We start from the raw sequence: 53725 nt of genomic DNA, 5'->3' as shown, positions 1-53725 counted from the left end.
GGTGACCATAGCCGCCGTGGGCGTCGTAGCTGAGGAGGATGTCCGCTCTCTCCTCGTGGAGGACGCGCGCCAGTCGCTCCGCCGCCTGCTCGGGGTCGGCCCGCACGAACCGTGTCCTGTCCAGCGGGTCCGGAGGCACCACCTTCCCATTGCCGCTGTCGGCGTACCCCAGGTGAGCAACGCGAGCGACCCCGAGTACGGCCGCACTGGCACGGAGCTCGTCGAGACGGGAGGGCCGCGCGTCCGCCACCGCCCCCACCACTCCGTCCGTGGCCACGACGACCACCACGCGATGGCCTTCCGCCGCGGCTCGGGCCAGAGTGCCCCCCGTCATGAGCACCTCGTCGTCCGGGTGAGCATGAAAAGCCACGAGCGTTGCCATGGGGGCATTCTGTACCACCGGCAATGGGCCGGCCTTGCGACCAAGCACCTCAGGGGACGTACCAGCCGCCGATGCGGCCCGACAATCCAGGTACCCCGCTCACCTGTTGTCGGCCCGCCTGAATCTTTGTTTCCCAGGTGAGGATCGCGTCGGGTGTTCCCCAGGCCAGGGAGGCCAGTTCGTTGATGCGCGCCTCAACACCCCGTAAATGGGTGCCTATTCGCTGGATCGCCAGATTGATCCCGCGCAGCCAGAGAAGCGCGAGGAGCAGGGCGACGGCGGCCACATACAACGTCGGCCCGGCAAAGGTGATCTTGTTCGAAGCCGCGAGTAACGCCGAGATGACTCCGGCGAACCCGATCATGTGCATGCGAGCCGCGACCCGCTGTGTGACCTCTTCCCTCAGTGTGCGGTACTCCTCGAAAAGAGCGGCGATCTCCCGTTCGAATTGGCGCTGCATGCCTTCTCCCTTGTTCGTTCAGGCCCACCGTGCCAACGACGAGGATTTACCCAATTCATCAAGCGCCTACGGTCGCGAGGGGCACCCGAAGAGGAGCCCATTCGGACGCCGCCGGATGGCGCGGGCGGTCGGGCTGCGATGTCGTGGACATGGGTGGATGCCCGTATCAGAGGCATCAGAGGCATGGGGGCAGAAGTCGCCTCGCCGGTCAAAGGACAGAGCATGCCTATATGCAGTTCCCTATGTGTCCGCTGTGTCCGCTGTGTCCGCTGTGTCCGCCCCCGCCGTGCCACGGCGGTCGTCGTCGCCGTGGTGCTCTGCTTGTCGCTGTTCACCGCGCAGAGCGTCAGCGGGGTCGACGGGCCGCCCCCTTCGGTTCCCGCCCCACGGCTGGACTGGAAACCCTGTGTCCAGGGCCCTGAGTTCGACTGTGCGACCGCGCGGGTACCGCTGGACCATCTCGACCCGGGACGTCGCTCCGTCAAGCTGACGCTGGTCAGGCGGAAGGCGACCGATCCCGGGCGGCGGGTCGGCACGCTGTTCTTCAATCCCGGCGGCCCCGGCGGGCCGGGGACGGTGCAGATGCCGCAGGATTACCCGTTCCTCCCGCGGGAGATACGGGAGCGGTACGACATCGTCAGCTGGGATCCCCGCGGAGTCGGCCACAGCACCGCAGTGAACTGCTTCGCGAACGCGGCGGAAGCCAAGGCCTGGGCCTCGCGCACGCCGGACGGCTTCCCGGCGGACGCAGAGCAGCGGGCGACCTGGATCGCCTCGTACAAGGATCTGGGCCGACGTTGTCAGGAGCGTGACCCCCAGCTCCTGCGGCATGTGTCGACCGCCGACACGGCTCGCGACCTCGACCAGCTGCGCCGGGCGGTGGGCGAACCACAACTCACCTACTTCGGGATCTCCTACGGCACGTTCCTGGGTGCCACCTACGCCAACCTCTTCCCGGGCAAGGTCCGCGCCATGGTCCTCGACAGCAACGTCGACCCGCAGGCCTGGTCGAACCACGCCTCCGGCCAGGAACCCGCGCTGCCTCTCCCCCTGCGCATGGGTGCGGACCGCGGCGCGGCGGCGACCCTGGACCAGTTCCTCACCCGGTGCGGATCCGCCGCCACGGCCGACTGCGGCTTCTCGGCGGGCAGCCCGAAAGCGACCCGGGACAAGTTCGACGAGCTGATGCGGCGCCTGCGGGAGCATCCGGTGAGCAAGTCGACCTATGGCCGGACGGTCGGTGACGTGGTCGCCGGCCTCAACGTCGTCCACCCCGGCTGGAAGGACCTCGCCGGCCGACTGCAGGACCTGTGGCGGGGCCGGGTCCCGAAATCGCCCACGCCGCTGTCCGCACCACCCGTCCCGACTCCGTATCTGGGCGTCGAACAGGCGAGTGCCGTGCTCTGCTCGGACAGCCCCAATCCACGTGACCCCGGTGTCTACCACGCTCTGGAGGAGGCGGCCGCCCTCCGTGCGGGCGATGCCGGACGCTTCTGGACCTGGGCCGCGGAGCCGTGCGCCACCTGGCCGGCCCTGGCCGCGGACCGCTACCGCGGCCCGTGGAACAAGCCGACGGCACACCCCGTCCTGGTGGTCGGCACCAGCTACGACCCCGCCACCCCCTACGCGGGCGCGCAGGCCATGGCCAAGGAACTGGCCGACGCGCGCCTCCTCACCAACCAGGGGTACGGGCACACCGCCCTGCTCAACCCCAGCAACTGCGTCAACGAGTACGAGAGCCGGTACCTCCTCGACGGCACCCTCCCGCCGGCCGGAGCGACGTGTCGGCCGAACGTACTCCCCTTCCCCGCGTCCATGCCGCGGGGCGGCGTGGCCACCGGCGGCGGAGCACTGGCCGGCGTCGCCTCCTGAGACTCCACCTACTGCTTCCCGGGGGCGCGGAAGGCGACCTGCCGGCGTGCGGCCTCGTCGATCTCCTCGATGGTGAGGAGCGGGGTGGCCCGGGTCCGGAGGGCACCGCTGGCCTTGACGGCGAGGCTGATGGCGGCCATGGAGACCGGGTCGGGCAGGTCGATGATGATGACCGTGTCGTCCTCGCCGAAGGCGAAGTACATCGCCTCGACCGTGCCGCCCTGGTCGGCGACGACCTGCTCGACGGCGGCGCGGCGACCACTCGCGCCGTCCTTCAGCAGACCCTTGGTCCCCTCGGACGTGTAGGTGGCCTGAATGAGGAACTTCGGCATCGGGACGCTCCCTGCCCATCGCTTGTCCGGTGTGCAGAGTGACCTTCCCGGTGCCACACCCGCCGCCGCGCGTCGAGCGAGTGGATTCACTCGATCAGAAGCCGAAAACGCCGAGGAGTTTAGTCCAGACAGAGGGCAGCGATGCGCGGCAGTTGGGCGGCGATCCGGCCGTGGTCCTCGAAGTCGAAGTTCCAGGCAGCGTCGAGAGCCGGGTAGTTGATGGTGAAGGAGCCGCCGGGAAGCTCCGTACCGGTTGCCGTTCTGTAGGCGTTCCAGGCGATGCCGAGGGTCTCTTCACATTCCAGCTCCAGGAACTCGGCCGCTGCCGCGCGGACCACGGGTAGTTCCGCCAGTTGGTCGGCATCCGCGACGACCCGTTCGAAGGTCGTACGACCCTGGGTGATCAGCCAGCCGCGGAAGTAGTCGAAGCCGTCGTCGGAGCAGCCGCCGTTGACGAGGTAGGCCGCGGCCCAGAGGGGAGCCTGGTAGGAGGCCGCCATCAGGTCCCAGAGGATCTGCTGGGCGTCGAGGATCTGCCGGGGCTCGTGAGCCGCCAGCAGTGCGGTGGCCTGCCTGGCGATGGCCTCTGCATCGGTCGCGTCGGTTGCCTCGCTCGCATCCGTCGCATCCGTCGGATCCGTCCCATCGGCGGCCCTGTCGCGAGCCTGTTCCATCAAGTCCCAGAAGTGTTCCACGTCCATGGCGGCACAGCATGGCACCCGGGTCTGACATCCGGGCTCGCCGTACCTCGGACCGTGTCATCCGCCCGCCCCTCCCCCGGCGGCTTCCCGCGCCCGCGTTCTGGTGGTGCCCCTCAGCCGCTCCCCCCGGCTGGGCAGGTCGGGGTTGAGGACCCGGGACGCGGTGCGTGTCCAGGGTGGGGTGTTGGCGAGGATGAAGCCGAGGCGGTCGGCGAAGCGGGGTTCGGGGACGGGGATTTCGACGCTGGGATGCCGCGTGTAGCCGTGGGTGACGGCGTGGGCGACGTAGTTGGTGACGGCGTCGGCGCGGTGGGTGCGTGGCCGGTGGCCGGGTGTGGCGAGGCGGCTGAGAATGCGTAGGACGGTGGGGATGCTGGTGTCGAAGCGGAACTGGTTCAGCGACGGGCAGATGCCGGTGACCGGGAAGGTCTCGGCGTCGGCGACCGTGTCGAGGCCGGTCTGGTCGAACCAGAACGCGGCCGCGTGGGCCTCGCCGCGGGCCAGGTGGTGCAGGGAGAGGCAGTATGCGGCGGAGGTGTGGGGTGCGCCGGCGGCGTACTGCCACCAGAAGCGGGCGCCGTCCTCGATGCCGGCGAGGTTGAGCGCGCAGCCCAGCAGCCAGGCGCCTTGGGGTTCGGGGAGCTGGTCGGTGAGGAACTCCAGGGCGCCGGGGGTGAGGGTGGTGACGACGGCTTCGCACAGGATGCGCAGGTGCTGGGCGGCGGCGCCGTCGGCGGCGGGATCGTCGCCGACGGGGTCGCCGGACGGCGTGGTGGGGGCGAGGGCGAGGTCGGGGTAGGCGCAGTCTTCGTAGCCGACGGTGTCGGCGGGGACGTCGGGGCTGGGGTGCAGCCGGGCGCGGGCGAGGAGGGCGTCGATGGCGGTCATGGCGGCTTGGGTTCACTCCCGGGAACTGTAGGGACGCAACAGGTCTTCGAGGGCGGCTCGGAGGTGGTGGTCGATCGCGTGGCAGATGGCCGGGCTCAGACCGAGGACCTGGGGGATCCGGTCGGGTTGCATGCCGCACAGGTAGCGCAGCACGGCGACGTCCATCTGGTCGTACGGGAGGCGGGCGATCGCGTCGAAGAGGTCGACGAGTTCGGTGAGGACGACGAGGTGTCCCGGCTCGGTCTCGCGGACCTCGGTGGTGGAGAAGACGGCGGCGCGCAGGTCGGGGTGGCCGTCATGGTGACGGTCGGCGCGGGCCATGACGCGGTCGCGCAGCAGTCGCCAGGCGTAGCGGCGGATGTCCTCACTGGTGGCGGCCTCGCTCCAGCACAGCCACAGCAGGTCGAAGGTTTCCGCGACGACCCAGCGGGCGCGATGGTCGGTGAGCAGGAACGCCTGCGCGTAGTCGGTGTAGGCGCGGGCCATGGTCTCGGTGAAGGCCTGGTGGGCGACGGGCGGGTGCTCGGGTTCGGCGGCGACCTGCCGTATGCAGTGCGCTATCCAGCCGGGCTCCTTCCGCGCTTCCCGGGCCGCCGCGGTCCACAGCCGGCGCATCGGCCCGGCCGGCAGCCCGAGCGCGCGGATCACGCTGAAGGTGATCTCCCAGGCGGGGTAGTAGCCGTTGCCGCGGAGGAGTTCGCTGATGCGGGTCTTGGAGTAGCCGGAGCGGTCGACGAGGTCGTTCAGGGTCAGGCCGCTGGCGAACAGGAAGCCGCGCACCGGTTCCAGCCAGGCCCGGTGGGACGGGCCCGCGGTCCGGGAGATCGGGGCGGGCTTGCGGCCCCGCTTGCCGCCGGTATCCGCGGGGGGCGGTTGTTCCGCGTCGGGGGACCAGATCATCGGGGCGGCTCCTCCCCGCCGGCCGCGGCGGTGGGGTTGGGGCCGGTGGGCGGGCGGGAGCCGTCTGGCGCGGTCAGTGCCTGGACGATCTGCTGGACGAGCAGGCCCAGGGACGGGAGCAGGGCGGCGGCGGCCGCGACCTGTCCCAGCACGGTCATCACCGTGCTCCACGTGAGGACCGCCACCAGAACGGCGACGGTCACCACCTTCTTACTCGACATCGCACTCGATTTCTGTGAGTGGGACACACATCAACTGCCCTTCCCGACAGCGGTGCTGAAGCGCCATCAGGAAGGAGACGCCAGCATGCCCCGCCCCGCGCGCGCCACGCCACGTGATCATGGTGTTACGGAACAATGCCGCCGCGACAGCCGTGCCCCGCTATCCCGCGCCACCCCCACTCCGGGGCCGTACGGCAGATGATTCAACCCTTTGAGGGGGAAACATCACTCCTTCACATGTCCGGCCGCGCATCCCGCATCATGGAAGGGCAAGGCGCCACTCGACGCCGCACCTTCCCGCGAGGGAAACCCGTGCGGCCCCCTGTGCTGAGAAACACCCCAAGAGGGGGCCGCACGGCGCCGCGCCCTGTGCCTCCGTGCCCACGCACCCCCCGCGCCTCCGCGCCCGGCCAGGTCTGCGGGATGATGGCCGGCATGCGCATCCGCATCAACGCGGTCGACCTGCCCGGCCTCACCTGCCACCCCGGCCCCTCGGCCTACGCCAACATTCACGTCGCCGTGCAGCGCCGCAACCGCCCGACCGATTTGCTCGACCCGCAGCCCGGCGACGCCGGCTCGGCGACTTGGACGCTGGATTGCACGACGGCCGCCTCACCGACCGGTACGGATGTGAAGGGGCCCCACGTACAGGGCCCGCCGGGCGGCCGGTTCGTCTACCTGTCGTGGGGCACGGTCGACGAGGCGGGCGCCTTCACCATGTTCCGCCGCGCCAAGCTCATGCTCGACGCCGTCCCCGCCGACGTCCTCGACGCCGCCGCCCGCAGCGGCCTGCTGATCGGACGCCTCGGCCTGACCGACGCCCGGGGCAACCCCCTGTGTGCCCGGGTCGTACCGCCGCACATCACCTGGACCGCGGAGCCGGTCGAACAACGCTCGGGATGACACCCGCTCGCAGGTCCGGTGACGTCAACCCACGCGTTCCCAGCCCCGCCGCGGTGCTCGGGCGCCGAGGCCGACGTCGCGGCTGCGGTAGACGATGTACGGGCGGGTGACATAGCCCAGCGGCGCGGTGAGCATGTGGACCAGGCGGGTGAAGGGCCAGGCCGCGAAGAGCAGCAGGGCGCTGAGCGCGTGCAGCTGGAAGAGCACCGGCGCTCCCGTCATCAGGGCCGGGTCGGGCTGGAGGTAGAAGATGGAGCGGAACCAGGGGGAGATGGTGTCCCGGTAGTCGTAGCCACCGCCAAGGATGTTGGCGGCGACGGTGGCCGCCAGGCCGAGCACGATGGTCGCGGTGAGCAGGACGTACATCGCCTTGTCGTTGCGGGTCGTGGCGGAGAAGACGGGACCCACGGTACGGCGCCGGTAGATGAGAATGGCCAGTCCGCCCAGGGTGCACACGCCCGCGACGGTGCCGAGGGCGACGGCCGTGACGTGGTACGTGTGCTCGCTGATCCCGGCCGCCTCGGTCCAGCTCTTCGGGACGAGCAGCCCGCCGATGTGGCCGATGAGCACCACGAGGATGCCGAAGTGGAACAGCGGGCTGCCGATGCGCAGCAGCCGGTTCTCGTACAGCTGGGAGGAGCGGGTGGTCCAGCCGAACTTGTCGTAGCGGTAGCGCCAGAGGTGGCCGAGGACGAAGACGGCGAGGGAGAGGTACGGCAGGACGACCCAGAGCAGGACGGGGCCGGTGCCGGCTGTGGCCGCCAGGGTCGGATGGTGCGTGGGGGCGGTCATCGCGGGCCTCCCGCGGGGTCGGGCAGAAACTGCGGGGTGGGATACGGGGTGAGGCCGACCTGTTCTTCGGGCGGGCCTTCGGCGGCGAGCCGGGCGACTGCCGCACGCTCGTCGCCCGCGAGCGCGGGCAGGGTGGCGCAGACGGACCGCAGGACGCCGGCCCAGGGCGAGTCCTCGTCCTGGAGGGCCAGGCGCAGCAGTTCCAGTCCCGCGCGGTGCTCGGTGAGCAGGCGGAGCCCGGTGGCGGGGTCGGTGGCGGCGAATTCGAGGACGACGGCCAGGCGGTCGAGCAGTTCGTCGTCGGTCAGGCGCCGGCCGGCGGCGGCGCAGGTCCGCTTCAGGCCGAGGAGCGCAGCAGGTAGGACGCCGGTGCGGTTGGTCCAGGCCTGTTTGCAGGTGACCGAGCACGTGTGGCAGCCGATGCACTTGTCGAGGTTCATCACCATCGCCATCTGGGCCATGACGCGGCCGATGCCGGTGTCGCCGGGGGCCATCAGTACGTCACCTCCTGGTTGGCGCGGCGGCGGACGACGGTGACCTCGTCGCGCTGATTGCCGGTCGGGCCTAGGTAGGCGGGGCACGTCGATGAGCCGGTCCTGTGCGTGGTACATGTACACCGTGCCCTCGGGCATCCGGTGGGAGACGACGGCGCGGGCGGCGACGACGCCGTTGCGGTTGACCGCCTCGATCCAGTCGTTGTCGCCACCGCCACATACGGGTAGCACACCCGGGTCGGCGAGTAGGTGTACCAGGAGAAGGCCGCGCCGCGGGGGCAGCCGCGGGGCTCGTACTCGGGGCGGTCCGGGCCGACCGAGGGGTAGTCGGTCTGCTGGGCCTCCCAGGTGATGATGCCGTCCTTGACGTACACCTTCCACGAGCAGGATCCGGTGCAGTTCACGCCGTGGGTGGAGCGCACCACCTTGTCGTGCGACCAGTGGTCCCGGTAGAAGTCGTCCGCCTGGCGGCCGCCGGCTCTGCGCAGGGTGCGCAGATCGCCGGACACCTCCGCCCGGGTGAAGTACCGGCGGGAGCGCACCAGCGCCTCCGTCAGTTCACCGTCCAGCCCCACCGGGTGGGTGCGGCTCGTCTGTTGGGTGCGGGAACCGGTCTGGTCGGCCACCGTCTCGACCTCTTCCCGGGCAAGTGCCCGACGGTGTTCTCACTCGGCCCCAGCGGTGGCGGAGTACTCCCCGCGCGCCGCTCGGCGCTGAACGTCCGCACCGAGCGGCGCGGACTCCTTTGCATCTTCACGCCGCCCCGACACCGGCGCGATGGGAGAGCCGGGTCCCCGTGCCGTCACGGACGCGAGGACGGGGCGGCGCCGCTGCCAACACCCCCTCGCTCTCCGGCTCTTCACCCTCCGGAAGGACGGGCCGTGCCGCGAGGAGTCCCCCGGGCCGTTCGGCCAAACACGTGATGCCGCGTTTCGGTGCGGCGGTCACCGCACCTGCGGCTGGGCGACCCGCACGCGCCGGTCCACGGCGTGCCGTACGCCGGTGGCCGTGAACAGGTCCAGCTGCCGCCACTGCTCGTTCGGCAGGTCGGGCGAGTGGGAGCGGCCGCACGGCCACAGGGCGGCCAGCAGCCCGGGGTCGGACGGGTCCGGCAGCAGCCGCACCATCGCGTCCAGGCCCAGGTGGTCGGCGGCGACGCGCAGGTTGAACAGCGCCGCGCCCACCGACAGGTACTGGGCCCGGAACTCCGGATCCGTCCGCGAGAGCGACTTCTGCGGTACGGCGCGGACATCCAGCAGCCGGGTGACGGGGTCCAGTCGGAACCGCCAGGGCTGGGTGTTGTGGATCGAGGGCGCCGCCGTCGCCGCCGACAGCAACACCTCCAGAGCGGTGGCATCGATCTTCGGTATGCCTGGTGCGTGCACGCGCTTCTCCCTGACGACCGCCGGGGTGCGGGCCGTGCGGTACGGCCCGGGCCGAGCCCCTGGTCCGTCCGCCCGCCCGGGTGTCAGGGCAGACATGGCGGGCGGCCGGACGGCGGCCGAACCGGTACGGACGCCGTGCCGCCGGCTCCGGACGGGGAGCTGGACGGGTGAGCGTCCGTGGGATCCGTACACGTGATCCGCCGGTTCGGTCGCTCCCGGCTTGCGCGATCGGGCGGCCTGCCACCCACGGCCGGACAGGCCACGGTCGCGGACCACAGATCTCTGCCGCGGCCGGGTTTCGGGGACCGGCCGGCGTCCCGGGGCGGGACCTTCGGCCCAGGCGGGACAACTCCACCGCCCGGCCCGGCCGTCGTTCGGGCGTACGACGACACCGGCCCGCCTCATCGGGCGGGCCGGTGTCGAACGTGGGGCTGTCAGCCCTCTGCGTGGGCCAGCCACAGGTCGGGGCCGAACACCTCGTAGCGGATGTGGCGCGCGGGGATGCCGGCGCGCAGCAGGTGGCTGCGGACGCCGCGCATGAACGGGAGCGAGCCGCACAGGTACACGTCGGCGTCGGCGGGCAGTTCCAGCTCCTCGAGGACCATCAGCCCGGTGCGGGCGCCGGCTTCCCCCTCGGCGTCGTCCTCGTACCAGAACTCGGCGCGCGCGTCGGACAGTTGCTCCACCAGGTGGTGGGTGTCGGCGCGCAGGGCGTGGTCCTTCGGGGAGCGGTCGGCGTGCAGGACCTTCACGGGCCGGGTGGAGCCGATGGCGGTGAGGTGTTCCAGCATGCCGACCATCGGGGTGCAGCCGATGCCGGCGGAGACCAGTAGCAGCGGGGTGTCGGCGTCTTCGAGGACCACGTCGCCGAACGGCGCCGACAGGGTGAGCTCGTCGCCGGTCCGCACGGTGCGGTGCAGCTGGTTGGAGACCTCGCCCTCGGGGGCCTCGGCGACGCTCGCGACCCGCTTGACCGTGATGCGGCGCAGCTCGCCGTCGGGGCACCCGGACAGGCTGTACTGGCGCAGCTGGTGGATGCCGTCGGGCATCACGACTCGCACGCTGACGTACTGGCCCGCACGGGCGGGCGGTACGGGCGATCCGTCGGCGGGGCGCAGCAGGAAGGAGACGACGTCCGGGGTCTCCTCACGGCGTTCGACGACGGTCCACTGCCGCCAGGGGTGCCGCGGGTCCACCTCGGCCTCCTGGTAGAGGCGGGCCTCGCGGGCTATGAGCGCGCCGGCCATCAGCCAGTACACCTCGTCCCAGGCGGCGGCGACCTCGGGGGTGACGGCCTCGCCGAGGACGTCGGCGATGGCGCCGAACAGGTACTTGTGGACGATCGTGTACTGGTCCTCGGTCACGCCGAGCGCCGCGTGTTTGTGCGCGATGCGGGACAGCAGTGCGTCCGGGCGGGCGTCGGGGTCGGCGAGGAGGGCCTGGGCGAAGGCGGCGATGGAGCCGGCCAGGGCCTGCCGCTGTTCGCCGTTGGCCTGGTTGCCGCGGTTGAACATCCCGTCCAGCAGTTCGGGCTGCTCGCCGAACATCGTGCCGTAGAAGCGTGTCGTGATCTCGTCGAGGGCACCGCCCACGGCGGGCAGAGTGGCGCGGACGACGGCAGCGGATTCGGGCGAAAGCATGGCTCTCCTCGGAAGCGCAGAAGGGCGCGGGCCAAGCGGCTCACGCATCACAGCTGCAATCCGTCTATCAGTGAATCGGCCCCGATCACCGGCCCCGGACCCGATCGAGGCCGAACGACTTCGCAGGTCAGGCCGCTTGGTCCCGCCGCCGCGCCGGAACCGGGGCCGGACGGCCCTGGCGGGTTGCCCGACGGTCCCGGTCGCGATCGGGGTGCCGGATCAGCTCGCCGAGGATGCCGTGGCCCTGCGGGTAGGGGCCGATCCGGACGATCTGCTCGTCGCTGATGCCGACGGTGAGGAAGTCCGACAGCAGGGTTCCGTCCGGGCCGATCACGCCCAGGGCGGCGTACTCGGCCTCGACCAGGACCGCCGCGGCCTCCACGATGCTGCGCAGCGCCTGCTCCAGGTTCAGCTCCCGGCCGACGGAGAGAACCGCCTCCAGCAGGCTGTGGACCCGGTCCCGGGTGCCCCGGGCCGCGTCCAGGCGAGCCTGGAGCTCCTCCAGGAGCTCGTCCAGCCGCAGCTGCGGCAGCCGAATGCGCGCCTCACGAGCCTCGTCGGAGCTTGCCACCGTCGGTCCTCCGTCCCTGGTCACGGTGCCGACACCGATCCTTCTGAACCACTGCCACGGTATCGGTACGGGGACGGGTGACGGCACGGAGGGCCGTACGGAGACCGACCGGGGCCGAACGGCCCTGGCGCAACCCGGGCGCAGCTCGTTTCACTGGTCTGATCGAGGCCCCTGAGCGAAACCGCTCATCACCTACGTTCCGGATCCCTCCCTACGGACACACACCATGCCCCTCAACGACACCAGGCCGGTCCCCGTGGAACCGCGCCGGACCACCGAACTCGACAGCGCCGAGGCGCTACGGCTGCTGGGCAGCGTGCCCCTGGGCAGGGTCGTCTTCACGCGCGACGCGCTGCCGACCATCCGCCCGGTCAATCACGTCCTGGCCGACGGTCACATCGTCATCCGCACCCACGAGGGTGCGGCCCTGACCTCGCACACCCGCCACAACGGCAGCTCCGGGGTCGTCGTCGCCTACGAGGCCGACGCGATCGACCCGGACACGCACCTGGGCTGGAGCGTCGTGGTCACCGGCTTCGCGGAATTGGTGACCGACGAGCAGGAACTGGAGCGCTATCGGACGCTGTTGCGCCCCTGGGTGAGGCAGACCATGGAGTACGCCGTCCGCATCCGGCCCGATCTGGTGTCCGGAATCCTGGTCACGGAGGCCGACCGGGCCGCCGACGCATGAACCGTACGTCCGTGTGAACCGCACGTCCGTGCGCGTGACGAGAGCCCCAGTCCCGGCACCGGGGCAGCGCCTAACGTTCCCGGCCATGGAGAACGATCACCCGTGAACGCCGTCCGCCGCCCGACGCCGTACCCCCAGCCCCGTATGACACCGTCGCACTCCGCCGGGACCGGCAGACGCATCGGCTGGCTCCTGCTGCTGACCGGCACCATCGGCTGGCTCGCCTCGCTCCGTCTGAGCATCGACGACTGGCGCGTGCTCAAGAACCCGGGCTACCGGCCGAGTTGCAACATCAGCCCGGTCGTCGGCTGCGACACCTCCATGGCCAGCTGGCAGGGCAACCTCTTCGGCTTCCCCAACATGCTGCTCGGTCTGGGCGCCTTCGCAGCCGTCGCCGCGCTCGGCGTGGCGGTGCTCGCCGGAGCCCGCCTGCACCGGACGCTCCTGCTCGCCCTCAACATCGGGGCGCTCGTCGGGATCGTGTTCACGCACTGGCTGATCCAGCAGTCGCTGTTCGAGCTCAACCGGCTGTGCCCCTACTGCGCCGTCGTCTGGGTCGTGACCATCGCGCTGTTCTGGTACGTCACGCTGCACAATCTCAAGTACGGCGTCATCCCCGTCCCGGCGCCAGGCCGCAGCACCCTGAACTTGGTGCTGGAGTCCCACTGGTTGCTGCTGGCCGCCTGGTACGGCGTGATCGTCATGCTCGTCCTCACCCGCTTCTGGTCCTACTGGAGCAGCCTGCTGTGACCGAACCGCGCCTCGAACAATTCCGTGTCTCCCGCGGTGACCGTGCGGCAAGATGCCAGGCATGTATCCAGACGACTCCGAGCGGATCACCCTGTTCGTCCACGAGAACGTCGACGGCTCCCCGAGGGCCGGGCGGCTGATGGCGGATTGACTGCGCGACCGGGGCATCGACTGGTGGCCCTTCACGGAGCAGGACGTATGGGTCGACCACCTGTGCGGGAAACATCCCGACGGGCGTCCGTGGGGCACCATCGTCGTCCGCGTCCGCGCGGACACCCTGCGGCGACTGGGCCTGCACCCGGATCAGCCGACCTCGGCCCCGGCGGACCCGTTGCCGCCCAAGTGGTGGGGTAGGTGGGGTAGATGACCGACGATGAGCCGCTGTTCGCCGGCAACCTGGTCGGCAAGCGGCTGCTGCGGGTGACCACGTCCTGGCACACATACGCCGAGGCCGAGCCTTCACTGCTGCACCTGTGGCTCCACCTGGTGGGGCTCGGCCCGGTGCACTTCCACACGCCCGGCACCGGCCTGTCCCTCCGGACCGGCCGGCCCCCGGGGCCGTACTCCATGGAGCGGTACGGCGATGTCGTGGTCGTGGACGACCCGCCGGACGTCCCGGTGACCCGATTCCTCGGCGAGCCGATCCGTTCCGCCCGGGAGATTCGGTATCGGGACGCCCACGTGGATTTCCCGGCCGGTCTCACTCTCCAGTTCGCCACCGGGAGCGTCCGCCTGCTCGCCCTGGACGACGATCTCCTGCTCGCCGACGACCGGCACCTGGGCCCTGTCGAGGCCCACCTGCACGAGGACACGGTCCTCGCCCGGGTCGTCCAGACCTGCCGGGAATGCCCGTCACAGTGGGACGCGTGGACGACCAGTGGCCAGTACCTCTCTCTGAGGTACCGGCACGGGGAGGGGAGCGTGGAGCAGCATCCGAGCGAGGACTGCGACACATGGGACGGCGAGGAGTCCAGCCTCTGGACGCAGTGGGACGACGGGACCGACGGCGGCCACATCGAACTCGCGGATTTCCTCGCCGCGGCCGGGCTACGGCCGGCACCCGACGCGCAGGTCTCGCCGGGTTGAGCGAGCCGAACCGAGCGCCGGGCTCAGGCCGTCACTTCTCGTTCAGGTGCGTAAACCCACCTGGCCCCCTACTGGGTGCGGGCCGTGTGGGGTGGTGTGACGCTGGGCGTGTCCCCATCCGGAGCAAGAGAATGGAGGTCAGCATGCGCAAGCCGACAGGTACCGCGAGCATGCGACTGGACCCTCATGTGTGGGGCGTGCTCGAAGACCGAGGGGTGAGTGTCTCCCCCATCACACCCGCCGCCCCCCTGATCGGCCCGCTGCCGGGAGTGAAGTTCTCGATGGGCAGCGGGGAGGTGAACCCGACCGGGAACGGCGAGGCCAGTTTCCCGGGCGGGATCCGACTGGAGAACGACGAAGGAGCGTTCATCGAGTTGACCCATCCCCGCGGGACGATTCCCCACGGCAGGGTCGACTTCGCGGTCAAGACGAGCAACGGCAACAGCGCCCAGCGGGTCCAGGCCTTCGAGTACTCCTTGGTCAACACCCTTGAGGTGGCGCCGCTGGAGCTGTCGTTCGCCATCCACGACACCCAGCTGAAGGCCACCCAGGACTTCGCGGATCTCATCGCCGACGTCCTGCACGTGGCGGCCGTCGACGCGGGTGACGTCTTCGCCATCGCGTCCGCCGAGTTCGGGCTCAAGAAGGCATAGGGCCGGTCCGCCGGATCACGCCGCGGACACGAGCGGGGGTGACACGCCCACGTCGGCCAGACCCCTTCCCTCACCCCTGCACGCCCGCACACAAGGAATCGCGCGTCGCGACCATCGCTGCCCCCGATTCCTCCTCACCGACGTTCGCCCAGGACCCTGCCGGTGTACGCGGCCAGCTCCGCCCGCAGGCGCTCCCGGGACATGCCCCGGTCGACCAGATGGTCGACGAGATCGGCGCGTACGGCCGCGAGCAGCGCGTGCGCCGCGAAGTCGGCGCCCTTGAACCCGGGCAGCTGCTCCAGTACGCGGCGAAGCGTGTCGTGCCACCAGTCGTAGTGCTCCGCGCTGTACGGGCTGTCGCTTCCCGTCCCCTCCAGCGCCAGGGAAAGGTGCCGGTGGTCGAGCTTGAAGCACAGGACGGCGTCGAGCAGGGAGGGGACACGCTCCATCGCCGGGGTGTCGGGCCCGAGTGGAGGCGGACCGTCCATGACTGCGTGGCGAATCGGTTCGAGGCGGGTCTCGTAGAGCGCGCGGATCAGGCCGGTGCGGTCGGTGAAGCCCCGGAAGAGGGTCGCCTTGCCGACGCCGGCGGCGGTCGCGATGTCGGCCATCGTCACCTGCTCGGGCCGCTCGCGGCTCGCGAAGAGCCGGTCGGCGGCCGCGAGGACGGCCTCGCGGTTGCGTGCGGCGTCCGCACGGGGCTTGCGCTCGGACACGGGCTTCCTCCAGTTGCATAAACGGACCCGGGGTCCGTATCTTCGAGGCGTTAAACGGACCTCGGGTCCGTATCGTATCGGAGGGACCCCCCATGACCACGCCTACGCGACCGGCGGACCTGTACCGCCACGGCCTGCGCCTGTTGCTCGACAAGGACATCTCCGCCTGGGTCGAGCTGTGGGCGGAGGACGGCGTCTTCGAGTTCCCCTTCGCCCCCGAAGGTTGGCCGAAGCGGCTGGAGGGCAAAGCCGCCGTCGCCGACTACATGCGCGACTATCCCGACCACATCGACCTGCACGACTTCCCCGGACTGAAGATCCACCGGACCGACGATCCGGAGACGATCGTGGTCGAGATGCGCGGGGTGGGGCAGCTGGTCCCGAGCGGAGCGCCCTTCGACATGACCTACATCGCCGTCGTGACGGTCGCGGGTGGCCGCATCACTCACTACCGCGACTACTGGAACCCGCTCGCCCTCCCCCAGGACGGCTCGGCCGACTTCACGCGGAGCGGCCGATGAACACGCCTGTCACCGCCCTGGTCATCGGCGCCACCGGCAACACCGGCGGCCGCGTGACCCGACAGCTCGCCGCCCTGGGACACCGGGTCAAGGCGGCCAGTCGAGGCGCCACCGACGTCCAAGGGGCGCAAGGCGTCCGCTTCGACTGGTTCGACAGCACGACGCACGAACAGGCCTTGAGCGGCGCGGACGGCGTCTACCTCGTCCCGCCCCTGGCCTCCGCCGACCCGGCCGGCATCATGCTGCCCTTCCTGGAACGGGCCCGGGCGTGCGGAGTGCGCCGCGCCGTACTGCTCAGCTCCTCGGCGATCCCCGCCGGTGGCCCGGCCGTCGGACAGGTGCACCAGGCCCTGCCCGACCTGTTCGACGAGTGGGCGGTACTGCGGCCGTCCTGGTTCATGCAGAACCTCACCGGCGACCACCTGCACGCCCGGAGCATCCGTGAGGAGGGCACGATCCGGACCGCGACGGGCGAGGGGCGCGTGGCCTTCGTCGACGCCGACGACATCGCGGCCGTCGCCGCCCACGCGCTGACCGATGCCCAGGCTCCCAACACCGACCTGGTCATCACCGGCCCCGAGGCGCTGAGCTACGGCGAGGTCGCCTCCATCCTCAGCGAGGTGACCGGCCGCGCCGTCACCCACCAGCGGCTGACGTACGAGCAGATGCGCGAGCACCTGGCCCGGACGATGCCTCTGGAGTTCGCCGCCATGCTCGCCGGCATGGACAGAGCCATCGCGGAGGGAGCCGAGGACCGCGTCACCGACACCGTCCTGCGCGTCACCGGCCGCCGGCCGCGCGGCTTCCGCGAGCACGCGGAACACCGCTGACAGCTCGCAGCCCGGTCCGTCGCCGCGCACCCGCGCCGCGCAGGCAACGGACCGGGCCCTGATCAACGGGGTCCTTCAGTCGCCGGAGAAGCCCCAGAAGTAGACCTCCTCCGGCCGGCCCCGGTCGTCGTGCAGGACCGCGCAGCGGCCGAACCAACGTTTGTCGGCAAGCGGTTCTATGGCCCGCACATGCGCCCGGGTGAGGCGATCGGTCCCCGTCGCCCGATGGGCCTCGGCAGGCTGAAGGGGCTGCACGGTGCCGTAGTCGGGTTCCTCACCGGGGCGCAGCATCCTGTCCATGTCCAGGATCGAGTGCGTCCCTTCTTCCTGGACCCGCTCGTCTTCCCACAACTGCTCGATCGTCGCCGGTCGCGCCCTGGCCTCGCCGGTGTCGTCCTCGTCCCAGGGATCCCAGTAGTAGTCCCGCGCCTCGAAGACCTCCTTCTTCAAGGCGTTCAACGCCGCTCCAAGGTCTTTCTGGTACGGAACGTAGTACTCCCACCCCGACGCACCCACGACAGCCCCGCCTTCGCATCCGGTTCCCACAGCGCGAGGGAACCTAGCACCAGCCACTGACAGACAACACGTTCCCGCACATCGTTCGCCTCGCCACGGCACTCGCGGAGGCGGACCATGGAGGTGGAGCGACGAAGGAGGCCTCCCATGAAGACCGGAGCCTCGGATTACGACACCTACCTGTACTCCCACACCCCGTCGCAGGCCGAAGGAGAGCGCGACGAACCGAGCGAGCGCAGCGCCATGGAACAGCACCCGGACGTACCCCGCACGGAGCCTTCGCAGGCGGAGGGCGAGCGGGCCGTGGACGACTGAACGGGCGCGCACCCCGCATCGTCGAGCCGGGTCCGCTACGGGCCCGGCTTGACGGTTCTCATCGTGAAGTGCGACGTGACGTTCTTGATCCTGTGGCCGGGCGGCTCGAGCCCGCCGCGTGTCGTCCTCGCGGCGGCTCGCACACCGCAGCCCCAGTGATCACACTCGTGGTACGGGTGCCCCACACCCCGCTGATCCCCTCGCTCCCCCACGCAGAAGGAACCCGACCGATGGCTGCCAGTAACCTCGTGCTCCTGTCCAACGCCGGCGACGTGGGCCGCAAGGTCCTCGACGACCTGCGCGCGCGGGATGTGCCCGTACGCGTCATGGTCCGCCGCGACGACGAGCGTGCGGCCGGGCTGCGCGCGCTCGGCGCGGAGACGGTCGTCGGCGACCTGACCCGGCCCGAGACCGTGGCGGCCGCGCTGGAGGGCGTGGGGCGGATGTACTTCGCGATGTCCGTGTCACCGGACCAGCTCCTGGCGGCGACCGTGGTGGCCGGCGTGGCGCGCGAGTACGGGGAACTGGACGCCTTGATCGACATGTCGCAGATGACGGTGTCCCAGATGACCGCCATCAGCACCGGCGAGTCGAACCAGCAGCGGCTCCACTGGCTGTCGGAGCAGGTACTGAACTGGTCGGGTCTCCCGGTGGTGCACATCCGGCCGACGTCGTTCCTCGACAATCCGCTGTTCACCACGCTGGCGGCACGTTCCATCCGGGAGAACGGCACGCTCGCACTGCCCTTCGGCACCGGACGCACCTCGCCGATCGCCACCGAGGACGTCGCCCGAGTGGTCGCCACCGTGCTACGCGACCCGGCCGCACACATCGGCCACGTCTACGAGCTCACCGGGCCCCAGACCCTCGACATGACGCAGATCGCCGAGCAGTACTCGCGGGCGTTGGGCCGCCCGGTGACCTACGTGGACGTACCGCTGGACCAGTGGCGAGAGGACGTCCTCGCCAAGGCCGGTCTGCCACCGCACACCGAGCAGCACATCGCCACCATGGCCCGACTGCACCGGGAGAACCGCTACGACCGCACTTCCGACGACGTCGAACGCCTGACGGGCGAACCGGCCCGGACCGTCGAGTCGTTCGTGGCCGCCCGCAAGGACTTCTACCTGGGCTGAACACACCGTCCGGTCGACCAGCCGCGGGATCAACTGGTCGACCGGACCGGCTCCGCGGATCAGAACTGCTCGACGAAGTACGGCTCGACGGTCATCCAGCCGTTGCCCCTCGCGCCGTTGAGGCGGCCCGAGGAGTTGCGGGCCAGGGTGTACCAGGACTCGACGTAGTCCGGGTCGTCGGTGAACCAGGAGTCGGGCATCGCGCTCAGTACCGCGTTCACCAGCGGGATGTAGGTTCCCTGGTCCGTGATGGTGAGCAGGGCCGTGGTGATCGCCTGGGCGAGGGCCTTGTAGTTGGTGCCGTCGTCGTCCTCCATCATGACGACGTCGGCGAGGTTGTACTTGTAGTTGGACCAGTTGACCAGGATCTGGTTGGGGTAGTAGACGGTGTTGTCGTAGTCCAGGTACGGCATGTCGACCGAGTCGACGCGGGCCTTGCCGTCGAGACCGAAGCCGGTCACGAGGGAGAACATCTCGGCCGCGCCCTTGAACCAGGGCTCCTCGTCGTCCCGTACCTCGATCGCGTCGACCTTGGTGGCCCACCAGCCCGCCGTGGCCGTGGTGTTCAGGGCGCCGGACCGCGTCTGGGGCTTGCTGAGCCCCTTGGCGACCAGCTCCTCGTGCAGCACCGCGAGCCCTGCCCGGTGGGCCTTGGAGACGTCGATGTCGACGATGTACAGGGGCCGGTCCGGCACCTTGCTCGTGTCGATGGTGTGGCGCCGGCCCTGGCTGTCGTAGGCCGTGAGGGTCTTGGCGTGGTCGTCCGTGGCGGCGACAGCGACCCAGGGGGCGCTCGCGGCGGTGAGGTGCGGGCGCATGGACTGCGCGCCCAGGCGTATGCGCAGCATGGAGCCGGTCCGCGCCGGAAGCCCCTTGAGGGAGAGGATGCGCCGGTCGGCGCCGGCGACCGCGGACTTGAGCCCCGTGCCTGCCGTGTCGGCAGCCTTGCCGGTCAGGGCGTGCAGGTCCACTTCGCCGCTCTTGAGGACGGCCTCCCTGACCTGCTCGCGCCACTGCTGGGACAGCAGCGAGGAAGCCACGGTGCGGGCGATGCCCTCCTCGACGCCGAACACCGGGGACTGCCGGGAGGCGGACGTCTTGGCCTCGGACATCGGCGCCGCGGAGGCGGCCGCGGTCGGCTGGAGCGTCCCGATGGCGAGGGCCGCCAGCGTCGCGCCGATGAGGGTGGCGTTGCGTCTCTTTCTCGCTGTGCTCACGGGGATCCTCCTGTGATCGAGCACTGATGCACCGGGGTTGGCGGTGCGACGGTGAAAGGAGCGAGGGTCCCTCGCGGTGCGGACCGCTCGGGATCGTGCCTCCGCCCGGCAGCACACCCGGCGGACATTTGTGTCGCGTCCATGACAAGCAAATCGACCGATGGACGCGCGTAGATTTCTGCCAACACTGGCCTGGCGACATGAAGTTGGACGTACCGCGATGGGTGCTTGGTGCGAACTCCCGCGCACGGAACCGGGTTCAGCCGACTCGGAGTCGGCCGAACCACGGCAGGTACCCTTCCACTCGCGCCGGAGTCGGCCGCACCGCGCCGAGCCCTCCGGGGCTACCGGCCCCGGCAAACGGCCCCGTTCACCCCGATCCGGTGCTCTTGCCCCCGGACCGCGACCGGCCGGGGCCGAGCGAGCCCAGCATGAGCTTCTCGGTGCCGCGCAGATACTTCTCGGCCGCGCTCTGCGCCTCCTCGACGCGGCCTTCGACCACCGCCTGCACCACCGGAGCCAGTCGTCCGGCGGCCTTGGCGGGGTCCTCGAACGGGGCCTGGAGCGCCAGCCGCACCGGCAGATACGCGTTGAACAGCGTGTTCGTGAGCAGCAGATAGACCCGGTTGCCCGTGGCCCGCGCCAACTCCCGGTGCACCTCCACATCGGCGAGCTGGGTCGCGTCGACATCCGGGGCCTCGGCCACCGCCTGCAGCAGTTCCTGCAGGCGGCGGGACTGCTTGACCGTGCGTCGTGCGGCGGCGCGACCGGCGATGAGCGTCCCGATGTGCCGTCGCGCCTCGAAGACCTCCTTGAGCCAGGACGAGTCCTGGGAGGCCAGCATCGGCAGCAACTCGGCGCCGCCGAGCCGCAGGAAGTCGATCACGCGGGTGCCGATGCCGTGCCGTGTGCTGAGCAGCCCCGCCTGCTCAAGGCGGGTCAGGGCGTGCTTGAGGGTGGTGCGGGTGACTCCGTACCCTGCCGCGAGCTCACGCTCGGGAGGCAGCAGGGTGCCGGGTTGGTGCTCACCCCGCAGAATGTCGTCACGCAGCCGGGCCTCCAGCACATCGACCACGGACTGACGGGGAATGCTTTCGACGGCCACGGACGGTCTCCAGAGGGGCTGGTCAGTGGGTGAGTGGCTCAGCCACGCCCGTTCAGTGAAGCACCTTGCCCAACAGGCCGTCAATCCTCCATCTCTGGCCAGCATTTGACACTGCGTCCACGGGACGGAGTCACGCCCGGCCGGATTCGAGGATCTTCTTGAGCGTGGCCAGTTCGGTGTCGACGAGGTCGACCTGCTGCACGAAGAACTCGCGGCCGAAGGTGGGCGGTTGATAGAAGGTCATCATGAATTCGGCGCCGTCGCCGTTGGGCACCACGCGGGCCGGGACCCGCCAGGAGGCGGTGTCGTCGGCGTAGTCGTGGTCGAGGATGCCGAGTTCGGCGTCGGCGTGCATGCGAAGCCTGGCCGGACCCACGGGGGTGGACATCTGCCACCAGTCGGGGTCGGCGGTGGGCTCGATCGATCGGATGTTGACCACGGCCCACTTGGACCAGTTCGCGGGGTCGGCCAGGAAGGCGTACACATCCGCGAAGGGGCGGTCGATGCTGACGGTCTTGGTGATGGAGAGGGCGGTGCTCATGGCGCGCTTCTTCTTCCAGGTGTTTGTCGTCTAGGAGTTGTCGTCCTCGGATGCGGGATGGACTTCGCCCACCAGGCGCCTGATCCACGCCTCCAGTTGCCGGCGCTGGGCCGCGTCGAGCGAGCCGAAGTAGTGGGCGTCGTTGCGGTCGGCGATCTCGGCCAGGACCGGCACGAGGGTCTGGCCCTCGTCGGTCAGGACGAGCCGGACGATCCGCCGGGAGGCGGGGTCCGGCTCGCGCCGGATCAGGCCCTTGGCCATGAGACGGTCGACCAGCCGGGAGACGGCTCCGGGGTCGATGTCCATGTGGGCGGCCACGGCCTTGGTGGTGTCGTGTCCGTGGAAGACGCCGACCATCACACCCCACTGGGAGACGGTCACGCCGTGCCGGTCCAGCTCTGCCTCGAACCGGCCGTGGACCTCGTCGGACAGGCGTCGGAGCCAGTATCCGAGGTGGTCGTGCAGCCCGCTTGTCGTACTCACGCATCCATCATCGTTGCCGCGACAACAGTTGTCAAGGCAATCGTTGACCGGGCCGTACCCCTCGGACGCCGTCCTCCTCGGACATGGAAGGGGACGAGTTCCGGCGGCTGCCGGAACTCGTCCCTGGTGTGCGGGCCGGCCCGATCAGGCGCCGACGTACTCCGCGAGGTGTTCGCCGGTGAGGGTGGAGCGGGCGGCGACCAGGTCGGCGGGGGTGCCCTCGAAGACGATGCGGCCGCCGTCGTGCCCGGCGCCGGGGCCGAGGTCGACGATCCAGTCGGCGTGCGCCATGACCGCCTGGTGGTGCTCGATGACGATGACCGACTTGCCGGAGTCGACGAGCCGGTCGAGCAGGCCGAGCAGCTGCTCGACATCGGCCAGGTGAAGGCCGGTGGTGGGCTCGTCGAGGACGTAGACACCGCCGTTGTCGGCCATGTGCGTGGCCAGCTTGAGCCGCTGCCGCTCGCCGCCGGACAGCGTGGTCAGCGGCTGACCGAGGCTGACGTAACCGAGGCCGACGTCGGCGAGCCGGCCGAGGATGCGGTGCGCGGCCGGTGTGCGCGCCTCGCCGTTGCCGAAGAACTCCTCGGCCTCGGTCACCGACATCGCCAGCACCTCGGTGATGTCGCGGCCGCCGAGGTGGTGCTCCAGCACCGATGCCTGGAACCGCTTGCCCTCGCACTCCTCGCAGGTGGTGGCGACGCCCGCCATCATCGCCAGGTCGGTGTAGATGACGCCGGCGCCGTTGCAGTTGGGGCAGGCGCCCTCGGAGTTGGCGCTGAACAGCGCGGGCTTGACGCCGTTGGCCTTCGCGAACGCCTTGCGGATGGGGTCGAGCAGTCCGGTGTACGTCGCCGGGTTGCTGCGCCGGGAGCCGCGGATCGGGCTCTGGTCGACCGACACCACACCCTCGCGGGCGGGGATCGACCCGTGCACGAGCGAGCTCTTGCCGGAGCCGGCCACGCCCGTGATGACGGTGAGCACGCCGAGCGGGAGGTCCACGTCGACCTCGCGCAGGTTGTTCGCGGTCGCGCCGCGGATCTCCAGCCTGCCCGTGGGCTTGCGCACGGCCTTCTTGAGGGAGGCCCGATCGTCGAAGTGGCGGCCGGTGATGGTGCCCCCGGTCCGCAGTCCCTCGACGGTGCCCTCGAAGCAGACCGTGCCGCCGGCCGTACCGGCGCCGGGGCCGAGGTCGACGACATGGTCGGCGATCGCGATCGTCTCCGGCTTGTGCTCCACGACGAGCACCGTGTTGCCCTTGTCGCGCAGCCGCAGCAGCAGGCGGTTCATGCGCTGGATGTCATGGGGGTGCAGGCCGGTGGTGGGCTCGTCGAAGACGTACGTGGTGTCGGTGAGCGAGGAGCCGAGGTGGCGGATCATCTTGACGCGCTGCGCCTCGCCGCCCGACAGCGTGCCCGCCGGCCGGGCGAGCGCGAGATAGCCGAGGCCGATCTCCACGAATGAGTCGAGCGTCCGCCGCAGCGTGCCGAGCAGCGGCGCCACCGACGGCTCGTCGAGGCCGCGGACCCACTCGGCCAGGTCGCTGATCTGCATCGCGCAGGCTTCGGCGATGCTGATCCCGTTGATCTTCGAGGCGCGCGCGGCCTCGCTGAGCCGGGTGCCGTCGCAGTCGGGGCAGGACGTGAAGGTGACCGCCCGGTCCACGAACTCGCGGATGTGCGGCTGCATCCCCTCCCGGTCCTTGGAGAGCATCGACTTCTGGATCCGCAGGACCAGGCCCTCGTAGGTCATGTTGATGCCCGCGATCTTCATCCTCGTCGGCTCGCGGTGCAGGAAGTCGTGCAGCTCCTTCTTCGTGTACTTGCGGATCGGCTTGTCCTGGTCGTAGAAGCCGGACTCGGTGTAGAGCCGGTAGTTCCAGCCGCCCGGCTTGTAGCCGGGGATGGTGAGCGCGCCCTCGGACAGCGACTTGGAGTCGTCGTAGAGCTGGGTGAGGTCGATGTCGGAGACCGTGCCCCGGCCCTCGCAGCGCGGACACATGCCGCCGGTGATGCTGAAGCTGCGACGCTCCTTCACGGTCTGCCCGGCGCGCTCCACGGTGACCGCGCCGGCTCCGCTGATCGAGGCGACGTTGAAGGAGAACGCCTGGGGCGAGCCGATGTGCGGCTTCCCGAGCCGACTGAACAGGATGCGCAGCATCGCGTTGGCGTCGGTGGCGGTGCCGACGGTGGAGCGGGGGTCGGCGCCCATCCGCTGCTGGTCGACGATGATCGCGGTCGTCAGCCCTTCGAGCACGTCGACCTCGGGCCGTGCCAGCGTCGGCATGAAGCCCTGCACGAAGGCGCTGTAGGTCTCGTTGATCAGCCGCTGCGACTCCGCGGCGATCGTGTCGAACACCAGGGAACTCTTGCCCGAGCCGGAGACGCCGGTGAACACCGTGAGCCGGCGCTTCGGCAGCTCGACGTCGATGTCCTTGAGGTTGTTCTCGCGCGCACCGTGCACGCGGATCACATCGTGGCTGTCGGCGGCGTGCAGCGCAGGCGACGGCGTGTCCGTCCCCGTGGCCTTGCTCATCGTGTCTCCATCTTTCGGGCGGGCCGCGTGCGCGGTCTCCGTCGGCGTCAGCCGGCTCGATCTGGGCGGCTTCGAGCGTAACGTTTGGTTCTCCGGGGGTGGCGGGGTCGCGGGAACAGTCGCCGGCTGCCTTCCGCACCCGCCCGAGGCGTCAGACCAGCCAGTCGCCGTCGCGCATCAGCTCGCGGCCGGTCAGCTCGTTCGCCTCGCGCCAGGCCTGGATACGGCGTGGAGTGACGCGGAACCAGCGGTACGGCGTGGCCGGCAGGCGCGGATCGAAGTCGGCGCGCTCGGCGAACAGGTCGATGCGCTCCTTCGGCAGCCCGTCGATCTCGAAGACCTCGACCTCGCCCTCGATCATGGTCACGTCGCGGGTGGGGCCGAGGCCCAGCCGGACGGAACGGCTCGCGGCCAGGTTCCTGCCGGTCACGCTGTCCGTGGGCGTGGCCATCAGCAGCGCCTCGCCGTCCCAGTCGAAGGAGAGCGGCACCAGGTGGGGCACACCGTCCGCCGCGGCGCTGGCCACCCAGATGTCCACGTCGTGGCGGAGCCGGTACTCGGTGTCACGACGCCGCTGGGCGCCGGGGCGCGGGCCGGCACTCATCGGACCTCGTTGATGCGCACGAGGTTGCCCGCCGGGTCGAGGAAGGCGCAGTCGCGGATCCCGTACGGCTGCTCGGTCGGCTCCTGGATCACCTCGGCGCCGTCGGCCGCCAGCCGCTCGAAGGCGCCGTCGAGGTCGGGGGTGGCCAGGGTGATGCGGGCGTAGTTGCCCTTGGCCATCATCTCGGCGATGGTGCGGCGCTCCTCGTCGCTGACGCTGGGGTCGGCGGCCGGTGGCTCCAGGACGATGGACGTGTCGGGCCGGCCGACGGGGCCGACCGTGATCCAGCGCATCGCGCCGCTCCCGACGTCCTTGCGGACCTCGAAGCCGAGGGCGTCGCGGTAGAAGGCGAGGGAGGTCTCCGGGTCGGTGTGCGGGAGGAAGGTCCAGTGGATGGTGATGTCCATGACCGTCACGCTAGCCGCGGCCCTGTGACCGGCGCTTCTCCATTCCTGATCGGTCGTCCTGATCGGTCGTGCTGATCGGTCCGGTGGGGCTTCCGGCGGGGCCGACTCACGGCATCGCGGGCACGGTGCCCGCTCCCGCGTCGGCCGCGGCCCTGGCGTAGCGGCGGGCCAGGACCGCGAAGGCGTCCTTGAGTTCGGCCGGGCCCACGACCTCGATGTCGGCGTCGAACCTGCCGACGGCGGCGGCCAGGCCGGCCCAGGACCAGGAGCCCAGCAGCAACCGGCAGCGGTCCGGGCCGAGTTCCTCGACCACTCCGTCATTCGTGTACTGGGACACGACAGCAGCGGGCAGGTCGAGGATCACCTCGCCGCGGCAGGGCCAGGTGCCCGAGCCGGCGGAGCCCTGAAACCTGTCGGCGACGAAGGCGGCCACGTCGCCTCCGGGCAGTTCGCGCGCGACGAAGCGGGGCCCCGTCGGCGTGCGCGGGGTGATCCGGTCCGCGCGGAAGGTCCGCCAGTCCTCGCGGTCGAGGTCCCAGGCGACGAGGTACCAGCGCGCGCCCCAGGTGACGAGGTGATGCGGCTGCACCCGGCGCGGCGGAGTCATGGTGCCGCCCTGACCGACTCCCGATGGTGACGCGGGGGCGTAGTCGAAGCGCAGCACCTCACAGGCGTGCACGGCGGCGGTGAGTGCCATGAGCACGCCGCTGTCGACCTGCGGGTTCGGCCGGGTCGTGGGCCGCTCGACGGCGGTGACATGGAGGGTGTCGACGCGGTGGCGCAGCCGGGCGGGCATGACCTGCCGGACGGTGTTCAGCGCCCGCACCGCGCCCTCCTCGATGCCGGCGCCGGTGGTGGCGGCGATCCGGAGCGCCACGGCGAGGGCGACGGCCTGTTCGTCGTCGAACAGCAGCGGCGGCAGCTCCGTACCGGCGTCCAGCCGATACCCGCCGTCGGGGCCCTTGACCGCCACGACGGGGTAGCCGAGCTCGCGCAGGCGGTCGACATCGCGGCGCACGGTGCGCGCGCTGATGCCCAGCCGCTCGGCCAGCAGGGCTCCCGGCCAGTCCCTGCGCGACTGGAGCAGCGAGAGCAGCGACAGCAGTCGCGCTGAGGTCTTCTGCATGCTGCCGATGGTGCCGCAAGAAGCGGCCACATCCTGGCCGCTTCTCCTGGAACCGTCGTCATCGAGCGGGGCTGCGCGAGCAGGACCGCGCAGATCGGAAAAGTTGGCCGAGTGGCAAGGAGCCCATCATGTCCGTCAGTGCTGTGACCCACCTGAACTTCCGGGGTGACGCCCGCGCGGCGCTCGATTTCTACCGGTCCGTGTTCGGCGGGGACCTGGTCATGGTCACCTACAAGGACGCCGGAAACGTCCAGGAGCCGTCCGAGGCGGACCAGGTGATGTGGGGTCAGGTGGCCGCCGACAGTGGATTTCGCGTCATGGCCTACGACGTGCCCTCGCGCATGCCGTGGAGCCAGGGCGAGAACGCGTTCTTCGTTTCACTCCGCGGCGAAACGGCCGAGGAGATCACGGCGTATTGGAAGAAGCTGTCCCAAGACGCCAGCGTCCTGCGTCCGTTGGAGCCCGCTCAGTGGGCGCCGCTCTACGGAATGCTGAGGGACCGTTTCGGTGTCACCTGGGTCGTGGACGTCGCCAGCGAATACAACGCGTCCTGACGACCAATGCCCGGGCGGCGGTCATCCGCCGCCCGGGGGGGGGCCATCACTCGAACACGACGGGCACGTGGAGCTTGTCCCAGGTGTTCTTTCCCGGAATACCGTCCGCGTCCGCTCCGCTGAAACCGAGTTTGCGCTGCCATTTGGCGTACGACGCGCGGTCCGCGTCGCTCCATTGGGCGTCCGGATCGCCGGGGTACACGGAGCAGCCCTCGTCGATGAGGCGGTAGCCCATGACCTCGATGATCGGGCTGACCGTCGCCGGCTGGAAGAAGTCCGCGCCCGGGAAAGGCTCGAACTCCTGGTCCGGGACCGGTACCCCTTCCGGCGGGGAGACACGGATCCGCTGTCCGAGGTGAATGATGTTCGGGTCGGTGATCTCGGGGTTCCACTCCAGGAGCTGCGCCAGTGTCACATGGATCCTGGCTGCAATCTTGGAGAGAGTGTCGCCAGTTCTCACCGTGTAATACAGCGTTGTCGTATCCATGTGACCACTCTATCGAGGAATATCGGATCCCATAAGGGGAGATATCCGAAAATTGACGGGAACGCGGCGACACCCGCTGTTTCCTCTTTCACTTATTTACGACTCAACGGATCCACCGGAGTCGGTTACTCGCCACAACAACCCATAAAGAAGGGGAAGGAGCGCACTCACCCCTTCCCACCCTCAACGTACAGCGCACCGGGTGGCCCTCGCGGTGCGGTTGCGGGAACTCGCCGCGGAAGTGCGCGTGTGCGCGCCGCCGGACGAGGAGTTCACGGAGCGGCTGGCCGGGGTGGGGGTGCCGATGGTGCCGGTCGGTCAGCGGTGCGCCGGCTGACGACCGGGGCGACGCCGCCGTCTCCAGGGGGTGTGCCTCAGCGTGCGGCCGCGTTGATCGCCTCGTATTTCGACAGGGTCGCCGCGGCGGCCGAGGGGTGTGATGTGCTCGTGGCGTCGGGCCTGCTGCCGGCCGCGGCCGGCGCACGGTCGGTGGCCGAGAAACTGAACATCCCCTATGTGTACGCGAGTTTCCAGCCGATCACCCTGCCGTCGCCGCACCACCCGCCGCACCCGCGGCCGGGCCGCCCCTTCCCACCGGACGTGACCGACAACCTGGTGCTGTGGGACCTGGACGCGCAGAGCGCGAAGGCGCTGTTCGGCGAAGCACTCAACACCCCAGCGGGCGTCGAACGGCCTGCCACCGGTGGACGACGTCCGCGACCACGCCTTCACCGAGCGCCCGTGGCTGGCGACGGACCCGCTCCTGGGTCCGTGGCAGGAGCCGACGGACCTGGACGTCGTGCAGACCGGCGCGTGGCTCCTCCCGGACGAGCGTCCTCTGCCGGCCGACTTGGAGGCGTTCCTGGAGGCCGGCACGCCACCGGTGTACGTGGGCTTCGGCAGCATGCCGATGCATGGTTCGCAGGGCGCGGGCCATACGGCCATCGAGGCGGTCCGGGCACAGGGCCGACGTGCGATCGTCTCCAGCGGATGGGCGGACCTGGCCCTGAGCGACGACCGGGACGACTGCTTCGCCGTCGGTGAGGTCACCCACCAGGCGCTGTTCCGCCGGGTGGCCGCCGTCGTGCACCACGGCGGCGCGGGCACCACGACGACCGCCGCGTGGGCCGGTGCGCCTCAGGTGGTGGTTCCTCAGCAGGCGGTGGACCAGACCTACTGGGCCGACCGGGTGGCCGAGTTGGGCATCGGCGTGGCCCACGACGGCCCGAGTCCGACCTTCGCGTCCCTCTCGGCCGCGCTCGGTTCGGCCCTCACCCCGCGGACCCGCGCACGAGCGATCGCCCTGGCCGGCACGATCCGCACGGACGGAGCGCTCGTGGCCGCGAAACTGCTGCTCGACGGGGTCGGCTGAGGAAGGCCGACCCGTCGACGCTCCGGGCGGGACTACGCGTCGTACGACGGCACTCGGGCGGCGAGCTCGGCGGCGAAATGCCGGGCCTGCGCGCCCCAGTCATGGTCGGTCGCCCCGAAATGCTGCAACACCTCCAGCAGTTGCTGTGCCTCGGACAGCGTCAGCAAGGGCAGCCGCGGCTCCTCAAGCTCCAGCAGTTCGGAGGTGTCGGCGGCGAGAAGGTGGTCGTCCATACCCGACTCAACCGGGAGCCCGCGCAGGGGTTACGGTGACCCGGCCCAAGGCCGGGCAATGATCGCGTCCGCTCGGATGCCGGCCCCCTCTACGCCTGCCCCCGGCAGGCGGACCACACCTCCTGGAGGAGGGCCGGGTAGTTCTCGCCGTAGGTGGCCACGGCCGCGAACACCGCGTCGAGGGCTGCCCGGAGCGGGTCGGGGTCGGCGGCGTCGAGCAGTGCGGGGATGGCCATATGCGGCTGGGACATGCGCAGGGACGGGTCCGGCTCGCCGATCGTGGCGACCAACCTGTACCTGGATTTTGCGGCGGGCGGCTGCGCCGGCGGATCGGGCGGGCTCAGCGGCTCCGCCATGGCTGCCGCGGGGCCCACGATCGGTGTCATCGCCTCGGGGAGGGGTAGCGACACATACGGGTCGTCGTCGGGGGCGGCGGCGGGCGGATGGAAGGGCGGCCACTCCGGAGGGACGGCCCGGCCCACGGTCCCGTCGGGAGCATGCGGGTCCGCGTCCAGGGCCTGCCAGACGGCGTCCGGTTCGTCCAGGGGCGGCGGCAGCGGGCGTCCCTCGGCCAGGGCGGTGAGCCCCCGGGAGATCCAGTCGAGCTGCGTGAGACCGGCCGTCTCACATGCGCGTCGCGCGGCCAGCAGCGCCACCGCACGCTGGACCTCCGGGCCGGCGGCGTCGATGGTGTGGACGAGGGCCGCATCGAAGCGGACCAGGCCGCTCACGTTGCCGTCGACCTCGCGCAGGGCCTGGCTGGGCAGTTGCCCGCCCCAGTCCCACAGTTCGTAGGCGAGTTCGCGTTCTCTGTCCGCCTGTTCCTGTGCGAGGCGGGCAAGGCGTACGGCCTCGGCGCGTTCGGCGGGGGTGGGAGGGGGCGGCAGCTCGCGGGCGTAGCCGTGCCAGTAGGCGGCGGAACCGGAGGTCTGCTTCAGGACGCGGTCCGGCGACGGCGGAGCGGGCCAGAACTGGAGCAGGTAGCTGTCCAGTTGGGGCTCGTCATCGAGTCGGGTGTCGCGCTCGCGTGCCGTGTCCATGCCCTTGGCGCAGTAGCGCACCCGGTAGTCCGTCTCTTCCAGGCCCAGGTCCCAGTCGCCCATGCCTCCCCACAGGACGAGGGCGGTGCTGTTCGACACGGGTCGGAAGGACACCTCCACCACGTCCTCCCATTCCGGGTCCAACCGCGCTGGTTCCTCGTGCACTTCGACGGTGAATCCGACCTCGCCGGTGTGCAGCCCGGTCGTCAGCCACAGCGTGCCGGGGATCGCCGCCCCGCAGAGCCCGGAGCTCTGCCCCGCGAACGCCTCGGCGAGGTCCGGGCCGTAGCTGTCCGGATCGCTCTCGACGTAGATCTGACCGTAGTGAACGGAAACCTCGCCCTCGACCGGCCTGCGCATCTATACCCCCAACGCTCCGAGTACCACGCCATGTGCGGATATCCGGAAGGCTACGGCTCGGCACTGACAGCGCCCTCGGACCGATGTCCGAGCCGGCGGCGTCAGACGGGGTAGAGGATGAAATCCGCGCAGGCGCGCCGGCCGGGTCGGTCGCCGGCCTCCGCGATCGCCGCGCGGATCCGGCGCAGGTGATCGGTCGTCATCTGGAGCGGGGGCTCGTCGGGCTGGTAGGTGGTACGGATCGGGTAGTCCACGCCCGGCCGACTGGTCATCTCGATGTGGCAGCCGAGCACGTACGTGACCGGCCGACGGTCGGAGAACTCGATCAGCCGGTCGACGGTGCGGGCGAAGGCGTGCCAGTCCTGGATGTAGAGCCGACCGGGGTAGACCGTGTCTCCGGTGAGCAGGAACCCGGTCCACGGGTCGTAGAACGTCACCGCCGCCTCGTGGTGGCCCGGGGTGGCCAGGCACTCCAGCACCCGGCCGCCCAGGTCGACCGTGCTCACGGCGTCGGGGTCCGTGCCGAACCGGAAGTACTCCCAGGCGGTGGCCAGGTCCGCGCCCACCACGGTGGTGTGGGGGCGGTCGGCGAACTGGCCGTCGCCCGCGACATGGTCGCCGTGCGCGTGGGTGTGCAGAACGAGGAGGTGATACTCCTCCCGGGGGTGCCGGGCGAGCCACCCGTCGACGAGTTCGTCGACCACCCGGCGCAGCGGAAAGAACTCCGCGGACGCGGTGGCGCCGGTGTCGATCAACACCGCCCGGGAATTGCCGAACAGCAGGAACAGGAACGGCGCTTCATAGTCGATCGCCATGTTCTGCCGCAGGATGAACGTGTGCTCGTCGTAGGCATGGACCTGGATGTCCGGATCGGTGTTGTGCTTCGCCGACGGCGAGCCGTGGATCCACCGGACGTCCAGCGCCTGGGGCCGGGGAACACCACCGGCGAAATCGATCAGGCCCGTACCCGCTTCCATGACGTCTCCTCCGACGCGTCGTCTTGGCAGACCGGGTACGGCGCGCATCTCGTCCGGGGCAGGCACGTACGAGCCTCCGCGATGACGCTAACACGGCATCATCGCGGCGTTTCGGCTCCCCGAAGGACCTCAGCCGGCCGACACCGGAAACAGCATGCAACTGCTCGTCGCGTGGGCCAGGAGACGGTCGTCGGAGTCGAGGAGTTCGGCCTGCGCGAGGGCGGTGCGGCGGCCGTGGTTGAGGAGGGAGCCGACGGCGCGGACCTTGCCCGTGTCGACGGTGATGCGGCGCAGGAACTTCACGCTGAGGTCGAGCGAGGTGTATCCCATGCCCGCCGGCAGGATGGACTGCACGGCGCAGCCCGCGGCCGAGTCGAGCAGGGTTGCGTAGACGCCGCCGTGCACGCTGCCGATGGGGTTGTAGTGCTCCTCCCCCGGTTCCAGGACGAAGACGGCGCGCCCGAAGTCGACCTCCTCCAGGGAGAAGCCGATGGTCGCGCCGATGGGCGCGGAGGGCAGACGTCCGCCGAGCACTCCGCGCAGGAAGTCGAGTCCGCTCTCCTGGCCGACGGCGGCCGCGGAGATACCCGGGTCCTCCCACTCGAACGTGCGTGACCTCGACATGACCGTGCCCTCCTCAGCTGGCTTCCAGATTCGAAGTTAGCCAGTCGAACCTCTGGCTGTCAATGTCACAGTCAGCCTACGATGGCCCCATGGCCTGGCTGGACCTGAGCACCGAGAACTGCACCGTGCAGCGCACCCTCGACCTGATCGGCGAGAAGTGGTCGCTGCTCGTGTTGCGTGACGCGATGAACGGCGTGCGCCGCTTCGACGACTTCCGGCGGCACGTGGGGCTGTCCGAGGCGGTGCTGGCGGACCGGCTGCGCAAGCTGGTCGCGGCCGGGATCCTGGACACCGTTCCGTACCGTGAGCCGGGGCATCGCACCCGCCACGAGTACCGGCTCTCGTCCAAGGGCTGGGACCTGTGGCCCGTGATGATCGCCCTGAAGCAGTGGGGCGACCGCTACACCGCGGATCCGGAGGGACCGCCGCTGGAGGTGCGGCACCGTGACTGCGACGACCCGCTGGAAGTCGTCGTCGTCTGCGCGGGCGATCACGGGCCCCTCAACCCGCGGCAGGCCTACACGCGACCCGGCGCCTCGGCACACACGGCGAGCTGACGGGTGGCCCAGAGGTAAGGGTGTCCCAGGGGGCCACGGCTTCAGAGGTTGATCATGTGTCCCGCGAGGCCGTGCAGGGCGTCCTGGACCGCCTCGCTCAGCGTCGGATGCGCATGGACGTTCCGGATGAGCTCGGTCACCGTGAGGTCCCATTTCTGCGCCAGCGTGAGCTCGGGAAGCAGCTCGGTGACGTCCGGACCGATCATGTGGCCGCCCAGCAGTTCGCCGTGGCGGCCGTCGCTGATCAGCTTCACGAATCCCGCGGTGTCGCCGAATCCGTGCGCCTTGGCGTTGGCGGTGAACGGGAACGTCGCCACCCGCACGTCGAAGCCCTCAGCGCGCGCCTCGCTCTCGGTCCAACCGAAACTGGCGATCTGCGGCTGGCAGAACGTCGCGCGCGGAATCATGCGGTAGTCCAGTTCCATGGTCTCCGCGCCGGCGATGCTCTCGGCGGCGACGACGCCCATCGCCTCGGCGGTGTGGGCCAGCATCTGCTTCGCCGTCACATCGCCGATCGCGTAGATGTGCGGCTGGTCGGTGCGGCAGTACCCGTCGATGTCGATGGCTCCGCGATCGGTGAGCCGGACGCCCGTCGCTGACAGTCCGTAGCCACCGGTCCGCGGGTGGAAGCCCGTGGCCTGCAGCACCTTCTCCGCCTCCAGGACCTCCTGCCGGCCGTCCCGCTCGACGACCACACGGACCCGGTCGTCGGCCTCCTCCATGCTCCGCACCCGCGTGGAGGTCAGCAGGTTGATCCCCTGGCGCCGGAAGCGCTTGGTGAGCTCGGCCGAGACCTCCTCGTCCTCCAGTGGCGCGATCCGGTCGAGGAACTCGACCAGCGTCACCTCGACCCCGTAACACCGCAGCAGGTACGCGAACTCGACCCCGATGGCACCCGCACCGGCGATGATCAGGCTCGCCGGGAGGCTGTCGGAGAGGATCTGTTCCTCGTAGGTGACGACGCGCCTGCCCAGTGTCGTCCCCGGGAGCAGCTTCACGGTCGCTCCGGTCGCGATGACGCAGGAGCGGAAGGACAGCGTCGCCTCGCCGTCCCTCATCCGCACCTGCATCGTGTGCGGGTCGAGAAACGTGCCCTGCCCCTCGAACTGGGTGATCTTGTTCTTGCGCATCAGATAGCCGACGCCCTTGGCGCGCCCGTCGGCCACCACCCGGCTTCGTTCATAGGCGGCCCGGTAGTCCAGGGTCACGTCTCCGCCGATCTTCAGACCGAACTTCTCCGCGTCGTGCGTGACCAGGTGGGCGATCTCCGCGTTGCGCAGCAGGGCCTTCGCGGGGATGCATCCGATGTTCAGGCAGACGCCGCCCCAGAACCGGCCTTCCACGATCGCCGTACGCAGTCCCAGCTGGGCGCAGCGGACGGCCGCCACGTATCCGCCCGGGCCGGCCCCCAGGACGACGACGTCGAAGTCCGTGTCCATCGCTCCACCTCACTCCGCCTCAGTCCGCCTCGCCGTCGCTCCGAGCGCGGTCAGGGGGTCGGGTACTGCAGATCCAAGGGGCCGGACAGGGCGGCGCGCACCTGGCGGGCGGGTTCGTCGACGAGGACCTCCGGCTCGTCGCGTGCGATGGCGTCCATGGTCATCTCGGCCACGTCCGCCGCCTCGATCTTCGGGGCGTCGACCGTCACGGTGGCGTCGGTGTCCACATAGCCCGCGTGCACCCCGACGACGAGCGTGCCCTGTTCCCGCAGCGCGATGCGGAGCGCGTTGGTCAGGGACCACTGGGCGGACTTCGACGCCGCGTAGCTGGGCCAGCGGCTGTTCGCTCGCCATGAGGCCACCGACAGCATGTTCACCAGGGCTCCGCCGCCGTTCGCGGCGAGGACCGGCGCGAAGGCCCGCGACACGGCCCAGGTGCCCAGGTAGTTCACCTCCAGCTCCCGCCGCGCACCGTCGAAGGATCCCTCGAAGAGTCCCGGCCCCGCCTGGATGCCCGCGTTGTTGATCACTATGGTGACGTCCGACGCGGCCGCTGCCGCGGCCTCGACCTGCTCGGGGTCGGTGACATCGAGACGTACGGCTTCCAGCCCGGGCTCCTCGAAGTCCTCGGGCCGGCGGACGCCCGCGTACACCTTGGCGGCTCCCCGGGCCAGCAGGGCGCGCGAGAAGGCCAGCCCGATGCCCCGGTTCGCGCCGGTCACCAGGGCGACCGATCCATTGATTTCCATGATCGGACTCCTTACTCCGGGGGTTGCCACTCCCGCGCGGCCCGCTCCGGCCAGTGCCTTCGGGCAGCGACGCGCCCCGCTACGGAAGGCGCCCCGAACCGCGTTCATGAAGGACGCGCACACCTGGGCACCGCATCATGGGTGGCGTGTGATGCCGGTGCGTGGGCTCCGCTGTGACAGGCAGGGTCGGCGCTGGTGACGGGCAGGGTCGGCGATCGATGTCCGGGACCACATGCTGTCCTCGCAGGAGCGGGCGTGCACGACGTGCTGGGATCAGTCTTCCCTTCGCCGTGGCCGCCTGTCGATTCGAGCGGGACCCGGGCGCAGGCCTCGCAAGCGCTCGCGCGCTCAAGTACGGCTACGACTCCGCAGCAGGGTCAGGGCGCGCACCGACTTGGAGCCGAGGACCCCGGCCAGCACGGCCATCAGCGGGAGGGCCACGTCCGTCCACGGGTCGCGGATGGGCTTGTAGACCGCCGTACCGTCCTTGATCTCGATGAAGCCGAGCGGACGGGCCTCCAGGCCGCCTCCTCCCCCGCCGCCCTCGGCGGTCTTCGCGGTACCGATCTCGCGCCCGGTGCCGCCGCCGAAGCCGAAGCCGACCCGGGCCACGGGGATGACGGTGACGCCGTCCCGGGTGACGGGTTCGCCGTACACCGCGGCCGCCGAGGCCCGGGCGCCGAGCTTGTCGGCCAGCCGCTCCAGCAGGGTGACGGAGGTGTGCTCCGCGGTGAGGTCCCCGAGCGGGACGGAAGCGGGGGTCTTCTCGGTGCCGCTCATCGGGGGCTCGCTTCCTGGGTGAGGAGGGCAGGCGTCCGTACGAGATGTGGCGGAGTCACTACAGAGCGAAGTGACTTCACGATAGGCCGCGCCCGGCCGCCTCTGCCAGTGTCTCGCCGGTGCGGCGGTGCTCAGGCGATCCAGCGCGCCGCGAAGACGCCGGACGCGGCCGTGAGGACGGCGGCGGCGACGACCGTGGCGTCGAGCCCGAGGGCGTCGGCGAGGATGCCGGCCACCAGGGCGCCGACGGCGTAGCCGACGTCGCGCCAGAAACGGTAGGTGCCGAGGGCGTTGGCGCGCCAGGTGGGGTGGGCGTGGTCGGAGACGGAGGCGATCAGGGCCGGGTAGACCATGGCGGTGCCGATGCCGAGGAAGACCGCGGAGACGACTCCGGCGAGCAGCGGGCGGCCCAGGAGGGCGAGAGCGAGGACGAATCCGGCGGCCTGGACGAGCATGCCGTGGACGATCAGGGGTTTGCGGCCGATGCGGTCGGCGAGGTGGCCGGTGGGAATCTGGCCGAGGCCCCACAGGATGGGATAGAGGCCCTTGATCAGGCCCACGGCGGCGAGGCCCAGGCCGTGGTCGGTGAACAGCAGGGGGAAGACACCCCAGGTGAGGCCGTCGTTGAGGTTGTTGACCAGCCCGGCCTGGCTGGCGCCGCGCAGGGAGCGGTTGCGCCAGGAGGTACGGGCGAAGGCGGCGGCCGGTCCCGCGTCCTCGCCGGTGGGCGAGGGCTCGGCGTGCTGGGCGAGTTCGAGGGCCACGTGCGCCGCGGTGTCACGGACGACGAGGGACAGGGCGAGGCCGGCGGCGACGAAGACGACGCCGATGAGTTCGGGGGTGGGGCGCAGCCCGTGGTGGGTGGCGAGGTACCCGGTGAGCAGGGCGGTGGCGCCGACGGCGGTGTAGCCGGCGGCTTCGTTGAGGCCGGTGGCCAGGCCCCGCCGGGACGGTCCGACGAGGTCGATCTTCATGTTGACGGTCATCGACCAGGTCAGACCCTGGTTGAGTCCGAGCAGGACGTTCGCGGCGACGATCCAGCCCCAGGAGGGCGCCCAGGCGAGGGCGAAGGGGACGGGGATGCCGATCAGCCAGCCGGTCAGCAGGAGTTGTTTGCGGCGGAAGCGGGCGGTGAGGGCGCCGGCGGCGAGGTTGGTCAGTGCCTTCGTGACGCCGAAGGCGATGATGAAGGAGAAGACGGCGAGGTCGCTGGTGAGGCCGAAGACCTCGGCGCCGATGAGCGGGACGGTGGTGCGTTCCAGGCCGACCAGACCGCCGACGCAGACGTTGACGACGACGAGCAGGGTGAACTGGAGCCAGTTCTCCCGCAGGCCAAGGCGCACGGGCCGTCCGGACGCGTCGGCCGGTGCGGCGGTCGCGGGGCCGGCGTTCACGCGTCCGCCGCCCGGGTGAGCCGCCGACCGTGGGCGGCCGCGTACTCGGCGGGTCCGCCGTCGAGGACGGCGATGTCGGTGCGGCCGGCGCGTTCGAGGAGGCTGGCGGCGGTCATGGCCCGCTCGCCGTGGCCGCACGCCACGATCGGCCCCTCGGGAGCCTCGACGGCGTGGGCGGCGAGCCCGCCGAGCTCGATGTGGCGGGCGCCGGGGACATGTCCGGCGGCGAACTCCGCGTCCTGCCGTACGTCGAGGTAGGGGCGGTCCCCTGCGTGGCCGGCGGTGACGAACGCGGTGGTGGCCCGCGGGTTGCCGTCGTCCAGCCAGGCGGTCATGCCACCCCTGAGGCGTCCGGTGAGCCGCTCGTAGCCGATCTTGTACGCCTGCCAGACGATCTCGTCGAGGTCCTGGTCCTCGCCGGCGACGAAGGCTAGCGGGACGATGTCGGACAGGAGCCAGCCGAGCCAGGTGGCGAACTGGCCGCGCAGCGGGACGGACAGGGCACCGCGGATGTGGCCGGCCGCGTAGTCGGCGGCCGGACGCACGTCGACCACCTGGCCCCCGTCGGCGAGCAGGGACCTGACCTGTCCGGCGTCGAGGGACGGCAGCAGGGGTGCGGAGGTCAGGACGGCGGGGCCGCGCCGGTTGGCCTCGGCGAGCCGGTCGAAGTAGTCCGGGTAGCTGCCCAGGCCGTTCAGCAGCAGTCGTACGAAGGTGTCCTCGTCCGGGGCGGACAGCAGCGGGTTGGTCCGCTTCTGGGCGCCGACGGTGGAGGTGCGCTCGCTGCCGGGCGGGGCCGAGCAGAAGGAACCGGCCCCGTGGGTGGGCCAGAGCGCGACCTCGTCCGGCAGGGCGGCGAGACGCCTGAGGGAGTGGTACTGGGCGCGCGCGAGTTCCTCGGTACGGGCCGCGCCCAGGAGGTCGGTACGGGCAGCCGAGTCCACGACCAGCGAGCCGCCGCTGAACACCCCGAGTTCCCGGTCGCCGTCCAGCAGCAGGAACGACAGGTGCTCGTCCGTGTGGCCGGGCGTCGCGAGGGCCCGGAGGGTCAGGCCGCCCAGGTCCGTCTCGTCGCCGTCGGCCAGCGGGGTGTGCGGGAAGTCGCGCCGTCCGGCGGCGGAGGCGAGGACGCGGGCGCCGTCGTCGTGGGCGAGTTGGACGGCGCCGGAGAGGAAGTCGGCGTGCAGGTGCGTGTCCGCCGCGTACGCGACGGTCAGGCCGCGCCGCTCGGCCGCCCTCCGCAGGGCGCGCAGGTCCCGGCAGGCGTCCACCGCCAGCGCCCGCCCGTCGCCCAGGTCGGCGAGGTACGCGCTGTTCCCCAGCCCCTGGTCGACCAGCGGTATCAGGTGGTCGTCGGCGAAGCCCATCCCATGTCCTTCCGAGCAAGGCTGCCGAGCGGGAAGCGATGCCCTCGGCTCCACTTACAGTAATCCATAGATTTATGGAGTAAGCAATGCGGACGGGTGCTCCGCGGCCATGCCGCTCCGCGACCGGCCGGGGCAGGACCGGTCAGGCCGTGGTGTCCGACACGAGGTACGGCACGAACGTGCTGGTGTTCTGGTCGATGCGGAGGGGGCGGCCGAGGGGTGGTGCGGCGCGTTGGGGGCAGTCGAGGCGTTCGCAGACGCGGCAGCCCATGCCGATGGGGGTCGCGGCGGAGGCGTTGCGAGGCCGAGGCCGTCGGAGTAGACGAGGCGGTGGGCGTGGCGCACCTCGCAGCCGAGGCCGATGGCGAAGGTCTTGCCGGGTTCGCCCCAGCCGCCGCGGTGCCGCGTGAGGGCGCGGGCGGTCCACAAGTAGCGTTGCCCGTCCGGCATTTCGGCGATCTGGACGTGGATGCGGCCCGGTGCGGCGAAGGCCTCGTAGACGTTCCACAGCGGGCACGTTCCGCGCGCGCGGGAGAAGTGGAAGCCGGTCGCGGACTGCCGTTTCGACATGTCGCCGGCCCGGTCGACGAGGAGCACCCGAAGTTCGGAGGCGCGTCCGTGCCCGCCGCGCTCGTCGACTTCGGCCTGCACTTCTCCCACTGCGCGCGGCGCCAGATCGACGCCGGGCACGGTCCGTACTTCTACCTCCCCAAGCTGGAGAACCGCTACGAGGCCCGGTGGTGGAACGACGTGTTCCTCGCCGCACAGGACCTGCTCGGCATCCCGCGGCGTTGGTGCGTACGCCCTCCGCCGTGGGCGGACCACCGATCCGGCGGACCGACAGCGCGGGCATCGCCGAGGTGTGCGCGCGGGCCGGGCTGGACACCGTGGTCTGCGAGGCCGACGCCACGGCCGCCCGCGCCGCGCGGCACCGGGTGTCCCTCCCTGGACCGCACGGTCCAGCGGGGCAGACTGGTGCCGGAGGCGGCGCGGGACGCCCTGGACCGGCTGATCTTCACGGGCGATCTGGAGGACCTGGCCGACCGGCAGCTGGTCGTCGAGGCCGGTTCGGTCTTACGGCCCAGCAGCCCAGCCTGGACCATCCGTCGACGTCGGCGGCCGTGGCGAAGCCGGACTCCGTCATCCGGACGGCCGCCAGCAGGTACGGGGCGAGCAACGCGTTGACGACGCACCCGGCACGGCCACGTGTACGACCACGGCTGAGCGGGCCCCGCCCCGGTGTCCACGGCGCCGTCCGAACCGTGGGACGGCGCTCCGGTGGCTCGCCTCACCCTCTAAGCTGATCGACGCAGCTGGTTCGCCCCGTCCGCCAGACGGGAGGCGTCGCAAGAGGGAACCCGGTGGGAATCCGGGACTGCCCCGCAGCGGTGAGCGGGAACGACCGCCGTCATACGCACTGGGTCCTGAGGACCTGGGAAGCGACGGCCAGTAGGTGTCCTCCTCGGTGAGGACGTGCCCGCGAGTCCGAAGACCTGCCAACTGCCCGCGCGCGAACCACTCGTGCGCGGACATCCCGGTGACCTTCGAGGGCGGGTCGACGTACACACCGAACGGACGGCCGTACGCCGTCGCCGTCCGGTGTGTCACTCCCTTCGCGCTCTCGTCCCGTCCCCGGGATCTCAGGGATTCATCTCGCGAAGGAGATCTCCGTGACCACCAAGTCCGCGGCCGCGGCAGCACGGGCCACCGTGTACGGCTACCCCCGTCAGGGGCGCGACCGGGAACTGAAGAGGGCGATCGAGGGCTACTGGAAGGGCCGCGTCGACGCAGACGCCCTCCGCGCCACCGCCGCCGAACTGCGCCGGACGCACTGGCGCGAGCTGGCCGAGGCCGGCCTCGACGAAGTGCCGACGGGCGACTTCTCGTACTACGACCACGTGCTCGACACCACCGTCATGGTCGGCGCGATCCCCGCACGGCACCGGGAGGCCGTCGCCGCGGACGCGCTGGACGGCTACTTCGCCATGGCGCGCGGGACCCAGGACGTCGCGCCGTTGGAGATGACCAAGTGGTTCGACACCAACTACCACTATCTCGTCCCGGAGTTGGGCCCGGACACGACGTTCGCGGCCGACTCCGCCAAGCAGGTCGCCGAACTGCGGGAGGCCCTCGCCCTCGGCCTGACGGCGCGACCGGTCCTGGTCGGACCCGTCACCTACCTGCTCCTCGCCAAGCCCGCCCCCGGTGTGGCCGCCGACTTCGACCCGCTGACCCTGCTCGACCGCCTGCTGCCGGTGTACGCCGACGTGCTCGCCGATCTGCGCGCGGCCGGCGCCGAGTGGGTGCAGCTCGACGAGCCCGCCCTGGTCCAGGACCGCACCCCGGCCGAACTCAACGCCGCCGGCCGCGCCTACCGCGACCTCGGGGCCCGCACCGACCGTCCGAAGCTGCTGGTCGCCTCCTACTTCGATCGGCTGGGTGAGGCACTGCCCGTCCTCGCCAAGGCGCCGCTCGACGGACTCGCGCTCGACTTCACCGAGGCCGCCGCCGCCAACCTGGAGGCGCTCGCGGCCGTCGGCGGTCTGCCCGGGAAGCGGCTGGTCGCCGGGGTCGTCAACGGCCGCAACATCTGGGTCGACGACCTGGAGAAGTCCCTCAGCACGCTCGGCACCCTGCTCGGCCTGGCCGACCGGGTGGACGTGGCGGCCTCCTGCTCGCTGCTGCACGTCCCCCTCGACACGACGGCCGAGCGCGACATCGCGCCGCAGATCCTGCGCTGGCTCGCGTTCGCCCGGCAGAAGACCACCGAGCTCGTCACCCTGGCCCGCGGGCTCAACCGTGGTACGGACGCCATCGCCGCCGAACTGGCCGCCAACCGCGCCGACCTGGCCTCCCGGGCGAACTCCCCCATCACCAACGACCCGGCCGTCCGCGCCCGCACCGGCGCGGTCACCGCGGCCGACGCCCGCCGCTCACAGCCGTACGCCGAACGGGCCGCGGCCCAGCGCACCCGCCTCGGCCTGCCCCTGCTGCCGACCACCACCATCGGCTCCTTCCCGCAGACCGGTGAGCTGCGCACCGCCCGCGCGGACCTGCGGGCGGGCCGGATCGACACGACCGGCTACGAGGAGCGCATCAGGGCGGAGATCCAGGAGGTGATCACCTTCCAGGAGAAGACCGGCCTGGACGTCCTCGTGCACGGTGAGCCCGAACGCAACGACATGGTCCAGTACTTCGCCGAGCAGCTCACCGGCTACCTCGCCACCCAGCACGGCTGGGTCCAGTCGTACGGCACCCGCTACGTCCGCCCGCCGATCCTCGCCGGCGACATCTCCCGCCCCGATCCGATGACGGTGCGCTGGACGACGTACGCCCAATCCCTCACCGACCGCCCGGTCAAGGGCATGCTGACCGGTCCGGTCACCATGCTCGCCTGGTCCTTCGTCCGCGACGATCAGCCCCGCGCCGAGACCGCGCGCCAGGTCGCGCTCGCCCTGCGCGACGAGGTGGGCGACCTGGAGGCGGCGGGCACTTCGGTCGTCCAGGTCGACGAACCCGCCCTGCGCGAGACGCTGCCGCTGCGCGCCGCCGACCGTCCCGCGTACCTGACGTGGGCGACGGAGGCGTTCCGGCTGACCACCGGTGGCGTACGGCCGGACACCCAGATCCACACGCACATGTGCTACGCCGAGTTCGGTGACGTCGTCCAGGCCATCGACGACCTCGACGCAGACGTCATCAGCCTGGAGGCGGCACGCTCCCATATGCAGGTCGCCCGCGAACTCGCCGCCCACGGCTACCCGCGCGAGGCCGGACCCGGCGTGTACGACATCCACTCCCCTCGCGTGCCCGGCGCCGAGGAGACGGCCGAACTGCTCCGTACCGGCCTGAAGGCCATCCCCGCCGAACGGCTCTGGGTCAACCCCGACTGCGGCCTGAAGACCCGCGGTTGGCCGGAGACCCGCGCCTCGCTGGAGAACCTGGTGGCCGCGGCACGGAGGGTGCGCACGGAGCTGTAGCGGGCCGCGGCCGGTGACCGGGCCTGCCTCGGGTCCGGTCACCGGTCCACCCTCGGTCACCCGCCCCACCCCGGCCGCACCGGATGCTGCGAGGATGCGTGGTGTGGTGACGGATACGGGGTGGGACGGACGGTCCGGCGACCCCGCCGCAGCGGAGCGGGAGGAGTAACGCGGTGACGAGCAGAGTCACTCTCATCTCACCGGCGATGACACCATCGCTGCGGGGGGCCCGCTTCGACGACGGCGACTCGATCGAGGACAGCGCGGCGGCCCGGGCGGGGGCGGCGGCGCTGTCCCCGCCCACCGCCGGTCGAGTCTGCGTCTCCCCCAGCGTGCGCTGCCGGGAGACGGCGGCCGCGCTGGGCCTCGACGCCTCGCAGGAGGCGGGGCTCGCGGGCCTGGACGTGGGCCGGTGGCGGGGGCTCACCCTGGACGAGGTCGGCGCCGCCGAGCCGGAGGCGGTGGCCCGGTGGCTCGCCGATCCCGGTGCCGCGCCGCACGGCGGTGAGTCCGTACGGGACTTGTGTGCGCGCGTCGCGCGGTGGCTGGAGACGACCGGCCTGGCGGACGGCAGGACGGTCGTCGTGGCGGAGCCGGAGGTGATCCGGGCGGTGGTGCTGCACGCGCTGGGCGCGCCCGAGGCCGCGTTCTGGCGCGTCGACGTCCCCCCGCTCGCGGCGACGGAGGTCACCGGCCGCTCCGGGCGCTGGAATCTGCGGCTCGGACCCGTCCTCGCCCCGCCGGGGGACGCATCCGCGCCCTGACGAACGGTCGGCGCGAGGCCTGATCAGGCGGTCTCGTCCCGGTGGCGGCGCAGGAGCGCCGTTATCGCGCACCGCAGGCAGTCGGTGTCCGGGGCGCCGGTGGTGTCGTGGTGGCGGTCGCACTCGGCCGCTTCCCGCGCCCCTGTTCGCTCCTGGGGCGGGGGACAGCCGGGCTGCGGACCGCCGACCAGGGCTTCGAGTTCCCGCAGGAGTCTCTCGGTGCGTTTGGCCTGTTGGGCCAGGACTCGCACGCGCGCGCTCTGACCGCCGATCTGGCGTCGGCTGGCGACCAGTCGCCGGTACTCCTCCGGGGTCAGGGCGACCGCCTCGCGTCCGCCGAGAGTGATGTGGCGCGGTTGGGGATGTTGGCGGGCCACTCGGCTCCTCCGCTCGTCGCCTCCGTCGGTGTCCCGAGAACGCGAGAGGCCCCTCGGACGGTTCCGAAGGGCCGACTCGTGTCCGGAAGGGATCAGTGGGCGGCCGGAACCGCCCGCCCCGACGTCGAGGTCGCGGGCTTGGGGTTCAGCTGCCGCTCGGCCAACTCGCCGAAGAGCAGACCGAATCCGCCCCACAGAACGGCCTGGATGGCCAGTGCGGAGAGGCGGAACCGCCACAGGAGGGTGGCCGGGAAGTGCTGCGGCACCTCGTTGACGGCCGGCAGGAGTGCGTACGCGAGCCCGATCACGGTGGCGAAGGCCGCCACCGCGACCACGGTCGCCCACCAGGTGCCCACAGTGGGCGCGAGCCGCTTGCCGAGGATGGTGGCGGCGATCGCCAGGAGCACGCTGAGCACCATCATCAGGAAGTACAGGCTGGTCCGCTTGCTGATGGTGTCCGGGTCACCCACCGACGGCGGGTTGGCCGGGTACTTCAGGAACGGCACGACGTACACGGCGAGCAGCGCGCAGCCGGACAGCAGCAGCGCGGTCGCCCGCGGGCTGAAGCGGCCCACCCGGCCGAGCGCGAAACAGAAGGCGAGCGCCGCGATGCCGCCGAAGGCGACCCCGTAGACCAGGACGCCGGTGGCAAGGCCGGCGGTGGACTGCAGGGAGCGGGAGACGACTTCCATCTCGTGCTCGTGGGAGTGGGCCTCCTCGAAGCTGATCGCGCTGTCGACGTTCGGCTCACCGAGGAAGTAGGCGGCGACCAGGGCGAGCACGCCGGCCGCGAGGCCGGCGAGCATGCCCCGCACGAGGAGGTTTCTAACCGTTGCGGAATTCATGGGTGTGCGGCGTCCCTCGCGTCAGTGGCAGGGGAAACCGAGCAGGTGGCGGGCGTCGTGCACCCACTCGTGGACGTCCGTGCCGTTGAACACGGAGGTGGCGCCCTGCTCGGCGCCGACGAAGTAGAGCAGGATGAGCATGAGGATGCCGAAGAAGACCGCCCAGGGAGCTATCGCCTTCAGCGGCAGCGTGGCGGGAACGGCGGGGGTGGTGGCTGTCGGCTGGGCGACGGTCTGCGCCATGGCAGAACCTCCTCTGGGAGTTCGCGTCCCATCTCGGTGGTGCACAGGACGACCGCTACGGGTCTGACTCACCAACAGCCCTGGCGCTGCAAGGCTGTTCGTTCACAGTGGCGCGACCGTGCCGGACTTCCACCGGCTTCCGTTCTGCCGTCGTCGATATCGGACCGACGGTACCGCGTGTCCGGAGCCTGGCCAAGACCGCATCGGCGAACGTGATCTTCCCCTCTTGTCCGGCCTGCCAGGATCGGCGGTACCTCCGCCCCCGCACGGGCCTGCTAGATGCCGAAGGGTGCGGCGTAGTGGACGGTACCGCTGGGCAGCGGGTGGCCGGCGTGCAGGGTGAGGGCCATCAGGGCCTCGTCCGGGACGTCGAAGGTGACGCCGATGCCGTGGGTGGAGGCGCGGGTGAAGCCGAAGCGCGGGTAGTACGCCGGATGTCCGAGGACGACGACGAAGTGCTCGCCCGTGTCCCGGGCGGCCTGGAGCGCGGCGCGGACGGCCGCGGATCCGGCGCCGGTCCCCTGGTACTCGGGCAGTACGGCGACGGGGGCCAGGCACAGGGCCGGGGTGGCGTCGATGTGGCAGCGAGTCAGCAGCGCGTGGCCGACGGGCCTGCCGTCCGGCGTGGCGGTGACGATGGACAGACCGTCGATCCAGGACGCGTCGGCCCGCAGGGCGTCGACCAGGCCGGCTTCCAGCGGCGTCTCGAAGGCCGCCAGGTCGATCTCGCGGATGGCGGGGAGGTCGGCGCCGGTCTCGGCACGGGTGATCCAGTCGGTGCGCATGATCCCAGCCTCCCGCATCACGGACGGAAGCGGGACACTGCCTACGACGCCTTCGGGTGGTCCAGGCCCGTCACCGGTGTGCGGAAGATGCCGCTGTAGACGTCCGTACGGTTGTCCGGGGCGCCGGAGTTGGTCTCGGTCAGCGCCGGTCGCACCCCGGTCCCGACGGGCACCAGGCCCTGGTAGTCACCGATGAAGTAGCCGCCCGCGTACGGCGCTTGCAGCCAGTCGAAGACCCGGGAGATCCGCCGCTCGGACAACAACCGCGGATCGCCGTGCGGCAGCGTGGCCAGTTGGTAGGCGGTGGGCAGCGTGGTGGTTTCGCCCGGCTTGAGGAAGCGGACGTCGTAGTACGTGAGCGCGACCGTGCCCCGTTCGTCGACGGCGACCGACGGGGAGAAGGCCGGCACGCGCCGTGGGCTGATCAGCGTCGGGGTCCTGCTCCAGGTGTGCCCGCCGTCGGTGGAGCGCACCAGTTGGACGGAGTTGTGCCTCCCGCCGGAGAAGTCCGAACCCTCGTAGGACATGTACAGCGTGCCGCTCTTCGGGTCGATGGCCGGGCTGGGCAGGGTGGAGCCGGCGCGCAGTGCCTTGGTGGGGTCGTTCGGGTGGACTTCCGGTACGGCGGTGTCCTTGGCCACGGTGACCGGCGCGCTCCAGGTCGCGCCGCCGTCGGTCGAGGTCACCACCGCGTAGTGGGCATCGGTGACGGTGGTCAGGTCATCGGCGTAGGTGATCCAGTCGAAGAAGTCGTACAGGGTGCCGCTGTGCCGGTTGACGACGATCACGTGGCCGATGGTCTGCGTGTTGGGAACGGCGCTGGTGTCGACGAACCGTCGGGCCTCGCTCCAGGTGCGGCCGCCGTCGCGAGTGACGGAGATGTAGCCCGGACCGTCGAGGTTGCTCGGGCCGGGAGGGTCGTTGTCGAGGCGGTCCCAGACCTGGTATGCGGTGCCCCTGCGGATCGGGTCGGCCGTGATCGAGGGCTTGTCGTTGAAGAACGGCTGCTCGTCGACGTGTGTGGTGGTGAGGTTCTCCCAGGTACGCGCGCCGTCGTGGGAGGTGGCGGCGAGGAGGCCGGTACGCGTGCTCTTCGTGAAGTCGACGCCCTCTCCGCCGGCGTAGACGGTGCCGTCCGGTCCGGTGCTGACCCAGGGGTCGGTGGCCCGCTCGAAGTCCGCGCCGCCCGGCGCGCAGGCGCTGAACGGCAGCGTGCTCTCGTGGAACGTACGGCCGTCCCTGCTCCAACTCGCCACCAGGCCACGGGCGCCGCCGTCGGACCAGCGGTCCTGCTGGAACACGGTGACCACGCGCTTCGCGTCGCGCGGATCGACGGTGAGGTAAGGCTCGACCTCGGTGCCCGGATAGACGACGCTGTCGGGGGACCTCGCGCCGATGGTGCAGTCGGCGTAGGGGTCACCGTGGGACACCTTGCTCAGCGATCCGCCGTCGGTGCCGCGCTCTGCGGCCGCCGAAGTCGCACCGGTGACCGCGGTGAGCAGGAGTGCGGCGGTAGCGGTGGCAGTGGCGGTCAAGGGCAGACGGACGCGCATGAAGGATCTCCTCCGGACCTCGACAGCCGAGCGACGGCACTGCTTGATCTCTTTCGGCGTCGTGGTCGATGCCCTTGATGGGCCGAAAGGCGGAGTGCCGCGCGGGCGAACGCCCTGTGCGGGGCTCAGGCGCCGAGTGCCGTGCGGATCGCGGCTCGCGCTCCACGAAGTGCACCTGAAACGCTGCGTAGGGTTCAGCCGCCCCCTCGGTGCGGTGGCTGTCAGGGGTGTGTCGTGAGCCTGACGGAGTTCACCAGGTCCCGAGCCGGGCCTGACACGTCTCTCCCCGCCAGGACCTCGATCTCAGCGGTGACAGCCAGAAGGCGGCCGTCCTCCGCGCGGTGCCGCTGACCGGACACCGCTTGCGCGTAACTGGCGCTGATCGACCGCAGATACTCGGCGTAGGCGGTTCGTCTGGCGTCGGTGAGCGAGTCCTCCCGCTGCCACTTGCGGTTGCGCGATGCCTGCGACTGCTGGAGGGCGCCGCCGACCAGGACTCCGAGCAGCGTTCCGATGACGCCCACGACGACGGCACCCATGTCCAGCCCCCTATTACGCCGTTGACCGAAGACGGCTCTCACGGGTGACTTCCCCGGACGCCGGACGAGGAAGCCGACGGCACACCGCGGCTCCCTCGTCCGGCACCCTCAGGTCAGCTCCACTGCTCGGACGGCTTCGCGCCGGCAATCGGCCTGCCGATCACGGCGAGCGGGATGAAGAAGTTGACCTGGCCGAGCGCGAGGATCAGGGTGACGAGTGCCTTGTCGTCGTAGCACCTGGCAGCCCGGGCGTAGAGCTCGTCGGAGACGCGCTCGCCGTGCGCGGACGGCTGGAGCACCGCCTCCGCGAGGGCCAGCGCGACGGCCTCGGCCTCGGTGAAGCAGCGCGCGTCCTGCCAGGACGACACCGCGGTGATCCGTTCCTCGGACTCCCCCGCCTTGCGCAGGCTCTCGGTGTGCATCAGGGTCAGGTAGGTGTTGCCGACGATCTGACCGGCCCTCAGGTGCATGAAGCTGATCGTGCTCTGCGGCACCGTGCCGTTGCCGATGGTCTTGTACAGCAGTCCCGCCACTTCCCCCAACTCGGGGACGAGCTTGAGCGGGTCGGGCAGCCGCGAACCGGCCGTCTGCGCGGCGGTCGACTGATCTCCCATGACTGTGTTCCTCCGGGTGTCTGACATAGCTGACACAGCACTGACGGAACCGACGACAAGGATGTGACGCCTCCCGGAAAAAATCTTCGGGCAGGAGGCAGCCGTTCTACAGTGACGCTCGGGGGCCCTGCCGTGCGGGCCTGAAGGGAGACGGGGAAACTCATGGGTGAAAAGACCGCGACCGAGTGGTGGGAGCAGCTGCCGGCCGGGGTCCGGCAGCAGGTCGACGGGTACGTCCTCCAGGACGCCCGCATGCAAGCGATCCGCGTCGTCCTGGCGGCCGGCCGCGCCCGTGGCCTGGGGCTCGTCGACGCTCAGTGCGTGGTCGCCGAACGCTACGACCACCACGGCGACGCAATCGCCCGCACCCCCGACAGCCCCCTCGACCTGGAGTCCCTGGCGGCCCGCGCCGCCGGCCTCCCCGGCCGCGTCGTGGCGGTCGAGGCCGTGTGGGACGGCGACACCTTCCACGACTGGTTCGTGGTCCTGCTGGCCATCACCGCCGACCCCGACGCGGAACACCCGCTGGCCACCGTCTACTGGGGCACGGCCGTACGACACCTCGGCGAAACCGGGAACCGAGGCACCCGCCACCCCTCAGCCACAGCCGCCGACAAGGCCGGCCGAGCCCTGGCCGACCACCTCCGCGTCCCCTTCCACTTCGCCAGTCCCGACACCCCGGACGACGAGGCCCCGCGCTGGCGTCCCTGAGCCCGGCAAGCCACTTACAGCTCGGCCGGTGAGGGGTGTTCGCCTCACGTCCGTGTGAAGCGGCGGACGATGTCCGGCCTCGTTCTCAAGTGTTCCGGGTAGCCGGGGCCCATCCGTACCGACGTGTTCTCGGAGCGCATCGGCTCGCCGCACGCCGAGCAGACCACCTCGGCGTGCGCGTCGTGCTCGCAGGTGTCGTGGTGGAGGGTGACCGGCGCGCCCTCCTCCCCCGCCAGCCAGCGGTCGCCCCACCGGCTGAGGGCGGCGAGGACCGGGAAGAAGTCACGGCCCTTCTCCGTCAGCACGTACTCGTAGCGCGGCGGCTCGCTCTCGTAGCGGCGCTTCTCCATCAGCCCCTCGTCGACCAGGCGGCGCAGCCGGTCGGTCAGGGTGTTGCGGGCGATGCCGAGTTCGCGCTGGAACTCCTCGAAGCGGCTGCTGCCGTAGAACGCCTCCCGCAGCAGCAGGGAGCTCCAGGCGTCGCCGAGCACGTCCACGGTTCTCGCGATGGAGCACGGCCAGTTGGCGAAGGAGGGGCGCGCCGGGCTCATGACGCGTCGCCGACTTCCCGTACCAGTTCGATCGCCCGGCCCAGGGTGTCGAGCTTCGCCTCGATGGTCTCCCCGGCCGGGTAGAGACGTACGGTGTCCACCCCCGCGTCGCGCCAGACGCGCAGCCGCCGCCGGACCATGTCCTCCGTGCCGATGAGAGTGGTGGCCAGCACCATGTCGTCGGTGACCAGGCCCGCGGCGCCGTCCCGGTCCCCCGCCTGCCAGCGCTCGCGCACCTGCTCGGCGACCTCGCTCCAGCCCTGGCGGCTGTAGGCGCGGTTGTAGAAGTTGGTGGACGCGGAGCCCATCCCGCCGAGGCTGAAGGCGAGTTCCTTCTTGCGTCCGGCGACCATGGCGCCGAGGGCCTCCTCGTCCGGCGCGAACGCGACCTCGGCGCCCTGGCAGACGTCGATGTCGGCACGGCCGCGACCGCTGTCGGCCAGTCCTTCGTCGAGCGGGGCGAAGTACGCCTCGGCCGCGCCCTCCGGTACGAAGCTGGTGCCCAGCCAGCCGTCCGCGACCCGCCCGGTGAGCCGGAGCATGGCCGGGGACAGGGCGGCCAGATAGATCGGGACCGGATGCTCGGCCCGCATGGACAGGCGCATCGGCACCGCCTCCCCGCCCGGCAGCGGGATCCGGAACTCGGAGCCCGTGTACGAGAGTTTGCCGCCCGCGACCACCTCCCGCACGATCTCCGCGGTCTCGCGGACGCGCGCGAGGGGCCGGGCGAACGGCACCCCGTGCAGGCCTTCCATCACCTGCGGCCCGGAGGGGCCCAGGCCGAGCAGGAAGCGTCCGCCGGAGAGGTTGGAGAGCGTGATCGCCGTCTGCGCGAGAGCCACCGGCGTGCGGGTGCCGACCTGCATCACGCCCGAGCCGAGCAGCAGGCGCTCGGTGCGGGCCGCGTAGAAGCCGAGCGCGGACGGCGCGTCCGAGCCCCAGGCCTCGGCCACCCAGCAGATGTCGAGGCCCAGTTTCTCGGCCTCGACCACGAAGTCGGCCTGCCGGGACCAGGATTCGAAGCCCGCCGCCTCGACGGTCGTCGCGGTCCGCATCACGCCTCCGCCAGCTGCTTGATGTGCGCGAGCGTCGCCGTCATGTTGTGCTCGAACTCCCGCATCCGTACGAACACGATCTTCTGCTCCTTGTCCGGCATGGTGTCGATCGCCATGGACAGGCCGGAGCGTCCGGGGCCCATCCGCATCCACTGCGACAACTCCGTTCCGTCGTCCTTGGGTTCCAGCCGGAACCGCCAGAGCGCCGACGGCCGGTCCGGGTCCTCCACCGCCCAGGCGAACACCCGGGCCGGCTCGCACTCGACGACGGTCGAGGTGGTCGCCCACTCCCCGAAGGCCTGGTGCTTGCTGCGCCCGACGAACCGCGCGCCCAGGGCGGCCCCGGTGGCGCCGTCGAGCCATGCGATCGACTGCAGTTCGCCGCTCATCCCCGGCATCAGGGTCACGTCCGAGACCAGCTCCCACACCCGCTGCGGTGGGGCATCGATCCAGGTCGTCACCTCGACCGTCGGTGTGTCCGCGTACCGCGCGCCCGTCCACTCCATCGTGAGTCGGCCTCCTCGGGGGTCCAGGGGTCTGCCTGCCCTTTTAGAGTTGCGTAACAAGACTTAGCAAGTCAATAGCGGCGCGAGCCGGGAGCGCCGAGGGTTCCAGGACCGATGTCCCGGCCCCTTTGCGGCCAGTGACCAGGGTCACAGCCGCCGAGTGCATAGCGGAGTGGCCGCCACCGTCTTTCTCTCCGTGAAGGCAACTGGCGAGAGCGGGGACATTGCGGATGGCGCAGGCTCGGGCCGGTGAGTTCGACGAGTTCGTGGCGGTCCGCTGGTCGGGATTGCTCCATCTCGCCCGGCTGCTCACCGGCGGTGATCGACACAGAGCCGAGGACTTGGTGCAGGAGTCCTTGGTCAAGCTCTGGTTCGTGTGGTCGAAGGTCGCCGACGAGGCCCCCGACGCGTACGTACGGAAGGTGATGGTGCGCGCGGCGGCTCGGTCGGCCAAGCGGCGCTGGTGGGGTGAGCGTCCCGTCGCGCAGTTGCCGGACACGGCGGTCGCCGGCGATGTCTCCGCGGTCGTCGCCGAGCGGTCGCGCCTGGAGGCCGCGCTGGGCCAGTTGCCGGCGAAACAGCGGGTCGCGGTGGTGCTGCGCTACTACCAGGACCTGCCCGAGGGCCAGGTCGCGGAGGCGCTGGGGTGCCCCCTGGGCACGGCCAGGTCACACACCGCACGCGGTGTGGCACGACTGCGGCAGCTTCTGGCCGACGTCATCGAGCCGGTGGGGTGAGGGAGAGACCATGGACCACTTCGAACGGCAGCTGGCTCGCATGATGCACCACTCCGAGCAGCAGTCCCCCTTCGAGCCGCGGCACCGGGAACGTCTCCGGGCGGGCGTCCGGGCCCGTCGCCGTGCGCGCGCGGCGCAGGCGGCCGTCGGCTCCGTCCTGGCGGTGGCCGGGCTCGGCGCCGGGCTGTTCCTGCTGCCCCACTCCCACGCCAGAGACGAACCCAGCGCCCCGCACCCCCGGCCCGCGATCAGCCCGACGCCCTCGCCGACCACGACGCCGACGCCGACGCCGGACATGTCGCCGACGCCTCCTTCCTCGACCGCCACGAACTCCGCGCCCCCGAGCGGGAGCGCCACCTCACAGCTGCCGACGCCCGGCAGTTCGAGCACGGGCTCCGAGCCGACACCCGCGGACTCGGAGACGGACACGGCGTCGGCGCCCCCGGCGACATCGACGGCGAACTACACCTCGGAGCCACCGCCCGGCCGGTCGGCCCCGCCGGCCACGTCCTCGGCCCTGGTCGGCCCGACCGGCTGACCCGTCGACCGCGCGACCGCCCGACCGCCCGACCGCCCGACCGGCTGACCGCACCCCGCGTCACCTGAACCCGCCCTCGCCAGGCGTGCCTTCGGCATGCCCCGGCACCGAGCATCAATGCATAAAAAGTACACAGAAAGGACGAAACATGAGAGAGGCAGGTCTGGTCACCGTGCCAGGTCCGCACCGGCCACCGGTGCCGGCCCACCACCCGGAGCCGGTCCTGGAGTTGGTCGTCCCGGTGTTCAACGAGGAGGCCGCGCTGGAGCCGAGCGTGCGACGGCTGACCGCGCATCTGCGGGAGACCTTCCCCTACCCGTTCCGCATCACCGTCACCGACAACGCCAGCACCGACGCGACCCCGCGGATCGCCGCCCGGCTGGCCGCCGAACTGCCCGAGGTCGAGTGGCTGCGGCTGGCCGAGAAGGGGCGGGGGCGGGCGCTGCGGGCTGCCTGGTCGCGCTCGCGGGCGCCGGTCCTGGCGTACATGGACGTCGACCTGTCCACCGAACTGACGGCCCTGTTGCCGCTGGTGGCCCCGCTGATCTCCGGGCACTCCGACATCGCCATCGGCACGCGCCTGGCACCCGGTTCGCGCGTGGTGCGCGGTCCCAAGCGGGAGATCATCTCCCGCTGCTACAACGCCCTGCTGCGCTCGACCCTTTCGGTCGGTTTCTCGGACGCGCAGTGCGGTTTCAAGGCCGTACGACGTGATGTCGCCGAGCGGCTGCTGCCCCTGGTGCGGGACCCGGAATGGTTCTTCGACACCGAACTGCTCGTCGTCGCCGAGCGGGACGGGCTGCGGATCCACGAGGTGCCGGTCGACTGGGTGGACGATCCCGACAGCCGGGTCGATCTGCTGGCCACCGCGCTGGCCGACCTGCGCGGCATCGCCAGGATCACCCTGGCCCTGCTGCGCGGCACGCTTCCGCCCACCGGACTGCACCGGGGCGCCGACGGGCCGTCGGGGCGCCTGGTCACGCAGTTCGCCCGCTTCGCCGCCGTAGGAGCGGTGAGCACCTTGGCACATCTGCTGCTGTACGCGGCGCTGCGTCCGGCGGTGGGAGCCCAGGTGGCCAACGCGCTGGCGCTGCTGGTGTGCGCGGTGGCCAATACGGCCGCGAACCGGCGGCTCACCTTCGGGGTGCGCGGCCGCGCGGGCGCGCTGCGCCACCAGGCCCGGGGCATGGCGGCTTTCCTGGTGGGGCTCGCGCTCACCGG

At 71.0% G+C, this 53725-nt stretch carries 59 protein-coding genes, 8 pseudogenes and 2 riboswitches (2 of these 69 only partly in view); of the genes and pseudogenes, 21 read left to right on the top strand and 46 right to left on the bottom strand.

What is annotated here, in order from left to right; translation table 11 throughout:
* A protein-coding gene (locus tag ACWGKT_RS25220; RefSeq protein ID WP_453275476.1) for a PIG-L deacetylase family protein crosses the window boundary here: on the bottom strand, positions 1-430 show its 5' portion. 410 nt of this gene lie to the left of the window's left edge; 430 of the gene's 840 nt are visible here — the first part of the coding sequence; it begins with the start codon at positions 428-430; its stop codon lies off the left edge, out of view.
* A 1-nt stretch (position 431) separates the two neighbouring features.
* Positions 432-842 carry a hypothetical protein gene (locus ACWGKT_RS25215; protein ID WP_453275475.1) on the bottom strand — a complete coding sequence of 137 codons (411 nt, stop codon included), beginning with the start codon at positions 840-842 and terminating at the stop codon, positions 432-434.
* 222 nt (positions 843-1064) lie between these two features.
* Between ACWGKT_RS25215 and ACWGKT_RS25210 the strand changes: the two genes are divergently transcribed.
* A complete protein-coding gene (locus tag ACWGKT_RS25210; RefSeq protein ID WP_453275474.1) occupies positions 1065-2714 on the top strand; it encodes an alpha/beta hydrolase in 1650 nt (549 codons plus the stop codon).
* Positions 2715-2722: 8 nt separating this feature from the next.
* Here the strand turns inward: ACWGKT_RS25210 and ACWGKT_RS25205 are convergent, their stop codons facing one another.
* From ACWGKT_RS25205 to ACWGKT_RS25185, 5 genes are all read right to left on the bottom strand, one after another.
* Positions 2723-3046, bottom strand: a complete 324-nt coding sequence (locus ACWGKT_RS25205) for a GYD domain-containing protein (protein ID WP_453275473.1) — start codon at positions 3044-3046, stop codon at positions 2723-2725.
* Between the two features lie 119 nt (positions 3047-3165).
* Positions 3166-3747: a DUF4240 domain-containing protein gene (locus ACWGKT_RS25200; protein ID WP_453275472.1), complete on the bottom strand. Its 582-nt coding sequence runs from the start codon at positions 3745-3747 to the stop codon at positions 3166-3168.
* A gap of 57 nt (positions 3748-3804) precedes the next feature.
* Positions 3805-4635, bottom strand: a complete 831-nt coding sequence (locus ACWGKT_RS25195) for a DUF6207 family protein (RefSeq protein ID WP_453275471.1) — start codon at positions 4633-4635, stop codon at positions 3805-3807.
* Positions 4636-4647: 12 nt separating this feature from the next.
* Positions 4648-5535 (bottom strand): SigE family RNA polymerase sigma factor, encoded by an 888-nt coding sequence (locus ACWGKT_RS25190; RefSeq protein ID WP_356142402.1) that lies wholly within the window; start codon positions 5533-5535, stop codon positions 4648-4650.
* Positions 5532-5756: a hypothetical protein gene (locus ACWGKT_RS25185; RefSeq protein WP_356142403.1), complete on the bottom strand. Its 225-nt coding sequence runs from the start codon at positions 5754-5756 to the stop codon at positions 5532-5534. The genes ACWGKT_RS25190 and ACWGKT_RS25185 overlap by 4 nt, the downstream gene beginning before the upstream one ends.
* 435 nt (positions 5757-6191) lie before the next feature.
* Between ACWGKT_RS25185 and ACWGKT_RS25180 the strand changes: the two genes are divergently transcribed.
* Entirely contained in the window at positions 6192-6659 is a 468-nt protein-coding gene (locus ACWGKT_RS25180) for a DUF5990 family protein (RefSeq protein ID WP_453275470.1), read from the top strand.
* Positions 6660-6683: 24 nt separating this feature from the next.
* On the opposite strand, the gene narI is transcribed toward ACWGKT_RS25180, so the two are convergent.
* The 7 genes and pseudogenes from narI to ACWGKT_RS25145 all read right to left on the bottom strand — a co-directional run.
* Positions 6684-7451 (bottom strand): respiratory nitrate reductase subunit gamma, encoded by a 768-nt coding sequence (narI, locus tag ACWGKT_RS25175; protein ID WP_453275469.1) that lies wholly within the window; start codon positions 7449-7451, stop codon positions 6684-6686.
* On the bottom strand, positions 7448-7945 hold the full coding sequence (locus ACWGKT_RS25170; RefSeq protein WP_453275509.1) for a hypothetical protein: 498 nt from the start codon (positions 7943-7945) through the stop codon (positions 7448-7450). The genes narI and ACWGKT_RS25170 overlap by 4 nt, the downstream gene beginning before the upstream one ends.
* A gap of 150 nt (positions 7946-8095) precedes the next feature.
* Positions 8096-8176 (bottom strand): annotated as a pseudogene (locus ACWGKT_RS25165) (hypothetical protein); the annotation flags it as partial.
* A pseudogene (locus ACWGKT_RS25160) lies at positions 8161-8520 on the bottom strand (hypothetical protein); the annotation flags it as partial. The pseudogenes ACWGKT_RS25160 and ACWGKT_RS25165, both read right to left, overlap by 16 nt.
* Positions 8521-8889: 369 nt before the next feature.
* On the bottom strand, positions 8890-9330 hold the full coding sequence (locus tag ACWGKT_RS25155; protein WP_453275468.1) for a hypothetical protein: 441 nt from the start codon (positions 9328-9330) through the stop codon (positions 8890-8892).
* 434 nt (positions 9331-9764) lie between these two features.
* Positions 9765-10970, bottom strand: a complete 1206-nt coding sequence (locus tag ACWGKT_RS25150) for a globin domain-containing protein (RefSeq protein ID WP_453275467.1) — start codon at positions 10968-10970, stop codon at positions 9765-9767.
* Between the two features lie 205 nt (positions 10971-11175).
* Positions 11176-11541 (bottom strand): annotated as a pseudogene (locus ACWGKT_RS25145) (histidine kinase); the annotation flags it as partial.
* 226 nt (positions 11542-11767) lie between these two features.
* Here ACWGKT_RS25145 and ACWGKT_RS25140 point away from each other — a divergent pair.
* From ACWGKT_RS25140 to ACWGKT_RS25125, 4 genes are all read left to right on the top strand, one after another.
* On the top strand, positions 11768-12232 hold the full coding sequence (locus tag ACWGKT_RS25140; protein ID WP_235455301.1) for a pyridoxamine 5'-phosphate oxidase family protein: 465 nt from the start codon (positions 11768-11770) through the stop codon (positions 12230-12232).
* A 102-nt stretch (positions 12233-12334) separates the two neighbouring features.
* The gene (locus ACWGKT_RS25135; RefSeq protein ID WP_453275466.1) at positions 12335-12982 is read left to right on the top strand and encodes a vitamin K epoxide reductase family protein; all 648 of its coding nucleotides are present in this window, start codon (positions 12335-12337) and stop codon (positions 12980-12982) included.
* A 363-nt stretch (positions 12983-13345) separates the two neighbouring features.
* Positions 13346-14068, top strand: coding sequence for a hypothetical protein (locus tag ACWGKT_RS25130; protein ID WP_453275465.1), 723 nt, complete (start codon positions 13346-13348; stop codon positions 14066-14068).
* Positions 14069-14211: 143 nt separating this feature from the next.
* Positions 14212-14721 (top strand): hypothetical protein, encoded by a 510-nt coding sequence (locus tag ACWGKT_RS25125; RefSeq protein ID WP_356142413.1) that lies wholly within the window; start codon positions 14212-14214, stop codon positions 14719-14721.
* Between the two features lie 134 nt (positions 14722-14855).
* On the opposite strand, the gene ACWGKT_RS25120 is transcribed toward ACWGKT_RS25125, so the two are convergent.
* Positions 14856-15437, bottom strand: a complete 582-nt coding sequence (locus tag ACWGKT_RS25120; protein ID WP_453275464.1) for a TetR/AcrR family transcriptional regulator — start codon at positions 15435-15437, stop codon at positions 14856-14858.
* 92 nt (positions 15438-15529) lie between these two features.
* Between ACWGKT_RS25120 and ACWGKT_RS25115 the strand changes: the two genes are divergently transcribed.
* Both ACWGKT_RS25115 and ACWGKT_RS25110 read left to right on the top strand, forming a co-directional pair.
* Positions 15530-15958 carry a nuclear transport factor 2 family protein gene (locus ACWGKT_RS25115; protein ID WP_453275463.1) on the top strand — a complete coding sequence of 143 codons (429 nt, stop codon included), beginning with the start codon at positions 15530-15532 and terminating at the stop codon, positions 15956-15958.
* Positions 15955-16788, top strand: coding sequence for an NmrA family NAD(P)-binding protein (locus ACWGKT_RS25110; RefSeq protein WP_453275462.1), 834 nt, complete (start codon positions 15955-15957; stop codon positions 16786-16788). Before ACWGKT_RS25115 ends, ACWGKT_RS25110 begins: the two co-directional genes overlap by 4 nt.
* Positions 16789-16863: 75 nt before the next feature.
* Here ACWGKT_RS25110 and ACWGKT_RS25105 read toward each other — a convergent pair whose 3' ends face one another.
* The gene (locus ACWGKT_RS25105; protein WP_453275461.1) at positions 16864-17247 is read right to left on the bottom strand and encodes a hypothetical protein; all 384 of its coding nucleotides are present in this window, start codon (positions 17245-17247) and stop codon (positions 16864-16866) included.
* Positions 17248-17451: 204 nt separating this feature from the next.
* Between ACWGKT_RS25105 and ACWGKT_RS25100 the strand changes: the two genes are divergently transcribed.
* Both ACWGKT_RS25100 and ACWGKT_RS25095 read left to right on the top strand, forming a co-directional pair.
* Positions 17452-17619 (top strand): hypothetical protein, encoded by a 168-nt coding sequence (locus ACWGKT_RS25100; RefSeq protein WP_235455277.1) that lies wholly within the window; start codon positions 17452-17454, stop codon positions 17617-17619.
* A gap of 230 nt (positions 17620-17849) precedes the next feature.
* Entirely contained in the window at positions 17850-18755 is a 906-nt protein-coding gene (locus ACWGKT_RS25095; protein ID WP_453275460.1) for an NmrA family NAD(P)-binding protein, read from the top strand.
* A 59-nt stretch (positions 18756-18814) separates the two neighbouring features.
* Here the strand turns inward: ACWGKT_RS25095 and ACWGKT_RS25090 are convergent, their stop codons facing one another.
* The 8 genes from ACWGKT_RS25090 to ACWGKT_RS25055 form a co-directional block, all read right to left on the bottom strand.
* On the bottom strand, positions 18815-19972 hold the full coding sequence (locus ACWGKT_RS25090; RefSeq protein ID WP_453275459.1) for a DUF3103 family protein: 1158 nt from the start codon (positions 19970-19972) through the stop codon (positions 18815-18817).
* Positions 19973-20342: 370 nt separating this feature from the next.
* On the bottom strand, positions 20343-21077 hold the full coding sequence (locus ACWGKT_RS25085) for a FadR/GntR family transcriptional regulator (RefSeq protein WP_453275458.1): 735 nt from the start codon (positions 21075-21077) through the stop codon (positions 20343-20345).
* A 130-nt stretch (positions 21078-21207) separates the two neighbouring features.
* Positions 21208-21618, bottom strand: a complete 411-nt coding sequence (locus ACWGKT_RS25080; protein WP_453275457.1) for a hypothetical protein — start codon at positions 21616-21618, stop codon at positions 21208-21210.
* Between the two features lie 30 nt (positions 21619-21648).
* Entirely contained in the window at positions 21649-22101 is a 453-nt protein-coding gene (locus tag ACWGKT_RS25075) for a MarR family winged helix-turn-helix transcriptional regulator (RefSeq protein WP_453275456.1), read from the bottom strand.
* A gap of 144 nt (positions 22102-22245) precedes the next feature.
* Positions 22246-24636, bottom strand: coding sequence for an ATP-binding cassette domain-containing protein (locus tag ACWGKT_RS25070; protein ID WP_453275455.1), 2391 nt, complete (start codon positions 24634-24636; stop codon positions 22246-22248).
* Positions 24637-24787: 151 nt separating this feature from the next.
* Positions 24788-25240 carry a pyridoxamine 5'-phosphate oxidase family protein gene (locus ACWGKT_RS25065; protein ID WP_453275454.1) on the bottom strand — a complete coding sequence of 151 codons (453 nt, stop codon included), beginning with the start codon at positions 25238-25240 and terminating at the stop codon, positions 24788-24790.
* Entirely contained in the window at positions 25237-25647 is a 411-nt protein-coding gene (locus tag ACWGKT_RS25060; protein WP_453275453.1) for a VOC family protein, read from the bottom strand. Before ACWGKT_RS25060 ends, ACWGKT_RS25065 begins: the two co-directional genes overlap by 4 nt.
* 106 nt (positions 25648-25753) lie before the next feature.
* Positions 25754-26773: a helix-turn-helix transcriptional regulator gene (locus tag ACWGKT_RS25055; protein WP_453275452.1), complete on the bottom strand. Its 1020-nt coding sequence runs from the start codon at positions 26771-26773 to the stop codon at positions 25754-25756.
* A gap of 128 nt (positions 26774-26901) precedes the next feature.
* On the opposite strand from ACWGKT_RS25055, the gene ACWGKT_RS25050 reads away from it, so the two are divergent.
* The gene (locus tag ACWGKT_RS25050; protein WP_453275451.1) at positions 26902-27327 is read left to right on the top strand and encodes a VOC family protein; all 426 of its coding nucleotides are present in this window, start codon (positions 26902-26904) and stop codon (positions 27325-27327) included.
* Between the two features lie 46 nt (positions 27328-27373).
* Here ACWGKT_RS25050 and ACWGKT_RS25045 read toward each other — a convergent pair whose 3' ends face one another.
* Positions 27374-27814: a peptidoglycan-binding protein gene (locus tag ACWGKT_RS25045; RefSeq protein ID WP_453275450.1), complete on the bottom strand. Its 441-nt coding sequence runs from the start codon at positions 27812-27814 to the stop codon at positions 27374-27376.
* A gap of 202 nt (positions 27815-28016) precedes the next feature.
* Here ACWGKT_RS25045 and ACWGKT_RS25040 point away from each other — a divergent pair.
* A pseudogene (locus ACWGKT_RS25040) lies at positions 28017-29186 on the top strand (glycosyltransferase).
* Positions 29187-29218: 32 nt separating this feature from the next.
* Here the strand turns inward: ACWGKT_RS25040 and ACWGKT_RS25035 are convergent.
* The 4 genes from ACWGKT_RS25035 to ACWGKT_RS25020 all read right to left on the bottom strand — a co-directional run bounded on the left by ACWGKT_RS25035 (position 29219) and on the right by ACWGKT_RS25020 (position 32420).
* Positions 29219-29419: a hypothetical protein gene (locus ACWGKT_RS25035; RefSeq protein ID WP_453275449.1), complete on the bottom strand. Its 201-nt coding sequence runs from the start codon at positions 29417-29419 to the stop codon at positions 29219-29221.
* Positions 29420-29508: 89 nt separating this feature from the next.
* The gene (locus ACWGKT_RS25030) at positions 29509-30819 is read right to left on the bottom strand and encodes a hypothetical protein (RefSeq protein WP_453275448.1); all 1311 of its coding nucleotides are present in this window, start codon (positions 30817-30819) and stop codon (positions 29509-29511) included.
* Positions 30820-30920: 101 nt separating this feature from the next.
* Positions 30921-31796, bottom strand: coding sequence for an MBL fold metallo-hydrolase (locus ACWGKT_RS25025; RefSeq protein ID WP_453275447.1), 876 nt, complete (start codon positions 31794-31796; stop codon positions 30921-30923).
* A 12-nt stretch (positions 31797-31808) separates the two neighbouring features.
* Positions 31809-31876: riboswitch (guanidine-III (ykkC-III) riboswitch) on the bottom strand.
* A 49-nt stretch (positions 31877-31925) separates the two neighbouring features.
* The gene (locus tag ACWGKT_RS25020) at positions 31926-32420 is read right to left on the bottom strand and encodes a PaaI family thioesterase (RefSeq protein ID WP_453275446.1); all 495 of its coding nucleotides are present in this window, start codon (positions 32418-32420) and stop codon (positions 31926-31928) included.
* A gap of 89 nt (positions 32421-32509) precedes the next feature.
* Between ACWGKT_RS25020 and ACWGKT_RS25015 the strand changes: the two genes are divergently transcribed.
* A complete protein-coding gene (locus tag ACWGKT_RS25015) occupies positions 32510-32977 on the top strand; it encodes a winged helix-turn-helix transcriptional regulator (protein ID WP_356142455.1) in 468 nt (155 codons plus the stop codon).
* A 41-nt stretch (positions 32978-33018) separates the two neighbouring features.
* Here the strand turns inward: ACWGKT_RS25015 and lpdA are convergent, their stop codons facing one another.
* The 6 genes and pseudogenes from lpdA to ACWGKT_RS24985 all read right to left on the bottom strand — a co-directional run.
* The gene (gene lpdA, locus ACWGKT_RS25010; protein ID WP_453275445.1) at positions 33019-34416 is read right to left on the bottom strand and encodes a dihydrolipoyl dehydrogenase; all 1398 of its coding nucleotides are present in this window, start codon (positions 34414-34416) and stop codon (positions 33019-33021) included.
* A gap of 50 nt (positions 34417-34466) precedes the next feature.
* Complete coding sequence (locus tag ACWGKT_RS25005) at positions 34467-35165, bottom strand: SDR family oxidoreductase (protein WP_453275444.1); 699 nt, start codon at positions 35163-35165, stop codon at positions 34467-34469.
* Positions 35166-35513: 348 nt separating this feature from the next.
* The gene (locus ACWGKT_RS25000; RefSeq protein WP_356142461.1) at positions 35514-35945 is read right to left on the bottom strand and encodes a spore germination protein GerW family protein; all 432 of its coding nucleotides are present in this window, start codon (positions 35943-35945) and stop codon (positions 35514-35516) included.
* 131 nt (positions 35946-36076) lie between these two features.
* Positions 36077-37339 carry an MFS transporter gene (locus ACWGKT_RS24995; protein ID WP_453275443.1) on the bottom strand — a complete coding sequence of 421 codons (1263 nt, stop codon included), beginning with the start codon at positions 37337-37339 and terminating at the stop codon, positions 36077-36079.
* Positions 37336-38706: an MBL fold metallo-hydrolase gene (locus tag ACWGKT_RS24990; protein WP_453275442.1), complete on the bottom strand. Its 1371-nt coding sequence runs from the start codon at positions 38704-38706 to the stop codon at positions 37336-37338. The genes ACWGKT_RS24995 and ACWGKT_RS24990 overlap by 4 nt, the downstream gene beginning before the upstream one ends.
* 142 nt (positions 38707-38848) lie before the next feature.
* Positions 38849-39294, bottom strand: a pseudogene (locus ACWGKT_RS24985) (short-chain fatty acyl-CoA regulator family protein); the annotation flags it as partial.
* On the opposite strand from ACWGKT_RS24985, the pseudogene ACWGKT_RS24980 reads away from it, so the two are divergent.
* Positions 39289-39495 (top strand): annotated as a pseudogene (locus ACWGKT_RS24980) (malate synthase A); the annotation flags it as partial. The pseudogenes ACWGKT_RS24985 and ACWGKT_RS24980 sit on opposite strands and share 6 nt — an antisense overlap.
* A 5-nt stretch (positions 39496-39500) precedes the next feature.
* Positions 39501-39771: pseudogene (locus ACWGKT_RS24975) on the top strand (3-hydroxyacyl-CoA dehydrogenase NAD-binding domain-containing protein); the annotation flags it as partial.
* Positions 39772-39790: 19 nt separating this feature from the next.
* On the opposite strand, the pseudogene ACWGKT_RS24970 reads toward ACWGKT_RS24975, so the two are convergent.
* Positions 39791-39919, bottom strand: a pseudogene (locus tag ACWGKT_RS24970) (3-hydroxyacyl-CoA dehydrogenase family protein); the annotation flags it as partial.
* A gap of 84 nt (positions 39920-40003) precedes the next feature.
* A riboswitch (cobalamin riboswitch) is annotated at positions 40004-40221 on the top strand.
* Positions 40222-40376: 155 nt separating this feature from the next.
* Here ACWGKT_RS24970 and metE point away from each other — a divergent pair.
* Positions 40377-42686, top strand: a complete 2310-nt coding sequence (gene metE / locus ACWGKT_RS24965; RefSeq protein ID WP_453275441.1) for a 5-methyltetrahydropteroyltriglutamate--homocysteine S-methyltransferase — start codon at positions 40377-40379, stop codon at positions 42684-42686.
* Between the two features lie 173 nt (positions 42687-42859).
* Positions 42860-43450, top strand: coding sequence for a histidine phosphatase family protein (locus tag ACWGKT_RS24960; RefSeq protein ID WP_453275440.1), 591 nt, complete (start codon positions 42860-42862; stop codon positions 43448-43450).
* A 23-nt stretch (positions 43451-43473) separates the two neighbouring features.
* Here ACWGKT_RS24960 and ACWGKT_RS24955 read toward each other — a convergent pair whose 3' ends face one another.
* From ACWGKT_RS24955 to ACWGKT_RS24925, 7 genes are all read right to left on the bottom strand, one after another.
* Positions 43474-43827 carry a hypothetical protein gene (locus ACWGKT_RS24955; protein WP_356142470.1) on the bottom strand — a complete coding sequence of 118 codons (354 nt, stop codon included), beginning with the start codon at positions 43825-43827 and terminating at the stop codon, positions 43474-43476.
* A 92-nt stretch (positions 43828-43919) separates the two neighbouring features.
* Positions 43920-44672: a CbtA family protein gene (locus ACWGKT_RS24950; RefSeq protein ID WP_356142472.1), complete on the bottom strand. Its 753-nt coding sequence runs from the start codon at positions 44670-44672 to the stop codon at positions 43920-43922.
* 21 nt (positions 44673-44693) lie between these two features.
* Positions 44694-44915, bottom strand: a complete 222-nt coding sequence (locus ACWGKT_RS24945; protein ID WP_235455248.1) for a CbtB domain-containing protein — start codon at positions 44913-44915, stop codon at positions 44694-44696.
* A gap of 275 nt (positions 44916-45190) precedes the next feature.
* Complete coding sequence (locus ACWGKT_RS24940; protein WP_453275439.1) at positions 45191-45700, bottom strand: GNAT family N-acetyltransferase; 510 nt, start codon at positions 45698-45700, stop codon at positions 45191-45193.
* A 41-nt stretch (positions 45701-45741) separates the two neighbouring features.
* Positions 45742-47253, bottom strand: a complete 1512-nt coding sequence (locus tag ACWGKT_RS24935; RefSeq protein WP_453275438.1) for a sialidase family protein — start codon at positions 47251-47253, stop codon at positions 45742-45744.
* 221 nt (positions 47254-47474) lie between these two features.
* Positions 47475-47792 carry a hypothetical protein gene (locus tag ACWGKT_RS24930; RefSeq protein WP_453275437.1) on the bottom strand — a complete coding sequence of 106 codons (318 nt, stop codon included), beginning with the start codon at positions 47790-47792 and terminating at the stop codon, positions 47475-47477.
* A 113-nt stretch (positions 47793-47905) separates the two neighbouring features.
* Positions 47906-48406, bottom strand: coding sequence for a carboxymuconolactone decarboxylase family protein (locus ACWGKT_RS24925; RefSeq protein ID WP_356142478.1), 501 nt, complete (start codon positions 48404-48406; stop codon positions 47906-47908).
* A 162-nt stretch (positions 48407-48568) separates the two neighbouring features.
* Between ACWGKT_RS24925 and ACWGKT_RS24920 the strand changes: the two genes are divergently transcribed.
* On the top strand, positions 48569-49117 hold the full coding sequence (locus ACWGKT_RS24920) for a hypothetical protein (protein WP_453275436.1): 549 nt from the start codon (positions 48569-48571) through the stop codon (positions 49115-49117).
* 44 nt (positions 49118-49161) lie between these two features.
* Here ACWGKT_RS24920 and ACWGKT_RS24915 read toward each other — a convergent pair whose 3' ends face one another.
* From ACWGKT_RS24915 to ACWGKT_RS24905, 3 genes are read right to left on the bottom strand one after another with little or no spacing between them, the layout of a single operon-like run.
* The gene (locus ACWGKT_RS24915) at positions 49162-49668 is read right to left on the bottom strand and encodes a winged helix-turn-helix transcriptional regulator (protein ID WP_356142482.1); all 507 of its coding nucleotides are present in this window, start codon (positions 49666-49668) and stop codon (positions 49162-49164) included.
* A complete protein-coding gene (locus tag ACWGKT_RS24910; RefSeq protein ID WP_356142484.1) occupies positions 49665-50723 on the bottom strand; it encodes an LLM class flavin-dependent oxidoreductase in 1059 nt (352 codons plus the stop codon). Before ACWGKT_RS24910 ends, ACWGKT_RS24915 begins: the two co-directional genes overlap by 4 nt.
* Positions 50723-51229 carry an SRPBCC family protein gene (locus ACWGKT_RS24905; RefSeq protein WP_453275435.1) on the bottom strand — a complete coding sequence of 169 codons (507 nt, stop codon included), beginning with the start codon at positions 51227-51229 and terminating at the stop codon, positions 50723-50725. The genes ACWGKT_RS24910 and ACWGKT_RS24905 overlap by 1 nt, the downstream gene beginning before the upstream one ends.
* A 230-nt stretch (positions 51230-51459) precedes the next feature.
* Between ACWGKT_RS24905 and ACWGKT_RS24900 the strand changes: the two genes are divergently transcribed.
* From ACWGKT_RS24900 to ACWGKT_RS24890, 3 genes are all read left to right on the top strand, one after another.
* Positions 51460-51966 carry a SigE family RNA polymerase sigma factor gene (locus tag ACWGKT_RS24900; RefSeq protein ID WP_356142488.1) on the top strand — a complete coding sequence of 169 codons (507 nt, stop codon included), beginning with the start codon at positions 51460-51462 and terminating at the stop codon, positions 51964-51966.
* A 10-nt stretch (positions 51967-51976) separates the two neighbouring features.
* Complete coding sequence (locus ACWGKT_RS24895; RefSeq protein WP_453275434.1) at positions 51977-52504, top strand: hypothetical protein; 528 nt, start codon at positions 51977-51979, stop codon at positions 52502-52504.
* Positions 52505-52652: 148 nt separating this feature from the next.
* Positions 52653-53725: the 5' portion of a glycosyltransferase gene (locus tag ACWGKT_RS24890; protein ID WP_453275433.1), read on the top strand. 166 nt of this gene lie beyond the right edge of the window; only the first 1073 of its 1239 coding nucleotides appear in the window; its start codon is at positions 52653-52655; the stop codon falls past the right edge of the window.

The sequence above is a fragment of the Streptomyces sp. NPDC054794 genome (assembly GCF_053611585.1).
This window is presented reverse-complemented; position numbering and strand designations above follow the sequence as displayed.

Coding starts and splice junctions, on each gene's coding strand:
- ACWGKT_RS25215 (WP_453275475.1), bottom strand. CDS start 842: ATGCAGCGCCAATTCGAACGGGAGATCGCCGCTCTTTTCGAGGAGTAC.
- ACWGKT_RS25210 (WP_453275474.1), top strand. CDS start 1,065: ATGCCTATATGCAGTTCCCTATGTGTCCGCTGTGTCCGCTGTGTCCGC.
- ACWGKT_RS25205 (WP_453275473.1), bottom strand. CDS start 3,046: ATGCCGAAGTTCCTCATTCAGGCCACCTACACGTCCGAGGGGACCAAG.
- ACWGKT_RS25200 (WP_453275472.1), bottom strand. CDS start 3,747: ATGGACGTGGAACACTTCTGGGACTTGATGGAACAGGCTCGCGACAGG.
- ACWGKT_RS25195 (WP_453275471.1), bottom strand. CDS start 4,635: ATGACCGCCATCGACGCCCTCCTCGCCCGCGCCCGGCTGCACCCCAGC.
- ACWGKT_RS25190 (WP_356142402.1), bottom strand. CDS start 5,535: ATGATCTGGTCCCCCGACGCGGAACAACCGCCCCCCGCGGATACCGGC.
- ACWGKT_RS25185 (WP_356142403.1), bottom strand. CDS start 5,756: ATGTCGAGTAAGAAGGTGGTGACCGTCGCCGTTCTGGTGGCGGTCCTC.
- ACWGKT_RS25180 (WP_453275470.1), top strand. CDS start 6,192: ATGCGCATCCGCATCAACGCGGTCGACCTGCCCGGCCTCACCTGCCAC.
- narI (WP_453275469.1), bottom strand. CDS start 7,451: ATGACCGCCCCCACGCACCATCCGACCCTGGCGGCCACAGCCGGCACC.
- ACWGKT_RS25170 (WP_453275509.1), bottom strand. CDS start 7,945: ATGGCCCCCGGCGACACCGGCATCGGCCGCGTCATGGCCCAGATGGCG.
- ACWGKT_RS25150 (WP_453275467.1), bottom strand. CDS start 10,970: ATGCTTTCGCCCGAATCCGCTGCCGTCGTCCGCGCCACTCTGCCCGCC.
- ACWGKT_RS25140 (WP_235455301.1), top strand. CDS start 11,768: ATGCCCCTCAACGACACCAGGCCGGTCCCCGTGGAACCGCGCCGGACC.
- ACWGKT_RS25130 (WP_453275465.1), top strand. CDS start 13,346: ATGACCGACGATGAGCCGCTGTTCGCCGGCAACCTGGTCGGCAAGCGG.
- ACWGKT_RS25125 (WP_356142413.1), top strand. CDS start 14,212: ATGCGCAAGCCGACAGGTACCGCGAGCATGCGACTGGACCCTCATGTG.
- ACWGKT_RS25115 (WP_453275463.1), top strand. CDS start 15,530: ATGACCACGCCTACGCGACCGGCGGACCTGTACCGCCACGGCCTGCGC.
- ACWGKT_RS25110 (WP_453275462.1), top strand. CDS start 15,955: ATGAACACGCCTGTCACCGCCCTGGTCATCGGCGCCACCGGCAACACC.
- ACWGKT_RS25100 (WP_235455277.1), top strand. CDS start 17,452: ATGAAGACCGGAGCCTCGGATTACGACACCTACCTGTACTCCCACACC.
- ACWGKT_RS25095 (WP_453275460.1), top strand. CDS start 17,850: ATGGCTGCCAGTAACCTCGTGCTCCTGTCCAACGCCGGCGACGTGGGC.
- ACWGKT_RS25080 (WP_453275457.1), bottom strand. CDS start 21,618: ATGAGCACCGCCCTCTCCATCACCAAGACCGTCAGCATCGACCGCCCC.
- ACWGKT_RS25070 (WP_453275455.1), bottom strand. CDS start 24,636: ATGAGCAAGGCCACGGGGACGGACACGCCGTCGCCTGCGCTGCACGCC.
- ACWGKT_RS25065 (WP_453275454.1), bottom strand. CDS start 25,240: ATGAGTGCCGGCCCGCGCCCCGGCGCCCAGCGGCGTCGTGACACCGAG.
- ACWGKT_RS25060 (WP_453275453.1), bottom strand. CDS start 25,647: ATGGACATCACCATCCACTGGACCTTCCTCCCGCACACCGACCCGGAG.
- ACWGKT_RS25055 (WP_453275452.1), bottom strand. CDS start 26,773: ATGCAGAAGACCTCAGCGCGACTGCTGTCGCTGCTCTCGCTGCTCCAG.
- ACWGKT_RS25050 (WP_453275451.1), top strand. CDS start 26,902: ATGTCCGTCAGTGCTGTGACCCACCTGAACTTCCGGGGTGACGCCCGC.
- ACWGKT_RS25045 (WP_453275450.1), bottom strand. CDS start 27,814: ATGGATACGACAACGCTGTATTACACGGTGAGAACTGGCGACACTCTC.
- ACWGKT_RS25035 (WP_453275449.1), bottom strand. CDS start 29,419: ATGGACGACCACCTTCTCGCCGCCGACACCTCCGAACTGCTGGAGCTT.
- ACWGKT_RS25030 (WP_453275448.1), bottom strand. CDS start 30,819: ATGCGCAGGCCGGTCGAGGGCGAGGTTTCCGTTCACTACGGTCAGATC.
- ACWGKT_RS25025 (WP_453275447.1), bottom strand. CDS start 31,796: ATGGAAGCGGGTACGGGCCTGATCGATTTCGCCGGTGGTGTTCCCCGG.
- ACWGKT_RS25020 (WP_453275446.1), bottom strand. CDS start 32,420: ATGTCGAGGTCACGCACGTTCGAGTGGGAGGACCCGGGTATCTCCGCG.
- ACWGKT_RS25015 (WP_356142455.1), top strand. CDS start 32,510: ATGGCCTGGCTGGACCTGAGCACCGAGAACTGCACCGTGCAGCGCACC.
- lpdA (WP_453275445.1), bottom strand. CDS start 34,416: ATGGACACGGACTTCGACGTCGTCGTCCTGGGGGCCGGCCCGGGCGGA.
- ACWGKT_RS25005 (WP_453275444.1), bottom strand. CDS start 35,165: ATGGAAATCAATGGATCGGTCGCCCTGGTGACCGGCGCGAACCGGGGC.
- ACWGKT_RS25000 (WP_356142461.1), bottom strand. CDS start 35,945: ATGAGCGGCACCGAGAAGACCCCCGCTTCCGTCCCGCTCGGGGACCTC.
- ACWGKT_RS24990 (WP_453275442.1), bottom strand. CDS start 38,706: ATGGGCTTCGCCGACGACCACCTGATACCGCTGGTCGACCAGGGGCTG.
- ACWGKT_RS24950 (WP_356142472.1), bottom strand. CDS start 44,672: ATGAATTCCGCAACGGTTAGAAACCTCCTCGTGCGGGGCATGCTCGCC.
- ACWGKT_RS24945 (WP_235455248.1), bottom strand. CDS start 44,915: ATGGCGCAGACCGTCGCCCAGCCGACAGCCACCACCCCCGCCGTTCCC.
- ACWGKT_RS24940 (WP_453275439.1), bottom strand. CDS start 45,700: ATGCGCACCGACTGGATCACCCGTGCCGAGACCGGCGCCGACCTCCCC.
- ACWGKT_RS24935 (WP_453275438.1), bottom strand. CDS start 47,253: ATGCGCGTCCGTCTGCCCTTGACCGCCACTGCCACCGCTACCGCCGCA.
- ACWGKT_RS24930 (WP_453275437.1), bottom strand. CDS start 47,792: ATGGGTGCCGTCGTCGTGGGCGTCATCGGAACGCTGCTCGGAGTCCTG.
- ACWGKT_RS24925 (WP_356142478.1), bottom strand. CDS start 48,406: ATGGGAGATCAGTCGACCGCCGCGCAGACGGCCGGTTCGCGGCTGCCC.
- ACWGKT_RS24920 (WP_453275436.1), top strand. CDS start 48,569: ATGGGTGAAAAGACCGCGACCGAGTGGTGGGAGCAGCTGCCGGCCGGG.
- ACWGKT_RS24915 (WP_356142482.1), bottom strand. CDS start 49,668: ATGAGCCCGGCGCGCCCCTCCTTCGCCAACTGGCCGTGCTCCATCGCG.
- ACWGKT_RS24910 (WP_356142484.1), bottom strand. CDS start 50,723: ATGCGGACCGCGACGACCGTCGAGGCGGCGGGCTTCGAATCCTGGTCC.
- ACWGKT_RS24905 (WP_453275435.1), bottom strand. CDS start 51,229: ATGGAGTGGACGGGCGCGCGGTACGCGGACACACCGACGGTCGAGGTG.
- ACWGKT_RS24900 (WP_356142488.1), top strand. CDS start 51,460: ATGGCGCAGGCTCGGGCCGGTGAGTTCGACGAGTTCGTGGCGGTCCGC.
- ACWGKT_RS24895 (WP_453275434.1), top strand. CDS start 51,977: ATGGACCACTTCGAACGGCAGCTGGCTCGCATGATGCACCACTCCGAG.